At 46.3% G+C, this 57,671-nt stretch carries 45 protein-coding genes, 1 rRNA gene and 2 pseudogenes (1 of these 48 running past the window's edge); 24 read left to right on the forward strand and 24 right to left on the reverse strand.

Features of this window, described 5'->3' with window-relative positions; all coding sequences use genetic code 11:
* Positions 1 to 35 precede the first annotated feature (35 nt).
* The 3 genes and pseudogenes from rrf to PRUB_RS00155 form a co-directional block, all read left to right on the forward strand.
* Positions 36 to 150 (forward strand): 5S ribosomal RNA (gene rrf / locus PRUB_RS00145).
* A gap of 602 nt (positions 151 to 752) precedes the next feature.
* The gene (locus PRUB_RS00150) at positions 753 to 1,367 is read left to right on the forward strand and encodes a trimeric intracellular cation channel family protein (protein ID WP_010386717.1); all 615 of its coding nucleotides are present in this window, start codon (positions 753 to 755) and stop codon (positions 1,365 to 1,367) included.
* Positions 1,368 to 1,381: 14 nt separating this feature from the next.
* Positions 1,382 to 2,284 (forward strand): annotated as a pseudogene (locus PRUB_RS00155) (YifB family Mg chelatase-like AAA ATPase); the annotation flags it as partial.
* A gap of 340 nt (positions 2,285 to 2,624) precedes the next feature.
* Here PRUB_RS00155 and PRUB_RS00160 read toward each other — a convergent pair.
* Positions 2,625 to 3,197: a hypothetical protein gene (locus PRUB_RS00160; RefSeq protein ID WP_010386713.1), complete on the reverse strand. Its 573-nt coding sequence runs from the start codon at positions 3,195 to 3,197 to the stop codon at positions 2,625 to 2,627.
* A gap of 240 nt (positions 3,198 to 3,437) precedes the next feature.
* Positions 3,438 to 4,928: a hypothetical protein gene (locus PRUB_RS00165; RefSeq protein WP_010386711.1), complete on the reverse strand. Its 1,491-nt coding sequence runs from the start codon at positions 4,926 to 4,928 to the stop codon at positions 3,438 to 3,440.
* A gap of 160 nt (positions 4,929 to 5,088) precedes the next feature.
* Between PRUB_RS00165 and PRUB_RS00170 the strand changes: the two genes are divergently transcribed.
* Positions 5,089 to 5,334, forward strand: coding sequence for a hypothetical protein (locus tag PRUB_RS00170; RefSeq protein ID WP_155946257.1), 246 nt, complete (start codon positions 5,089 to 5,091; stop codon positions 5,332 to 5,334).
* A gap of 331 nt (positions 5,335 to 5,665) precedes the next feature.
* Positions 5,666 to 6,415 carry a hypothetical protein gene (locus tag PRUB_RS00175; protein WP_010386709.1) on the forward strand — a complete coding sequence of 250 codons (750 nt, stop codon included), beginning with the start codon at positions 5,666 to 5,668 and terminating at the stop codon, positions 6,413 to 6,415.
* A gap of 45 nt (positions 6,416 to 6,460) precedes the next feature.
* Here PRUB_RS00175 and PRUB_RS00180 read toward each other — a convergent pair whose 3' ends face one another.
* A complete protein-coding gene (locus PRUB_RS00180) occupies positions 6,461 to 6,706 on the reverse strand; it encodes a hypothetical protein (protein ID WP_010386708.1) in 246 nt (81 codons plus the stop codon).
* A 317-nt stretch (positions 6,707 to 7,023) separates the two neighbouring features.
* On the opposite strand from PRUB_RS00180, the gene PRUB_RS00185 reads away from it, so the two are divergent.
* The gene (locus PRUB_RS00185; protein ID WP_010386706.1) at positions 7,024 to 7,758 is read left to right on the forward strand and encodes an excalibur calcium-binding domain-containing protein; all 735 of its coding nucleotides are present in this window, start codon (positions 7,024 to 7,026) and stop codon (positions 7,756 to 7,758) included.
* A gap of 26 nt (positions 7,759 to 7,784) precedes the next feature.
* On the opposite strand, the gene PRUB_RS00190 is transcribed toward PRUB_RS00185, so the two are convergent.
* The 9 genes from PRUB_RS00190 to PRUB_RS00230 form a co-directional block, all read right to left on the reverse strand.
* On the reverse strand, positions 7,785 to 8,870 hold the full coding sequence (locus PRUB_RS00190) for a GIY-YIG nuclease family protein (protein ID WP_010386704.1): 1,086 nt from the start codon (positions 8,868 to 8,870) through the stop codon (positions 7,785 to 7,787).
* 87 nt (positions 8,871 to 8,957) lie between these two features.
* Positions 8,958 to 11,390 (reverse strand): pPIWI_RE module domain-containing protein, encoded by a 2,433-nt coding sequence (locus PRUB_RS00195; RefSeq protein WP_010386702.1) that lies wholly within the window; start codon positions 11,388 to 11,390, stop codon positions 8,958 to 8,960.
* Between the two features lie 11 nt (positions 11,391 to 11,401).
* Positions 11,402 to 14,512, reverse strand: a complete 3,111-nt coding sequence (locus PRUB_RS00200) for a DEAD/DEAH box helicase family protein (protein WP_010386700.1) — start codon at positions 14,510 to 14,512, stop codon at positions 11,402 to 11,404.
* On the reverse strand, positions 14,499 to 15,602 hold the full coding sequence (locus PRUB_RS00205) for a restriction endonuclease-related protein (RefSeq protein ID WP_155946256.1): 1,104 nt from the start codon (positions 15,600 to 15,602) through the stop codon (positions 14,499 to 14,501). Before PRUB_RS00205 ends, PRUB_RS00200 begins: the two co-directional genes overlap by 14 nt.
* A gap of 99 nt (positions 15,603 to 15,701) precedes the next feature.
* A complete protein-coding gene (locus PRUB_RS00210; protein WP_010386696.1) occupies positions 15,702 to 17,501 on the reverse strand; it encodes a hypothetical protein in 1,800 nt (599 codons plus the stop codon).
* A gap of 73 nt (positions 17,502 to 17,574) precedes the next feature.
* Positions 17,575 to 18,714 (reverse strand): TniQ family protein, encoded by a 1,140-nt coding sequence (locus PRUB_RS00215; RefSeq protein ID WP_010386694.1) that lies wholly within the window; start codon positions 18,712 to 18,714, stop codon positions 17,575 to 17,577.
* A complete protein-coding gene (locus PRUB_RS00220; protein WP_010386692.1) occupies positions 18,714 to 19,607 on the reverse strand; it encodes a TniB family NTP-binding protein in 894 nt (297 codons plus the stop codon). Before PRUB_RS00220 ends, PRUB_RS00215 begins: the two co-directional genes overlap by 1 nt.
* 11 nt (positions 19,608 to 19,618) lie before the next feature.
* Entirely contained in the window at positions 19,619 to 21,493 is a 1,875-nt protein-coding gene (locus PRUB_RS00225) for a helix-turn-helix domain-containing protein (protein ID WP_010386690.1), read from the reverse strand.
* Positions 21,490 to 22,143: a heteromeric transposase endonuclease subunit TnsA gene (locus PRUB_RS00230; RefSeq protein ID WP_021032768.1), complete on the reverse strand. Its 654-nt coding sequence runs from the start codon at positions 22,141 to 22,143 to the stop codon at positions 21,490 to 21,492. The genes PRUB_RS00225 and PRUB_RS00230 overlap by 4 nt, the downstream gene beginning before the upstream one ends.
* A 45-nt stretch (positions 22,144 to 22,188) precedes the next feature.
* Here PRUB_RS00230 and PRUB_RS00235 point away from each other — a divergent pair.
* A pseudogene (locus tag PRUB_RS00235) lies at positions 22,189 to 22,872 on the forward strand (ATP-binding protein); the annotation flags it as partial.
* A gap of 8 nt (positions 22,873 to 22,880) precedes the next feature.
* Here the strand turns inward: PRUB_RS00235 and PRUB_RS00240 are convergent.
* The 3 genes from PRUB_RS00240 to PRUB_RS00250 form a co-directional block, all read right to left on the reverse strand.
* Positions 22,881 to 23,585, reverse strand: coding sequence for a response regulator transcription factor (locus PRUB_RS00240; RefSeq protein ID WP_010386686.1), 705 nt, complete (start codon positions 23,583 to 23,585; stop codon positions 22,881 to 22,883).
* A 210-nt stretch (positions 23,586 to 23,795) separates the two neighbouring features.
* On the reverse strand, positions 23,796 to 26,249 hold the full coding sequence (locus PRUB_RS00245) for an alpha/beta hydrolase family protein (protein ID WP_010386684.1): 2,454 nt from the start codon (positions 26,247 to 26,249) through the stop codon (positions 23,796 to 23,798).
* A gap of 88 nt (positions 26,250 to 26,337) precedes the next feature.
* Complete coding sequence (locus PRUB_RS00250) at positions 26,338 to 27,546, reverse strand: EAL domain-containing response regulator (RefSeq protein ID WP_010386683.1); 1,209 nt, start codon at positions 27,544 to 27,546, stop codon at positions 26,338 to 26,340.
* Positions 27,547 to 27,732: 186 nt separating this feature from the next.
* Here PRUB_RS00250 and PRUB_RS00255 point away from each other — a divergent pair, with 186 nt between their 5' ends.
* Positions 27,733 to 28,746, forward strand: a complete 1,014-nt coding sequence (locus PRUB_RS00255) for a site-2 protease family protein (RefSeq protein ID WP_010386682.1) — start codon at positions 27,733 to 27,735, stop codon at positions 28,744 to 28,746.
* A gap of 40 nt (positions 28,747 to 28,786) precedes the next feature.
* Here the strand turns inward: PRUB_RS00255 and PRUB_RS00260 are convergent, their stop codons facing one another.
* A complete protein-coding gene (locus tag PRUB_RS00260) occupies positions 28,787 to 30,100 on the reverse strand; it encodes a short-chain fatty acid transporter (protein ID WP_010386681.1) in 1,314 nt (437 codons plus the stop codon).
* Between the two features lie 240 nt (positions 30,101 to 30,340).
* On the opposite strand from PRUB_RS00260, the gene PRUB_RS00265 reads away from it, so the two are divergent.
* Positions 30,341 to 30,565: a hypothetical protein gene (locus tag PRUB_RS00265; RefSeq protein ID WP_010386680.1), complete on the forward strand. Its 225-nt coding sequence runs from the start codon at positions 30,341 to 30,343 to the stop codon at positions 30,563 to 30,565.
* Here PRUB_RS00265 and PRUB_RS00270 read toward each other — a convergent pair.
* The gene (locus PRUB_RS00270; RefSeq protein ID WP_010386679.1) at positions 30,557 to 31,462 is read right to left on the reverse strand and encodes an AEC family transporter; all 906 of its coding nucleotides are present in this window, start codon (positions 31,460 to 31,462) and stop codon (positions 30,557 to 30,559) included. The two genes, PRUB_RS00265 and PRUB_RS00270, sit on opposite strands and share 9 nt — an antisense overlap.
* 84 nt (positions 31,463 to 31,546) lie before the next feature.
* Between PRUB_RS00270 and PRUB_RS00275 the strand changes: the two genes are divergently transcribed.
* Positions 31,547 to 31,972, forward strand: a complete 426-nt coding sequence (locus PRUB_RS00275) for a YacL family protein (protein WP_242065200.1) — start codon at positions 31,547 to 31,549, stop codon at positions 31,970 to 31,972.
* Here PRUB_RS00275 and PRUB_RS00280 read toward each other — a convergent pair.
* The gene (locus PRUB_RS00280) at positions 31,969 to 32,685 is read right to left on the reverse strand and encodes a 2OG-Fe(II) oxygenase (protein WP_010386677.1); all 717 of its coding nucleotides are present in this window, start codon (positions 32,683 to 32,685) and stop codon (positions 31,969 to 31,971) included. The two genes, PRUB_RS00275 and PRUB_RS00280, sit on opposite strands and share 4 nt — an antisense overlap.
* Before the next feature lie 29 nt (positions 32,686 to 32,714).
* On the opposite strand from PRUB_RS00280, the gene PRUB_RS00285 reads away from it, so the two are divergent.
* Positions 32,715 to 33,104 (forward strand): acyl-CoA thioesterase, encoded by a 390-nt coding sequence (locus tag PRUB_RS00285; RefSeq protein WP_040644679.1) that lies wholly within the window; start codon positions 32,715 to 32,717, stop codon positions 33,102 to 33,104.
* A gap of 21 nt (positions 33,105 to 33,125) precedes the next feature.
* Here PRUB_RS00285 and PRUB_RS00290 read toward each other — a convergent pair whose 3' ends face one another.
* Positions 33,126 to 34,196, reverse strand: coding sequence for a hypothetical protein (locus tag PRUB_RS00290; protein WP_010386669.1), 1,071 nt, complete (start codon positions 34,194 to 34,196; stop codon positions 33,126 to 33,128).
* Between the two features lie 65 nt (positions 34,197 to 34,261).
* Positions 34,262 to 37,081 (reverse strand): excinuclease ABC subunit UvrA, encoded by a 2,820-nt coding sequence (gene uvrA, locus PRUB_RS00295; RefSeq protein WP_010386668.1) that lies wholly within the window; start codon positions 37,079 to 37,081, stop codon positions 34,262 to 34,264.
* A 124-nt stretch (positions 37,082 to 37,205) separates the two neighbouring features.
* On the opposite strand from uvrA, the gene PRUB_RS00300 reads away from it, so the two are divergent.
* From PRUB_RS00300 to ssb, 3 genes are all read left to right on the forward strand, one after another.
* The gene (locus tag PRUB_RS00300) at positions 37,206 to 37,958 is read left to right on the forward strand and encodes a substrate-binding periplasmic protein (RefSeq protein ID WP_010386667.1); all 753 of its coding nucleotides are present in this window, start codon (positions 37,206 to 37,208) and stop codon (positions 37,956 to 37,958) included.
* Positions 37,959 to 38,055: 97 nt separating this feature from the next.
* A complete protein-coding gene (locus tag PRUB_RS00305) occupies positions 38,056 to 39,423 on the forward strand; it encodes an MFS transporter (protein WP_010386666.1) in 1,368 nt (455 codons plus the stop codon).
* 27 nt (positions 39,424 to 39,450) lie between these two features.
* Positions 39,451 to 40,167, forward strand: coding sequence for a single-stranded DNA-binding protein (gene ssb / locus PRUB_RS00310; RefSeq protein ID WP_010386664.1), 717 nt, complete (start codon positions 39,451 to 39,453; stop codon positions 40,165 to 40,167).
* A gap of 97 nt (positions 40,168 to 40,264) precedes the next feature.
* On the opposite strand, the gene PRUB_RS00315 is transcribed toward ssb, so the two are convergent.
* From PRUB_RS00315 to PRUB_RS00325, 3 genes are read right to left on the reverse strand one after another with little or no spacing between them, the layout of a single operon-like run.
* Positions 40,265 to 41,503 (reverse strand): serine hydrolase domain-containing protein, encoded by a 1,239-nt coding sequence (locus tag PRUB_RS00315; protein ID WP_010386662.1) that lies wholly within the window; start codon positions 41,501 to 41,503, stop codon positions 40,265 to 40,267.
* A 22-nt stretch (positions 41,504 to 41,525) separates the two neighbouring features.
* Positions 41,526 to 42,260, reverse strand: a complete 735-nt coding sequence (locus PRUB_RS00320) for a hypothetical protein (protein WP_010386661.1) — start codon at positions 42,258 to 42,260, stop codon at positions 41,526 to 41,528.
* 2 nt (positions 42,261 to 42,262) lie between these two features.
* On the reverse strand, positions 42,263 to 42,607 hold the full coding sequence (locus PRUB_RS00325) for a PadR family transcriptional regulator (RefSeq protein ID WP_010386660.1): 345 nt from the start codon (positions 42,605 to 42,607) through the stop codon (positions 42,263 to 42,265).
* 334 nt (positions 42,608 to 42,941) lie between these two features.
* On the opposite strand from PRUB_RS00325, the gene PRUB_RS00330 reads away from it, so the two are divergent.
* Positions 42,942 to 44,579: an EAL domain-containing protein gene (locus PRUB_RS00330; protein WP_010386659.1), complete on the forward strand. Its 1,638-nt coding sequence runs from the start codon at positions 42,942 to 42,944 to the stop codon at positions 44,577 to 44,579.
* A 21-nt stretch (positions 44,580 to 44,600) separates the two neighbouring features.
* Here the strand turns inward: PRUB_RS00330 and PRUB_RS00335 are convergent, their stop codons facing one another.
* Positions 44,601 to 45,503 carry a 1-aminocyclopropane-1-carboxylate deaminase/D-cysteine desulfhydrase gene (locus PRUB_RS00335; protein ID WP_010386658.1) on the reverse strand — a complete coding sequence of 301 codons (903 nt, stop codon included), beginning with the start codon at positions 45,501 to 45,503 and terminating at the stop codon, positions 44,601 to 44,603.
* 211 nt (positions 45,504 to 45,714) lie between these two features.
* Between PRUB_RS00335 and PRUB_RS00340 the strand changes: the two genes are divergently transcribed.
* The 9 genes from PRUB_RS00340 to tldD all read left to right on the forward strand — a co-directional run.
* Entirely contained in the window at positions 45,715 to 47,745 is a 2,031-nt protein-coding gene (locus tag PRUB_RS00340) for an SUMF1/EgtB/PvdO family nonheme iron enzyme (protein ID WP_010386657.1), read from the forward strand.
* Between the two features lie 140 nt (positions 47,746 to 47,885).
* A complete protein-coding gene (locus PRUB_RS00345; RefSeq protein WP_010386656.1) occupies positions 47,886 to 48,929 on the forward strand; it encodes a rod shape-determining protein in 1,044 nt (347 codons plus the stop codon).
* Positions 48,929 to 49,768, forward strand: coding sequence for a rod shape-determining protein MreC (gene mreC, locus PRUB_RS00350; protein WP_010386655.1), 840 nt, complete (start codon positions 48,929 to 48,931; stop codon positions 49,766 to 49,768). Before PRUB_RS00345 ends, mreC begins: the two co-directional genes overlap by 1 nt.
* Entirely contained in the window at positions 49,765 to 50,241 is a 477-nt protein-coding gene (gene mreD / locus PRUB_RS00355) for a rod shape-determining protein MreD (RefSeq protein ID WP_010386653.1), read from the forward strand. The genes mreC and mreD overlap by 4 nt, the downstream gene beginning before the upstream one ends.
* Positions 50,241 to 50,819 carry a Maf family protein gene (locus tag PRUB_RS00360; RefSeq protein WP_010386651.1) on the forward strand — a complete coding sequence of 193 codons (579 nt, stop codon included), beginning with the start codon at positions 50,241 to 50,243 and terminating at the stop codon, positions 50,817 to 50,819. The genes mreD and PRUB_RS00360 overlap by 1 nt, the downstream gene beginning before the upstream one ends.
* Positions 50,812 to 52,284 (forward strand): ribonuclease G, encoded by a 1,473-nt coding sequence (gene rng, locus PRUB_RS00365; protein WP_010386650.1) that lies wholly within the window; start codon positions 50,812 to 50,814, stop codon positions 52,282 to 52,284. The genes PRUB_RS00360 and rng overlap by 8 nt, the downstream gene beginning before the upstream one ends.
* Positions 52,285 to 52,291: 7 nt before the next feature.
* Positions 52,292 to 56,299, forward strand: coding sequence for a YhdP family protein (locus tag PRUB_RS00370; RefSeq protein ID WP_010386649.1), 4,008 nt, complete (start codon positions 52,292 to 52,294; stop codon positions 56,297 to 56,299).
* Positions 56,296 to 57,120 carry a carbon-nitrogen hydrolase family protein gene (locus PRUB_RS00375; protein WP_010386648.1) on the forward strand — a complete coding sequence of 275 codons (825 nt, stop codon included), beginning with the start codon at positions 56,296 to 56,298 and terminating at the stop codon, positions 57,118 to 57,120. The genes PRUB_RS00370 and PRUB_RS00375 overlap by 4 nt, the downstream gene beginning before the upstream one ends.
* A protein-coding gene (gene tldD / locus PRUB_RS00380; protein ID WP_010386647.1) for a metalloprotease TldD crosses the window boundary here: on the forward strand, positions 57,113 to 57,671 show its 5' portion. Its footprint extends 896 nt past the window's final position; only the first 559 of its 1,455 coding nucleotides appear in the window; the start codon lies at positions 57,113 to 57,115; its stop codon lies off the right edge, out of view. The genes PRUB_RS00375 and tldD overlap by 8 nt, the downstream gene beginning before the upstream one ends.

The raw sequence follows: 57,671 nt of genomic DNA on the forward strand, positions 1-57,671 counted from the left end.
TAAAAAAGAACTAAAACAAAAATTGAAAAGATTTTCCTGGTGAAAATAGCGTTTTGGAACCACCTGACTCCATGCCGAACTCAGTAGTGAAACGAAACAGCGCCGATGATAGTGTGGGGTTTCCCATGTGAAAGTAGGTCATCGCCAGGGCCCAATTAGATGAACCCGTTGCAGCAATGCAACGGGTTTTTTGCTATGTGTGATTTAAAAAGCTGTAGACAGAGCGGTGTTATCTATTCATCCATGAAGCTGGATAGGATGTTGGAATAGGCCTGCGTTCTCTAAAAGGCTCATTTCACCTTGCGCAAAGTAATACCAATTTCACTTAATTAAGCAAATTGGTATAAATGTACTCGCGTTGCGCGCTGTCATTGTACTTTTCACTTTATTCATCCATGAATCTCGTCGACATTCGTACCTCCATGTACGTCAAACCCGTTGCAGCAATGCAGCGGGTTTTTTGCTATGTGCAATTTAAAAAGCTGTAGACAGAGCGGTGTTGTCTATTCATCCACGAAACCGGATTCTATCGCGCCTCTATATAATTGTTCCTGCATTATTCTACTTCCCCGCATCTATGTGGCTCTTTGCGCTGATCTCTTCGAACTACGAAGTATTCTTCGGTTTTTCATCGCTCTTGCGTAAAGGTGCGTTAAAGCACGACTTTTCGCTATATTTCAGATTGGTTTGAGCTACTTAATTGGTCAAAACTGAGCTAGTATCCAAGCATGTCACTCATTTACTAGAAAATAATGTCTGAGCTTTATCACTGGTTTGATTTGTTAGGTGTAATGGTGTTTGCCATATCAGGTACCTTAATTGCTTATAGTAAGCATATGGACGGGTTTGGTGTGGTTGTGTTGGCAACTGTTACCGGTATAGGAGGCGGGACGATAAGAGATGTGATCCTCGATGTTCCGGTCTTTTGGTTGCATGATTCAAGCTATTTTATTGCTATCTTTTCAGCGATAGCAGTTAGCATCTGGACGCTGAACCGGCAAAAGAAGATCCCCACACTATATTTGCAAGTTGCTGATGCATTTGGGTTGGCTTTCTTTGCTGTTATGGGGGTCCAAAAAGCGCTGGATATTGGTATGCCAGATACAACTGCTGTGATTATGGGCGTGTTGACAGGGTGCTTTGGTGGTGTGATCCGGGATGTGCTGGCCAGAGAAATTCCGCTTTTACTCAAGGGGGAGTTATACGCAATCACCTGTATTTTGGGCGGGATAGTTTATACTCAACTCATAGACTTTAATTTATCAACAGAAGTTGTCATGTTGCTGGCGATGGCCACCACGTTGTTTGCCCGACTGGCAGCTATGCGTTGGGGCATTGTGTTGCACGTCTTTAATTACAAAGATTAACCATAGGACAAGGAATGTCATTAGCAAGAATACTCACACGTGCTCAGGTCGGCATTGAATCTCCTGTTGTAACGGTAGAAGTTCACCTTAGTAACGGCTTACCTAGCTTTAACATAGTGGGCCTGCCGGAAACGTCGGTCAAAGAATCGAAAGAGCGTGTGCGCTCAGCACTGCATAACTCGAACTTTATCTTTCCAGAGCAACGCATCACAGTGAATTTAGCACCGGCTGATCTGCCCAAGCAAGGCGGCCGCTATGATCTGGCAATAGCAGTGGGCATCCTGGTTGCATCAGGGCAGCTCAATGAACAGGCAACGCTAGGGTGTGAGTTTTATGGTGAGCTTGCCCTTAATGGGGAGATAAGAGCAGTGACGGCCATCATCCCAGTTGTTATGGCTGCCAAGCATGAACACCACACCTGTTATATCCCGGAAGAAAACCTGGGCATGGCGCAGCTTGTCGAGTATCAGCAGTGTGTTGCTGCGAATACATTACATGCACTATGGCTGGATTTGAGTGGTCAATCATCGTTACCTTTGACAGCGCATGCACCTATTTCTCCTGTCAATGTGACCAGCAGCGCTCAGATGGATATGAGTGATGTTAAAGGACAAGCGATGGCCAAGCGTGCACTCGAAATTGCCGCCGCCGGAGGTCATAATATTTTGTTTCTTGGTCCTCCGGGCACAGGTAAATCCATGCTGGCACAGCGCATGCCGGGGATTATGCCGAATATGAGCATAGAACAAGCGTTACAAACGGCCGCTGTCTATTCTTTAACGGGAAAGCAGCTTAGCCTGGAAAATTGGCGTAGCAGGCCATTCCGTGCGCCTCATCATACCTGCTCTGCGGTCGCTCTGGTGGGAGGTGTAAGTTCTATTGATAAATGGAAATACACATTGGTAAATGGAAATATCCATTAATAACGGAAAGTACTTTGTGAAGTGGTAGGAGGCTCTATAGCCGCTGACACAGAATTATGAACACCCTCAATAAAGATTTCATCCCAGCCCTCTTGGCCTACTCACTAGTTGTAGTGGTCAGGTTTTACTGGTAACAAGCCACCATTATGCTGATGCGGCCTAACCTACTGTAGTAACCAAGAATGTATCTCTACTTCCCAGTACTTGCCACAACCACTCATACTTTGTGTTATTTATAACATCACCACCTTTGCCTGAATTTACAGCTGGTTTAGTGGGTCACTTGGCTATTTGGATAGACAAGTTCAATCAAGTTACAAATAGCTTCACGTATTTAGTTATGGAAGGTGAACGCACCAATGTTTTTCAAGTAGTCAGTACCAACGACAAAAGGCCGATACTTAACTTCAGATAGCACCTCTTGCGTTGACAGGTAAGTCATACACTCTCTCGTCGGATAATTCATCTTACGTGACGTAACATCAAAATGAGCCTGCATGGAGCAGTCCAGCACAGCTCCATCTGTTAGTGTGAGCCAAACATGGAAACTCAGTGCTGAATTAACACCTGGAGCAACCAGCTCGCGTTTTAAGTAATCATATGAAGTCTCACAGTAAATAGTGTCTTCTACTTCTACGTGGCCGATTGTAATGTGACTGTGTATGCCCAGGTATTCGTTCAGTGCCCGTTGCAAGATTAAATGTACCGGTATACATTGCCTTGCTAAATCAGCAGAACATCTAAAGCCATTTTTCACCAGAACATCGTGGCAAAACTTTAGCATCCGCATCTGTCTATTGGTGGAAGTCGCTTTTTGTGACAGCGGTAACACATTATCTGGTTCGCCTAATTCATACATTTTCGTTTTTGATACAGCTTCAATGAAGCTACCTCTATAAGCCAGCATCCTCTACTCCACTAAAATACTGCTATTTATTGGTTGGACTATTGTAGAACTAAGCTCCATATTTGAAAGCTCCCTTATTGTCATCTATCTAGGCAGTTTTGAGAGCGTCTTTAGACTGAGTATGACTTTTGTATGCACTTATAAAGTGCGGGGCGACAACACTATATCAATGTAATTATATATTTTCATTGAGCAATGTAATTGCCGCAGTACATATAATTTCAGACAGTTCAAACTTTATCAGAGGCACTCTTTTTCTTTCGCTAGTGGCAATAATCTAAACGTTGATCCAGTGTGCTCGGTCATTATCTTATTAACCTTATTAATATCCGAGTTGAGTTCATCCAGAGTCATAGCATTAATGTAATTTTCCACGTGTTCATATTTTTTTTTGTTCTGAGTGGCGATCCGCTGCCTGCGAGACCAGAAGTCTTGAGCGGAAATACTTTGGGCTTCACAGGCAAACTGAGCTCGCACCATAAGGTAGGCGTAATGGAGCTCGCAGTTATTATCGAGGTTTATACTAGTATACGGACTCTTATTATCCACTAGCTGGCGTAGGTTGTTATCTACCAGAACTTCAAGTGATTTAAATATAGACGTTTTCTTGCTGTCTTCTCCTATCCCCTTAGCCGTAAGTTTTATGCCGTTCTGGTAGTCATTAATGAAGTAATTGTAGATAAGCCTCTCTCTTTCGGTCGTCTTATCTAGAAGCCAATGCCACTCTAAATCACTAATTTGATGGAAAATCACTCTTACATTGTCTTGTAGAATCAACCAACTAAATAATCTCGCTCCTAACAACAGCTTACTTTTTACTCTATCAGTAATGTGGCGCTGTTTAGCTTTTCGTTTGTCGGCTGTTAGAAAGCAGTTCTCAATTTGACTATGAGCATAATTGCTAAAGTTGTGGCTCTTGACGTTTGTGCGCCACGCACGCATGATCTTGGTGCTTAACGGTTCTCGCGGTTGCGATTTTCTGGCAAATATCTGCTCATCAAACACCATTGAACGCAGCCTCGTTCGAAGTTGCTCATCCTTTAACTCGTCAATGTATTGATGGACGTTTAGATAGCCAGTAAATATAAAATCTAAGTTTTTGGCCATACCGCGCTCTGTTTCACTTCGGTAGAACAGTGCTTTCGAAAAAAACTCTTTCAACCAGGCACTGAGTACTATGGTTTGACTATCTTCTAATCTGGCATTGCGATTTTTAGGTTGGTGATGCCCTGTGAACAACTCAACTTCGGCGAATCGAGGGTCAGCTCTTTTGGTCAGCATTTCCAATCCACTAGGAGTTGAAAGGTGCAAATCATAAAGCAAATATGCCGTTTTAAACGCATCTTGACCAAATTCTTCGTCCGCCAGCCACTTAGCAAGCGATTTACCCGTAATGGTTTTTATGTGTTTAGAAATGGTTTCCTTGGCGTAGGAGAAATAATCCTCTCCCTTATCACTGCCACTATAGAGGGCTTCACAAGCTCCGCGAAGCCCCTTATTTGTTAACAAGGTTCCTGATTTACCTGGGAATAGAAAATCAAATTCTGAGCAGTTGATGAACTCATCTGCCGTTTTGTCGAGAGAACGAAGCTTCCTTTCAAATGGAAGTAGGTGGTTTTCTGGATAGCACGTTGCAATGTATTTCCCCTCATGACGTTCCACCAGGTTTTTGCGCTTAATTGAGCGTAGCTGCTCTAAATTTTTAGACTGTACAACATCGCTTAATCCCATTACCAAGATTTTCCCCAAAATTTCATACTACTGTTGTTTTATCATTTATGACGAAGGGGAGATAGTGCAAATAGTGAAGTATGAGCGCGAGAGCAAACAATATTGGTGAACTCGCTCTTCCTTTCTTGGAAATTAATCAACTTTAGAAAAGAGGTACATTATGAGTAGTTTTTTAAAAAAAATCCCAAAACCAATGTCCACTATGCAGGATTACACAAATAACTTTCATTACAATCAGATGCCTGATGGAGATAAGAAAAAATACCTTCAGCACCTTTATGATAATGATTACTCTGTTCGTGACATATCCAAGCATGTTGTAATTCCCGAGTCTCAGGTTCGAACCAAAATTGATGCTCATAGAGGTAGAGGTCCGTCATCAACGCCTTGCCTATCAAAAGGATAAGTACAACGTATCTAATGATGATACTCACCTTAGATTGGTGAGTATCATCATTGAATTTTCCTTTTAAATCAGGGGGGAAGCGTTTAACGTTTCTACCAGCTCGCTTAAGTCGAAGATATTCCTCCCCTATTAGGGGTTTGGCATAAAATCCATTGTACGGAAATGATGGCTCAGACACGTAATTGGGGCAAAAACATTTTAGGAAGCACGTTCTCTTTGTTACTGTTTTGATAATGTATTGGGTTGTGTGCTGTGTACATTTGATTAATGCAGGGTTAATATTGAGGGTGTTTGATCGTAGACTGAATTGGATAAAGATAAGAGAGGTGTAATGACGCTAACTCCCCCTCCTGGACATAACCACAATGAAGCGCCCCCAAGCGCTGTACACGTGATGTTTGGTAATTTTACAGCATCTGTAAAAGATCATAAGGCTTTGGTAATAATCATGAGTGTCGTTCTATTTGCACTATGTTTATTTCTAATGAAACCTGATCAAGTGAAAGAATTCCTTGATCGTCGCTTCATTGAACCTGATGCATGGGAGCAATATGATTTGTACGACGAAGCACAAAAATCCGTATTTGAAGTCATAGAGAACTGGAATCGCATCAAATCCATTGATGATACTCATACGACGGAAGTAAAGACAATAAGAGCTAACATTAAAGGCGTTCTTCACAGGTTCAAGAATTTGGAAACCTCGTCTTTGCCTAGGATCAATGTAGTCATTTGGCACCATGACTTAGCCAGGCTATACAATATACAATTCGATATCACAAAAAATGAGCGATATCTAAAAAAAGCGCTGGAACACCTTGCAGTTGCTGATAAGATTTCATCTGGTGATGTAACGCCAAAGCTTACCAAGGCTGAAATCATGTTTTTTGAAGAGCACGATATTAGTCATGAAATTCAGTGGACATATTTAGCTTCTTATTCAATCAATGCGGCTTTGGGTAGGAAACAATATTCAACTGAATTGAATGAGATCAAGGTCTATTTTGGTGGATGTAGAATGTTATTGGATGAATCTTTGGAGCATAAACGAATGCTGCAAGGCATAGGCTGTGATGCGTGAGGATTAAAAAGCTGCGATGTGTGAACGTCGCAGCTTCTCCGACTTTTAACCAAAAACTTCTCTAATCGTCTGAATGATAGATTTGTTATCAGTCGGTTTGACAGGCCTTAAAGATGGGCCGCCATTTCTTGCATGCAATGGTGATTCAGCTCGCTCCACTGATACAGGCTTACCATTGTCTTCGCTTGCTATCGATATCCCAGCGGTCAAAGTGGTTGCACATATTAAAGCAGTAGCAACTTTCAATTTTTTTGACGCAAGTCTTCTAAGACCTATTGGATTCATGTTCATAGCAAATTCCCTTTTTAGTTCAATTTCAATGTTATTTGGGGAAACCCCATCCAGTACAACACGTAAATGATAATATAATTTAACATTTTGTCAACCTTGGTACGTTAAGGTTAAAACAAAGATGTAGTAACACGCTATGACGAACCTCGTAATTTACAGGGTATTCGTTCATAAGAAGAGTATAGACTATCGTCTTACTTTTTGTGCATTAAGTCATCTTAAAGCTTGTGGATAGTCGGGCTCTTCGCTCTTGCTGGTAAGTGCGTTAAGACATGATAAAATTATGGGCACATAGAGATTTTTATCAAGGAAACGAGATGTACCAGCCTATTTTTAAAACTGTGTTAGTGATTATTTTAATATCAAGCTCATTGTCGACAAGTGCTAAATCATGGCGAGGCTTGGAAGTAGTAGCAGAAAATAGGTGCTCACCCTATAACAAGTCTGAGCAGTATCGATACCCACAAAGTATTGAAAACGCGATTGTAAAGCAGATGGGAGGTCGCATTTATGGACCTTACTCGGGTCGATATTTTGAATCTGATACTTACACTGACATTGAGCATATTGTAGCGACGACAGAAGGCCATGACAGCGGGTTATGTTCAGCCCCTGCTGAAGTCAAATTACAGTTTGCGACAGATTTACTGAACTTGACACTTGCTGCCCCTGAAGTGAATCGATGTGGTGCTAGGGGAAAGTGTGGAAAGGATGCCGCTGAGTGGATGCCAGAGAAAAACCGCTGTTGGTTTGCAAGTCGTGTTGTAGCAATAAAAAATAAATATCAACTGACAGTTGATCAAGCTGAAGTTGACGCCTTAGAAGCTGTGCTTTCTCATTGCCAAAGCAATGAGCTGGTTTTTTTCCCTGCTGAGAGTACCTCCGCGAGTGATAGAGTCACGATTGATGCGCTTGACCTTTATGACGACAATAACAATGGTAAAATAACCTGTAAAGAAGCTAGAAAGCACGGTATCGCACCCGTTTCAAAGGACCATGTTGCTTACGCATTTATGAATGATAGAGATCAGGACGGTGTTGTGTGTGAGTAGTCGAACTGTATTGAATCAACTCTTAATCACTGTGGAGTTTTATTATCGGTAAGTTGTTTGACCTTTCTAACCGTGTTGACAGATCTTTTCATTTCGCGAGCAATTTGCCTGATTGGAAGCCCAGATGATAAAGCCTCTACAATATTTTTATGCTTATATAAAAAGTATTCTGTAGATTCAGTCTTTCGATTGACCACCTTTTTTTGCTTACGCTGATTCAAAGTACCTGCAATTCGCCTGTTTGTTCCAAACTTTTCAAGCTGAGATAACTCTGATAGAACGCTGCATACTAAGCTCATGCTGGGAAAGTGAAAATACTCGGTTAGAGGGCCGATTGGATACTGGTACGCTCTAAACTTATACTTGAAGTACTGTTCAAGCCCACCCCGGCCAGGTAATAGAAATTCAATAGTTACGTTTTGTACAGACACTTGCTGCATTGAGAGATCTTTTTCTATCTCCTTCAATCTTGTCTCTATATCTCTGGCTGTAATCCCTATTTTGTAGATACATGTGCCACTGGCTAGCTTTAGTTTTAAGAAGTACAATGAGCTAGTCGTTAATCGGTACACATGATGTCTAAATAGTGCTTCCCAGCTTGGTTGCGATGATTTTTTGAGGTCATGTAATTTTTGGGTAATTGACTCCTCTTGGCAAACAAAAAAGTCTTTCAGGGTAAGTCTGCCTTCGATTGCCAACAGTATTGCCGTCTTAGCGTATAGAGCAGGCTCCTCCTTAATCTCAACCAGTCCTTTTTCAATTGCTATGTTTAGCCCTTTTTGCCAGTGAAAGCGTTTTTTGGCAGACTTGAACCTCTTATCAGATTCAATATTGAATGACTTTTTTGTACTAATACACGATATAAAAAACTTTAAATCTGGATCATTTAATGGTGGAAGTGATGCATCGTTGAAAAAGGCTAACCCGGCCGAATTTAATTCCAGGTTTGATTGTGCACAGGAGTGCTTGATATGAGCAAAGTGGTGCCTCTTTATTTTGCCTTTTTTCCCAACCACTAATTGTAAGCAAAAAGGACACTTTGCAAAGTGTCCAAGTTTACTTTCACTGATGTGTTGCAGTTTGCCACTATCAAGTAAGCAGTATTCCAGCAAGACATACTCTCCATTCTAAACCGTTACCTCAATTTTGATACAGTTTATGGAGTTTTGCCACCTCGTTACCTCAATTTTGATACACCACTAATAGACCTCAACGTAGTCTTCAATAGCCCCAGACGCAAGATGTATGGGCGATGGCTGTATTGTTTTTTGATTCCCCAACCAGGACAGGCTTTGAAAACATAGCTTGCTGGCACTTAATACTAATTCATTATCAGGGCAAATATTATTGGCAACTATGACTAGTTCAGTGAGTGTTTGTGCATGTCGATCATCCTTCAGCTGTATCGGTTTACTGGCAAATCGAGTTATATTTCTAGCAAAGTCCTTGCTTGCCGTAGTTGAAGGCTGTGTGCAATAGTAGACTCGTTCTGAGCTGCTCTTTTCGGCATGGAAAATACCAAATCTCATACCTGGATTGACTAGTAGTTCGGAACTTGAGTTATCACTCTCAAGTTTTCCTGCTGGACGAGGGATAATGTCATTTTGGGTTCGATAACGCACAATCGCTATGTCCGCATCATCCGGGTTTACAGGCAATTTGCTTGTTCCAAGTTTAGTGTCTTGTAATCCGGGCCAGAATCGGCGTGTTGTTATTCCATCTAGCAGAATCACAAATGCATCTTCAGGATGTTCATCTCTCCAGGCCCGGATCCCGGAAGCGATGAATTGTTCTACCTCTTCAGGAGTTTTGTATCTAAGTGGTTTGGACCACTGACTGACGACAGATTCATGATAAGGAGCCCATTTCTTATCATAGCTATACATATATGTTTCGTGTTCACCTGCAAGGCAGGCAGTTAGCCCAATGTGGAACTCTGCTGACGAACGCGAGATACGCCTACTTTTACTCTTTTGAGTAAAAACACCGAGATACCAAGTTTTTTTCGATGAGCCATTCAATGGTTCAAATGGGATCAGCATACTTCCTGCTACTCTAAAGACATCGTGTATAGCTCTAACCGCACCGTGGCAAACCCCACTATCGTCTACTTTATCAAGTGTACTTGCCCTGACAAATTGACTGTTTACACCTTGCAAGGCGAGTAGTTTTTTTAATATGGGTTTGGGGTCTAGTTGTGAAGACTTTGCACCATCTCGTAATGTTTGGTCTTCACAGGTCTCTATTATCATACTCTTGATTGAATCGTTTTTGTGTTGGTAGTGCTCAACACTTAATTCTGCCTCAGCCCAGTCAATGATCGTGTTTTCATCATTTAACTGGAGCAGAAGGCGCTCACAGTGAAGTGGTGAAATAAACTTGATTTTATAAGGGCCGTAACTCATCCATACATTATCTTTTTCGTCAAACTGTGCACTGTCATCAGCGTTTACTATTGATTTGAAAGATTGTAATAGGCGTTTTCTTACTATGTATGAGCTATAAACACATATAAGCTCGAGCGTACTTTTCCCTGTCGAGCTTACAATATCTCGAAGCTGAGATTCAGACTTTTGGACTTCAGCTAACTTAGCTCGTTTTGGCAGACGGTTAACTGATTTTCTTAGTATCAGCGCCTCACCGTTAGGGAAAGTTTGTTTCATATGGTTAGAAACGTAGTGGTGGAAAGGGTTACCTACGCCTTTGCCAATTGGAAATTTAATAGGCGCAGATTGGTACCTTGCCCTGACATTGCCTCCCTGTGACAGGTCGTATTCTTCAGGTTCACGGATAAACTCAAGCCCATTTTTATTAAGCAGCTGAATAGAAATGTCACGCCATCTCTTTTTCCAAGTGCCTTTTTCGATATCAATGGCCGTCTGAAGTACTGGTTTATCAGAACCAATTTCTATCCAGGCCGTTTTTATCGGGCTAAGGTTAGAGTCTTTCCAGGTTGATGCCAGCCGACTAATGCTACTCTCAAAATGCATGGCCGGTAAATCAAACCCTGGTACTGTTATAAGCCGTGGCGTGATAACATGCATTGCGCGCACAGGCATATCTGAAAATTCAGACTTTAGGCAATTGTCCCAAGTCAGTAGGCGCGCTTCGCTGTCCATGACCAATTCAAGCTTAACGTTGTTATCTACAGCAAGCTGAGAACTGATGAATTGTCTGGCTACAGACCATTTTGCAGCATCCCACACCCAGTCATCTGCTGTTGGACATGAGTTTGTTTTAACTACTATATGGTCTTCAATTCGTACTCTGTGTTGTCGAAAAGCACCATTCCTAATGAGTTGGCCTAATACAGGCTCGTGCATATACTTGCAAACCTCAAGCTCCCAGGAATCAAACATCATTGCCAGTGTATCCAGATCTAAGTTTGACTCAGAGACAATAAATACCTTGCCGCCGTTTAGCTCTTTTCCAAATGGAGAGAAACGAATAAAATGCCCAAAATGCCATCTGAGCATGTTGGCGAGTGAGGCATATGGCAAATATTTTAAAGAGCATTTTTGTTTTAAACGTTCCCATGCCTGAGTGAACTCATTTGAAGCAGTGTAAATAGTCACCGAACCATAAGCATCTACCGGCAAAAACATAGTTGTCGTTTTGAGACCAAAAGACATAACAAATCCTTCTAAATAATAAAGCGCTCTAGTGCATTAATGAGTGCACCGTGCAAAATTTTCATTTGTTCGTAATGACCTGACTCCTTCCAAATATCTAAAGTGTCTTTTATCAGGACAGCCCAACCACATTCTTGGTCGTGAAATGCACCATCGACAAGGTATATCGCAATATCAGTGCCGCCTCGCCGACCTCGACCGGCTAGTTGTAATAACTCCACAAGGACATTACAGAAATACTCCATTTTTAACTCCGGAGTGAGTAATTTGACTGGGCCTATCTCGTTGTAGTACTGACGTAAAGAAATATGAGCAAATTTCTGCTCGCGCTTCAGAATTTCGTGAGACGCTGGCTCAGCGTACTCTGTCTTTAACGAATTGTACGATACATGGGCCAGTGCAAGGCTGGGGTCTATGAAATGAGGTACTGGTCTGACTAACACGTAGATCGCACTTATTGCAGATTCAGCGCTGCCAGGTTGAAGTATATTATGGCCTCTGGCAACAGATGAGAAACAGGATATCAATATATCAGCATCAGAGTGCGCAAAGTTAGCTAGCTCATTTCGTTTGATAGCCTTAGGGTTTTTGCTGGAATCATAAGAGTTGGAAACTAAAAAACGTATGCGTTTAAGGGCTGTCTCTTCTCCCATTTTTTCCGTTAAAGCCTTCGCAACTTCTTCCGCTTCAGAATGACTACCAGTAACTAACATAACCCTTGCTCTTTCTGGCTTGGATTGTTTAAGTTGCTGTATTTTACTCTCTAGGGTCTGGCACCAAAGGCCCTGCGCTAAACGATATAAGTTACTCATTCTCAGCTTGGTTGTGCCGGATACTTTGATTACCTTTTCCTGCTCAAATACCTCAGACAGGTATAGGTGGAGTTTTTTAGTTTCGTCAGCAATATAGAACGCCAAAGATCCAGATACGTCGCAGCTAGTAGCCCCAGGAAACCATGCGGTCGCAGATAAACCAATGATTGTTCTTGGTATGCCACATATTGAGCGACTGGCAAAATTTCCCAGGTGAGCAATCGTCTGATGTGGATCACCAGACAAAGATATTACAGATAACTGTTGTCTTTTTTCTTTTCCATCAAGTTGGAAACCATAGTACCGGCCACCCAGTGGTCCCAGTGGAGATATACTGAATGGCTTATAGCCTATTAATTGACTATAAAACTCAGATGCATAATCGGAAGCGCGTAGGTCTGTTGAGCCAATTTGATATGTTATGTCCCTAAGGCGCTCCTGAAGGTGGTTAAACATACGGTGAAGTACGAGCATTCCTATTAGACGATCTTTTACGCTTGCCTCTAATTTTTTACGCTTATCGACTATCTCTGCTGGAAGGGGTTTCTCTTCCGGTTGATAAAGAACTAGCAGCGTATCCAGCGCCTGGCTCACTTCTTTCCGCCTGACTGTTTCGCTCATACCTACATATGCACCTGTATGATTCCAATATTCAAGCGCTACTCGAAGGTTTTCCCATTGTGGGTTGTCAGAAATAGGGCTGTTGTCAAAAAGCAAACCCAGCATATTGTCATCATAATTTGGTGCCAGCTCTTTGAAACGAAAATGAATCATTTTTTCCAAGGAAACAGTCATTAGCGCAGGTGTGTCCAGGTAACCAAATTGTTTGGGCCAGGATATATGATTACTGTTGATTGCTTCTCGAAGCAGCTTTGCTGACAGTTCAAGTGTATTTAGTTGCTCTATGATGCCGAAGTTATTTGGCCACTTTCCACTATCTTCCAGCTCCCTAGATAGAAGGCCAGCAACAGTAGGGCCTTTGTTCTTTGTTAAGCTCAGAGAGCCAACATCTAGACCGATTAAATTTTTTTGCAGTAAATCAACTTCATCTATTAGAACCAGCTGTGCTCTATGAGCAATAAGCTGTTGAATTGTATTTATCGGATTTTCATGTCTGTCTACCATTGGTACCTTTAAGCGACCGACCAGGTAAGAGTGATGATTGATGAAGAGCAGTTGTGATTTGGCTGAGTTTCGTTGGTGATTAAATTTTCCACATTGAGCCATGAAAGGACATGAAAACCCGCTTTGAGTGCAAGGCTCATCACCGTATTCGAAAGTTTTTTCCTCTGCTTCATATGCAGACAACTGACAAAAATATGCTAAATGCCTGAACACCCACTCTGATTGGTCTCTGCTCGCTTCATCGCTGCTGAGTGCTTCTGCTAACTCATCGCAAGTCTCGGTACCTAATTTTCGATGTGAGAAAAGTAAACCAGCTTGTGAGTTCAGCCCTAACAACTCAATAAAGCTGGAGAGCTTTTTATATTCATTGATTGCATCTTTAACAACGGGGACAACTATGGCTATTGAAATATTCTTTGATAGTAGAAATGTAGACATTACGCGAGTCAAAATTGACTTACCACTGCCAGTTGGAGCGATCACAAGTTGGAGTTCGCCAGTGCTAAACCAAAGTGTATCCGAGTTAGCGTTTGTTTTACCTGACTTTAGGCTTTCTAAAAACAACACTGTATTTTTGAAGTAATTTGGTTCGTTAGTTAAATTGGAGAGCCTCCTGGCATGCTCTATCAACTCTGGAACGGAAATACATATTTCTTCTAACTCAGGTTGCGTTTCAACTCTTATGGGCGATAGCTCGTCAGGTACCAACTCGGTAGGTACCACGAATTGTAGGCCAGTTTGAGGCTCAAACGTTATCGTCGATTGCTTACTTTGCTTAAATGTATGGGGTTTTTTGGCGTACAAAGCCCGAAGGAATAATAGTCCTTCTTCAATGACCTGAGAGTAGCTTTTTGAGGGCATACAGCTGAAAGCAAGTGTCGCTATATCCAATTCATTTGCTCCAGGGGTAGTCAAGACTACAGGGTTACCTTCTTCTTCGACAACTTCAAGTAGTAGCAAGAGCGCACGAGACTTGCTCAGATATGATATCTGAGAAAGTCGGATGGTTTCCAAAATATGATTTTGTATTTCTGTGGGAATGCTTCCCCAATAGGGCAAGTGATTAAGCCGGCCAAGGGTGAGCAGGAGTGCATCACCTAAAACAGGGTTCGTTTCATATTCATTGCATAAATAAAGAATAGAAATAGCGGCGTGATGAAGTGCTGTTTTTCTAAAACGGTTCATTTGACAGCCTCTTTATGTACTTCTTCACCATTTGAATGAACTTCGAGGATGTGTGAAAGGTGATCATTGGGCTGGATTTAAATTGTTCTTCTAAGTATTTGAGTTGCTGTCTCCGATAGTCGGGAATTACATAGCAAAGTTCTTGATAATGTGAATGCCCTTGAATATTGGCAGCGAGCCTTGATTCAAGGCTCCAGTCCTTCACGTCCACTCTCCAGGTGTGCTTGGCCATGCTGTCCCCACTATCGTAGGTTACTTCCAGGTCGAAATCGTCTAGAAATGGCCACATAGTTACAGTTACGTCCGGTAATTGTTCTAGTTTGTTTGCAAGGTCTAATTCTGACAAGCCTGATAGCACTGTGTATCGCCAAATGCCTCTGACCAAACGGTAGCTTGATGTGCCATCTTCGCTTGCAGGAGCCGGTAGTCCTCCAAGTGGGGAGAGCTTCCCTTTGGATAGTGAATAGTGGGCACCTTCATTTACACATTGGTTGGAAGCGCACCTGACAATCTCACCTTTCTTTATTTGCATTGGCCACTTGCAGCGTGGGCAAGGAAAGTAGTCACTGGTACCTTCAAGCAAAATATTAGAAGGGAGAGGCTCGTATAAATCACGAAAATTGCAGCCTGTAATATTTAAAAATGAATGGATGTTTTTTGGTTGCGCGACCGGGTTTTCTATTAGTCCTTTCCTAAAGCGAGTATAATGTAAGTCTCCACCAGGCATAGAAGCGAGTCTGTCTTTGGCATCTTTGATTTGTTTCTGGTTTAGTTCATCAATCAGGTTACCACTGCTCTCGAGCACAATATCTTCGGCAAATTCGGTAACTCCAAACCGATTTATTAAAGTAAAAGCATCCGGTACTGGCAGCCATTCACAAATTGGTTGCCTTAGGTTCTTAATAAACTCTTCGACTGAAGTAATCGGCTTGTTCGAGATAGAGTTTATGTATGCAATTGTGTGGCTTATATGGCCCATGAACAGATGAGCTGAAACAAGGGGATCCTTGTCGTTTAGTTTTTGCCACAAAGTTGCTGCTTTAGCTGACATTGCCAGTGCTTCCTGGGCCATCATATCTCGTTTTTTCAAAGAGCTTTCCTTATTTTACTGCGCGTGGCACGTACCAAGCTTTGTACTCGAGCGTTTTATGCGAACTACCTGGCTTTCAACAATACAGGCGCTGTATGGTTACATGTTTAAGACCTTCAGCAGCTTTTTCTCTATACTTTCAGCCCACTCTAATATCTTTTGTGATTGCTCTTTTGCAGTATTGGATGGATGGTGTGAAAGCCCTTTGTGCTCGTATTTTTGAAAATACTCATTGGCAATTTTTGCTAGTTGCTCTGATTTCCAAGTATGCTTTTCTTGTGGCCAACCGTTGCGAGTAGCAGTCAGTTTTAATAGGACTTTGAAATCGGGAATATCCATAATTCGTCCAGTTTTGCTGAGAACACATAGAGTACTGCGGCCACTTTCACTGCCTTTAAGTTCCATCTCTGCTAAGTAGATGAACTGCTCTGGAGTTACTGCTATCTCAACCCACACTATTTGTCTGGGCCGGACATTTTCACCCTCTCCAATGAGGCGCCAATTTAATTTACGTTTATTATTCGCGGGGACAATAAAAGTAGTTACTGTTTCACCTTCAACAATGAGGTTCGTACCATGGCTTCGCGTACGAACTTCCCATCCACGTTTTGAAACTAAATGTCTTAAAGCGATGATTACGTGGACGAAGTCAGTCAGATCCCGGTCAACATGATCAGCATGACCGTCAAAGTTTTCCTTTGGTAGTATGGGATCATCTTCATCAGACGGACCTGTCAGTTCATCATGAGAAACTTTTTCCGCCTTTTTACTAAAGCCATTCTTATAAACGGGATCTTCATTGTCATTGGTTGTAAAGTTTTTGAAAGCCATGCCTTGCATCGCGGAAAAGCGGTTATTTTGCGCAAGTATAGCGATATCGCTACCGCGAGTGTTTGGCTGCTCGTTGGTCTCCGGCCAATCTTCTTCATCATCAAAAGGACCTGAGCCATTAGGTGGTCTGGCTGTGTCTACACTTCCAGGCTCTGGTGTGTCGGACTCGCTGTCCCCCAACGCTAGCACCTCAAAGCTTTCACGCTTACTGCACTGTAGAATATTTGCAGCGAAAACTCCCCATTCGTCGCTATTGTTATTTGATAGCTTGAAAGGCTTTCCTGCGATTGTAAGAGTTGTTATTCCGCAAAATGGAAACGTTGCCATCATAACCAAAGGCTGATTGCCATTTGATAGCCTGTTGGCTTGGCCGATACTTTGGATATGTCTGTGTGGCATGTTAAACCAGCTTCTGCCTTCGCTGGACCAATGACCTCTATAGGCGACAAACTTCTCTAGCATACTCAGATTCTTTAAAACTTTCAAATAGGGGTTATGCCACTCAAAGTATCTGTCAAGGCTTCCCGCAACATTGCCATTGATAAACCTACTACTTACTCCGATGTAGAACCTATATAGCTCATAGCAGGGAACAACAAGAAACTTTGTAAATTCGTCATGTAGTACAGGCACTACAGCAAATAGTGTTTGGGCTAAGTCATATAGATGTTTGCCAAGTTCAATGGCCATTTTGGGGAGGACACATTGGTACGTATTGCCATATATTGAAACACTTTCGCCCAGGCGAACTATTTTTATTTTGGAAGTGTCAATTACAAATTCTTTGTTCAAAGGTGGCAGTATATTTGCGCAAGTACCTTTTTCACCTCCGCCTCTCCAGCAAGAGCCGATCAGCAAATCAGAAATTCGACTAAGTGGTTGTTTTATCTTAATCGATTGCCCAGTTACACTACCAAGTGTTAAAGGAGTTCTAATTTGCTCCTCTTTTAATTGTGAAAGGCATACCCAAACTTTGGGTACACTTTTGTCTGGTAGCTCTAGATTAGAGTAGCCATTGACCCGCCATAGACCCGGGTACTCTTTTAATTTATATACAGGTTCAGTCAAAATGTATCTTTATTGTTAATCCTTCACTTTCACTTAGCAATGTATAATATTATTCATATTTCCGTCAATGATTTCATTTTTTAAAGTGTTCGCGTTTGGCAAGTGAAGTTGGGTGAACTCCCAGTAAAGATGCGATTTCAGCAATAGTTGGTGTGCGGTTTTGGGCTCGGATATGGGCAATTACGGAGTTAATCTCTTCATCTGATGCTATATATCGCCTATGGTTTAAATTTTTATGGGCTGTAGTATGTAGCCAAAAGGGCATTAGTTTTTCATTATCTGAAAATGCAGACAATGAAAACTGGGTGTTATTCACAAGGCGTATAAATTCATGGGGCCAGTCTTCCAGGTATGTCAAAATTGCTAGTAAAACCTTGAAACGAAGCGCAAGGTTAAGGTATTCAATCGTTAGCTTCTGTGTGATTATTGGTAATACAATGCCTGTTTCTGCTTGTATTTTCTCCCTTACTTTGGATGCTCTTTTACAAAGTAAACGATTAGATAATACCCATAGGCCATTGAAAACCGATAGATTGAGAGGTTGGTTGAGCGAAGGGATAACCTGCTGGCCAGCCATGAAGTCTCTCAATAAATTTAAGTAAGGAAGAGCCTGTAAGTATTCATGATCAGATAAATAGCGAACCGGTGTATCTCTCAATAAGGAATTACATGTGAAGCAACGGTCCAGTTCACGGAAGGGTGTCTCAAATTCTCTGGCCCCAATGCCTAGCCTCTGGTAATTAACAGGGCATCCGCATTTTTCACAGCGGTCTGACAACATGCAGTGGTGCTTATGGCAGACAGTTACAAAAGACACACGCCAGGCTTTTCGGAAATACGGTTTGTTATCTTCTTTTAAGCACATAGGACAAAACACTATTCCATGTCTACGTTTTGTTCTGTGGTAAATACCAAGCGGTAACAACCATTTGGTGTTACCTGAAACACAAATTTTGTCAAATAACTCTCCGGTGTAAGAAGATATTTGGAGGCTGGAGAGATATTTTGATTTCTGAGAAGTTACACAGGCCAACAGGTCGATGAGAGCTGGACAATCCAATTTATCAATATCTCGAGACAATATTTCATTCTGGAACCCCAGCAACTTCTTGAAAAACACATGTGAGTAGAAACCATTTTCAATGGCAAGGCGAGTAATCCAAGAAGAGAACAGTTCATCGTCAAGAGGTTGAGGATGAACCGGCAGTATCATTAGAGACCTATTACGGAATCGCGAGTCCTGTCGCTGGGAGGTATGTAGCCACACTTTGACAACACATCGGTATCAATTTTCTCCTGTCCGTTTCTAATCGCAAAAGATGCAGCCTTATTTATCAGAGTAGAAAGTTCGCCAATTGTACCTTCGGAGAGTGCCATTAACTTCTTACTCATAAGTCCACTGTGAAGCTGGGAAGGTTCTTTTAATGGAGTTATGGATTCAAAAGTTCTGAGCAATTGCCTGAAGTCTTTGGTCATTTGCCACTTTGGCAACAAAAACGGCTCAAATCTGTTTTGAATTTGACTATCAACACTAGTCGCTCTTAAGAGATCTTCTGTGCCGGATGCTATAAACGATATGCTCAGCTCATTTCCAAGATATTTAAGAGTATTTAGAAATTGCTGCTGTTTAATAGATGAAGCGGCAAGCGAATTGTGAAGCTCATCAATACAGAGAACCTTGAGATCTATTTTCTTTAATACATTGATAACTTTGGCTCTTTTAGCTGATGTTGAAGAAGATGGGACTCGTTCATATAGACTTGATAGGATCTCAACGTATAAATCAGCCTCATTTGGGGAAGGCGGAGCCTGTATGTACATCACGGGTGAGATAATCGCCTCTCCTAAATAATTGGGGTCAGGAAGATGCCTTTGGCAAAACTTTTTGATGATTTCAGTTTTACCATTGTTTGTTCTGCCAATAACCATGAGATTAGGCATCCGGGATACGCGTGGATGCCTAAAAATGTCATCGCATTTTTTTAGTGCTTCAATGGCTCGAGGGTAACCTATCCATTTATGACTTGATATATCATCAATTCTTGCCTGGTCGTCCCAGTCCAACTTATGTAGGCAATCTTTGTGTAAATGAGGGTATGGATTCACTCTGAATTTCCTTAGCTAAACTCGACGTCAGAAAACGGTTCAATATCATCTACCTCATCATCGATAGGTTCATTAGGAGGAGAGGGCAATGGTGTTGTATGCTCAACGGTCCAGTTGTTTCGCCTTTCTGACATTCTCCGTTTCCGTTTTTCGGAGGCTCTTTGCTGTTTTGCGAGCCGTGTTTTTTCAATTGCCTCGCCTTCAATTTGCCGCATTTTTTGAATCCCTTTAAAAATAGCATCTTCATCAACTGCGTAATGTTCTTTTTCTTTTAGGGATTTAACGACAGCTTTGAGCTCCCATAGACTAATAGTCGGATGTGAAGTGTGTAAATATGGAATGGAAACATATTTGAGCGTATCGGGATCAAAAAAATACACGACGCTTATATCTCTGGGATCTCTTGCAAAAATAAACTTCCTTTTCTTGGAGGGGTCAGTTGGATCTTTGGCCTCAATCCATTTTCTTAACACATCTGAATAATAGTGTATTTTATCAATTACAACCCCTTGGCGCTGCACTGTCCTTTCGATATAAGGTGTGAAGTCAAGACGTAATGTTTCCTCATCTTCAATGGGGGCTGGCAATCCTATCCCAGGTTTATCTTTGTCTCCAAAGATTGCTTCGGTATACAGTTTTATTGGCGGAATATCATTTATACCCTTGTGGGGACGATGGTGGTAGCAGTACACAACAAACACAGTAAACCATTGTTCTAGTTCAGACAATGTCATACAAGCATTGCCTTCAGAATCATAGTCAAGTTTGTCTTTTACAGATGAGAATGTTGTTCCTGGAATATCTTGTACTTCTTGCATAAATGTTCTGAAGGCTCGCTCAACATGAGGGCCATAGTTGGGTTGGCCTTTTGGCCTATATTCGAGGATAATATTGTGTTGCTGGCAGGCCCTTTTCAACATGTTGCTGTGGAAGTCTTTACCGTTATCGACATGAATTTTTTCCATCTTTCCATAAATCGGCCACTCGGCATCAATATCTCTTTTTGCCAGCCAGTTTTCTTTCGGGACAATGGCGTGCGCGCAGCACAGTCCGACACTGGACGCACTAGGCGGGTCCAGTGTTACTTTGAATCCAGAAATCATTTTGGTTGCGACATCAATAGCAATCGTAAGGTATGGTCTACCGATAGGTAACCTGTGTTCTTCGTCAACTATGATTAAATCAACAGGAGTATGATCCATTTGTACAACAGCATTAGGGTAATCGGCACCAGGAAACTTCCCCGTCACAGGCTGGAATTGTTGTTTGGCTGATTTTGGTCCAATACGCTTGCGAACTAACTCCTTCTCTTCAATTTTACGCACTCTAGCGTAAACTGTGTTTTTATGAGGGACTGGCAGATCTGCTTCCATACACTCGGCTTTAATTATTCGGTATAGTTTTAGTACAGAAGGCCTTTCTTGCTTTAAATACACAGATTCGATTTGTACATTTATCAGTTCTTCAACTTCATTAGAGAGCTTGTTGTTGCCCTTATCTTCTCTGGGTTGTCGCAGTAATGAAGATACTAATCCGGTTTCTTCAAACCGTTTTAACCATCTGTAGACAGTTGTTGTGCCCTTGCCTTGGCTTTTTGCTATTTGCCGAACATCATTTTCAGTTCTGCCGGGGTTGTTTAAGAGTGGTTTTATTACCTCAAACCTATCGAGAGCAAGTTGCCACTCTTTGTCTTCAGCTATCAGGTGTTTTCCACTATGTTTTTGAGTCTCATCTGCTGGACTAAGGTATAAGTCACAGACTCTGGCGATACTTGTACTTCCGTTTTCAACAGAGCGAAGTATCGCTTCAGTAAAGCCTTTAAGCTCAAGAACCAACATTGGTTTTCCATTCCAATATACTAATTTACCGGGGGTTATGAACTTCATATATCTTCCTTAGTCCAGAGTTTAGAGTGCATTGTTAGAGGCAAGTCTAAGTTGCAGCCTATTTTAAAGTTAGCTATCAGATGCCAAATTACAGGGATGACCAGGGCTTGATTTTTCTTGTCACTAAAAAGAGTAGCGGTTAACAACGCTGGATCGGCTTCTTGCAAATCACTCATAATAGTTAGGACATGCACAAGCATAGCTTCATCAAATGTTCGGTGCTTGTATGGCCAAAGAAATTTTACATTGTTCAAAAAGGGACCTCTGATTTCTTTTTCCGTGAAAACCTTGAAGAGCCACCCTTTCTCTTTCGCTAAGCTTTTTGCTGCACGGAACTTAGGCATTAGTTTTCTCCAGCTCCCTTTAAAGTCTTCTCTGTATTTAATTTCGTATAAAACAGGGGGGAGTTCTAAGTCTTGCTTGTATGTGAGTAATCCATCGGGCGTATAGTGCCTAGGTTGTCCAGAGGGAGTGAAATAACCAATGGTGAGAGGCTGAGGAACAATGGAATCCATGCTCGAGTCGAACCTGAATAGCTCCATGAAATCTCGTTCAAGTGAAGATTCATATGAGCCGATATCAGGAACCGTGCCTGAGATACTGCGATTGGTAACACCTATTTTCCTAGCTTTTGAAGAATAGAATTGCATGTCGCTTCGCTTTATCAATGTAAACCACATTGATACTATCAGTTAGCAATGGAAATTACAGGAGGCTCGTCTAACCCCCGTCCGGGTGAAATATCTTTGGCGCATAATGGGGTGCTCTTCTTAGACGAATTGCCTGAATATGAGCGTAAGGTGCTGGACTCTCTCAGAGAGCCGATGGAAACCGGGCAGGTGACCATTTCGCGTGCTGCACAGCAAGTTGATTTTCCCGCCTGTTTTCAGCTCATCGCTGCACTTAATCCGAGCCCTACTGGCTGCCATACTGATAAACGCGCATCGCCAGAGCAGGTATTGAGGTACTTAAGTAAAATATCAGGCCCTTTTGTCGACCGGATAGACTTACAGATAGAGTTACCCAGACTCAGTACGCAGGAATTGCAATCCTCTAAACCGGAAGTGAGCAGTGAGGCGATACGTAGCAGAGTTGAGGCTGCGTTCAGCATTGCCTTGAGCCGCCAGGGTAAAGCAAATGCGAGGCTCACGACCCGGGAAATTGAGCTGTATTGTACGTTGGCACCTGATGTTGCGCAGCTGCTTGCCCGAGCAACGGAGAAGCTGAACCTCTCGCCACGCTCTTATCATCGCATCATTAAGGTAGCCAGAACGATAGCAGACTTGTCACATCGTCCGGAAATAACGGTTCCTGACCTGAAAGAGGCACTCAGTTATCGGGCATTTGAGCGTTTATTGGGGCAGCTAACATACAGCTAGGTGCGTGATTAGGTGGATAGCATATAGCCTTTGCCACGAACAGTCACAATGCGTTTCTGCTCTTTTTCATCACCGAGCTTTTTCCGCAGTCTGCCGATAAGCACATCAACAGTTCGGTCGCTCGGACTCCAATCTGGCTGGCCAATTTCTTCTGAAATTTTGGCTCTGGAAGTGGCTTTACCGGCGTTCGCAATCAGGCAAATAAGCACTTTGTGCTCCGCTTCTGTGAGTCTGGCTTCGTCGCCATGCGGATTAATGAGCGTCCGGTTATCCGGGTGAAGCTTGAAATCAGCATATTCGATGAATTCTTCAGACTCGTCTTCCCCTTTGCTGCCTGCGATACGTTTATACAGGGCACGCATTCGAAGTTCCAGCTCGAGCAGGTCAACAGGCTTACAGACGTAATCGTCGGCGCCCTGAGCTAAGCCAGCAATACGATCTGCTTGTGTATCGCGGCTGGAAAGCATGATCACGCCGATATCGGTAAGCGTATTGAGTTCTTTGGCAAGATTGAGACCATCCGTTGCGGGTAATACAACATCTACAATGGCCATGTCGAAGGGGTTGCCTTCATTGATTTGATTATGAACGAGCTGCAATGCTTGTGCACCGGTGTTATCCAGCGTGAGCTGAAATTCAGTATTTGCAAAATGGTTTGCGATCCTTTTTGCCAGTAGATCGTCATCTTCCACCAGAAGCACGTTAATGTTCATAGCACCGTAACTTTATCAATAAATCACTTATATATTAGCACTGAGAAAACTGGGCTGAGAAGGGTAAGTTGATTATTTTCAAATAAAAAACAATGCAAATAAAACTTTAGTATGAACCTGAGAAGTGAATAAAAATGTGCTAATTCTGAAATATCATACAGTTGAATGGCTTTTTCAAAAAAAGGCAGCACCTAAGTGCTGCCCATGATTTTATTTACCGTATAGGTGTTGCCACCATTGAGGTTGATCTTTCAGGTGTTTGTCAAAGTAGGCGAGCATAGTGTCCCACCACTGAAAACGTCGGTCGCGAGCAAATATCTGATGGTCCGCGCCCTTAATTTCAATCAGTTCAACATCCTGGCCAAGTAGCTTCAATGCGGTATACATAGTGTGGCTTTCTCCGACTGGCACATTGACATCGGCATCGCCGTGTAACAGCAGCAGTGGAGTGGTTACTTTATCGGCATTAAAGACAGGGCTGTGCTGCGAGTATAATTTGGCATTATTCCACGGGAAGCTGTGCTTTGACGCTTCACCCGAATAGAGGTAACCCCACCATCCTTGCCCCCAGTATGACGTAATATTAGAGATACCAGCATGAGAAATCGATGCACTGAACATATCTGTTTTCGTGGTCAGTAACATGGTCATGAAGCCGCCATAAGACGCGCCCAGGTTACCCAAACGATTTTTATCAACATAGGGATATTCAGTCAGGAATGCTTTGGTGCCTTTGATAATGTCATCGGCAGTTTGCTCACCCCAGGCATTGACATGCTGAGCTGAGAAACGTTGGCCAAAACCAGTCGCCCCTGTTGGTTGCAAGACATACACCACATAGCCGTTTGCAGCCCACAGATTAAATGGGTAACGCCCTGTGAAGGCCCTGGAGACCGGTGAAGTACCGCCATAATAGTAGATTAAGGCTGGATACTGTTTGGATTTATCCAGGTTGTGGGGCAGGTATACCCGGCCTTTGATTTCTGTGCCCTGACTATTGGTGAAGTTAAACTCTTCCAGTTTAGCAATCTCGCTATTGCTATAAGCAAGTGGGGCTGAGTCCCACAAAGTGCGAGCGCGATTCTTATAGATGTTAACTTGTTTGAGTTGTTGTGGTGCTGAAGCTTGTGTACCGGCGACGAGTAGTGCTGGTTTACGGTTATCAGCAATACTGAAGCGCTCAACCACGTCTAAGCCAGTTTTCAAACGCGTGTAGCGATCTTTGCTGACATCGTAGAGATACAGTTGCTGACGATCTTCATCTGTCACCTTCGCAATGACATCGCCGTTACTGAGTACGTTTATACTGCCAATCGCGGGGTTAAAGGCTTTACTTAGCGCTTTTGCCTGTGCGCCTTGCTGATCTAACCAGTACAACTGGCCATCGTAGTTATTGGTGAGTTGATCTTTTTCAACCGCTCTGCCGAGGCCATTTTTGAAATCTGGACCAGCCACAGCATAGATCCCCTTGGCTCCATATTTGGCTTCATTGAATGTGCGGTACTGACCCAGCACAGTTTCAGAGCCCTGTGTCAGGTTGAATTCAACCAGCTCGGTTAACATATGGGGCGGAGCGGCATAATCCTGCACTGCGCGGCTGGTAAGAATACGATTGTTTTTGGCATCGTGATCTTCAAGCGTATGGCTTTGTTTGCCTTCAGTGAGTGCCTGGATCATACCGCTTTTAATATCTAGCAAATAGATTTGTGTATTGGTACGCGCATAGGACCAGCGATCTTCCAGGCCCTGATAATGCTTCACCAAAGATGTGTCTTCAGCGGGCGATTTAGACCAGCTAAATATCAGGCTGGTATCATTAAAGTAGGCAAACTCACTGGCGCCTTTAAGATCTTCTGCGATCACCCGGGATGTCAGGGTCGCGAGATCCAGCGTTTTCAGCTGGCCATGCTGGCTGTAAACCAGCTGTTCGCCATCCTGACGCCAGGCCAAAGAACTGGCGTTAACCCCTTCAAGCGTGAAAATGACTTTATCATCGTCATTGAATACCGTGGTTTGAGTCAGCGCCTGATTACCGCGATTCGGCTGATAGTGCTTTTGTGTCGTGACATAATGCTCAGCATCCGGTGAGACGGAAACGGCACTGACGACTGGGGCATCGAATAACTGTTTAGCAGACAGCGCTTTGGTTGTTTTGTCAGTAAACAACAGGCGATCGTGGTCTGTTTTGCCATTGAATGCCACAGAGACTTTTTTCCAGTCAGCGACTTGCTCAGCAACAATGATGACCTGATGATCGCCGGTGGGTAAATTGAGTGTTGAGGACATCTTGTCAGAATGGCGTTCACCATTGACGAAAATATGTGCCTTCTCTACGCCGTCCAGCACCAGTTCACCCTGCACGAAACGGTTGACTGAAAATTCCATTTTCATTGCCTGCAGCCCGCCCATAGTCAGTGCATTTAACTGAGACAGTGGCTGCCATTTGGCGTCAACACCCAGCATAGACACGGCTTTCTCTGAACCCGACAAGCTCGGGACCAGGTTAGCGATTATGGTTTGTTGATGTGCCGTATTATAGGGCTTAATTGTGCTGGCCTGGCCCAGAGGGCCAATAAATTGAATATTCTGCTTGTTGATTGGAGCAGCACTGAGTGATGTACTCAATGCAGACAACAGCAGTAAAGCGACCGATTTTAACTTCATAGTTTGCGCCTATTGTGGGTAAATTAGACGTATACTATAACATATACTGTACGCTTCTCATCCACACCTGAGACTAACTCACAATCTCCTAAGGGTTTGAATTTATCATTCTCTGCCATGAGTGGATCCAGCGAATAAACTCGGGTAAGGCTTTAGGCCGACTGATCAGATAGCCTTGCATCAGCAAGCTGTATTTATATTTTTCCAGATATTGTAATTCTTCAATGCGCTCGATGCCTTCAGCAACAATGTCCATTTGTTGATTTTGTGCAATATCAATCAGGCTGTCGACCAGTACCTGAGAAAAACGGTCACACTCTATATAGGTGATGAGTGAGCGGTCCAGTTTGATTTCGGTAAAGGGCAAGCTTTTTAACTGCTGCAGGTTAGTAAACCCGGTTCCGAAGTCATCCAGTGAGAGGTCGAAGCCTCTTAACCTTAACCTGTTGATGGTTTCCAGTTGCAAGCTGCTGACAATGGGCTGGTTTTCGGTGATCTCTATGATCACTTCCTTGGGTTCCAGACGGTTGAGTTCGAGGATCAGAGCAAGCTTGTCCGGACAGCCACTGTCATTGAGTTGCACAGGTGACAAGTTAAAAGCGAGTTTAAAGGGGTAATTGAGTTCGGCTCTGAGTTTTTGGAACTCTTTAGTGGCTTTCTCAAATAATTGAAAAGTCACCAGATTAATCAAGTCCAGATCCTGAGCCACCCCAATAAACCGATGAGGGAGAAGGGTTTCACCATACTGCTGAGAAACAATGCGCGCTAACACTTCGACACTTTTGATCTTCTTGCTGCCACGATGGACTTTGGGCTGATAAAAAGGCGTGATTTCGTTATTACTGATCGCATACAGCAGTTGATCTTCTGTGACACAAGACTCTTCAGACTCATCGTTACCAATAAAACTATCCAGCTTCTTAAGCAGTCTGTCTACATCATTGAGTTGCACAGGTTTAGAGATGTTGCCTATCAGGTGGGTATTATGTTGTCTTGCCAGGTTCGCAGCCAGATCCATCACCCGGGTTTCCATCTCAGAGATAATGACAATCCCGCCGGGATATCTCAGTTCGCCGAGCTTGCGGATCAGTTCCATACCATCCATGTCAGGCATGTTGAGATCGGTAAAAACCGCATCATAGTGCATAGGGGTTTGCCGAACCAGCTCAAGTGCTTGGGGTGCACTGTCTACGGTGGTCACATAGTCTACTTCCAGCTCAGCCAGTATGGCTTTCATAACTATCAAAATCGCCTGTGAATCGTCAACGACAAGAATGTGTTTAGCCTGATGTTGCATGACGCTATCCTTAGTTTGGAACTTAATTGTCAGTTTAGTACATGGGATATAGAACGCACATGACAGCGGTGAAGCTGGGAGAAAATAATTGCGTTGTTGAGTGCCTGGACAGACTTACAGGGCTAGGTACTTGTCGATAAAAAGTGCGTATAATGGGCACACTGTATGTTTTAACGACGAGTCAACATGACCCGCATTGAGTTTCCCTTAGCAGGCTATCGGATGTCTGTACTAGTGGATCGCCAGGAGATCCTTCAGGTTTATCAGGATCAACAGCGACTGGCACATGAACCCATCGACGCACAATTTGTCCAGGTCAATGTTGCTGGACACACACTTCAACTGGATCGCAGCCGACTAGCCGAGGGGTTGCTGGCGGTGGCAATCAACGACGAACCCTGGCAATGGCTCGAGGTGCCAATCCAGCATAATGACAATAAAGGAAGCTGGCTTGGGCTGGCGGCTTTGGGGTTTAAGTTGCTAAAGAGTGCCAATGTGGTTAAAGCAGCACTGGCAGGGGCCTCATTGGCTGGGTATGCCTGGCTGTTTTCCTGGCAGTTTGCGGTGATGTTATTGGCGTGTTTGGTGATCCATGAGTACGGCCATATTCGGGCTATGCGCTACTTTGGATTGAAAACCAAAGGGATTTACCTTATTCCGTTTGTAGGGGGGTTAGCTGTTAGTGAAGACAAACTGACTACCCGTTGGCAAAATGTCATTATTTCCCTGATGGGGCCTGCTTTTGGCTTACTTGCCTCGCTGGTAGCAGTGGTTCTGTATTATGTTACTGAGCTGGAGATATTCGCTGGTGTGGCGGTGCTGAGTGCATTGCTTAACCTTTTTAATATGTTGCCCATTTTACCGCTCGATGGGGGACATGTACTGAAGAGTATCAGTTTTTCTATGCGTTCCTGGGTTGGCCTGTTGATCTGTCTGGCTGGGATTTTGCTGGGTGCGGTGATCAGTTATACCTTTGGTTTGATGCTGCTGGTTTTCTTCCTGGTGATAGGCACACTCGATATTTTGCTGGAGTGGCGGGGCCGTCATCAGGCTCATCTCATCCCGCTAGATCGCTATGGTCAGATCGTCTCAACGGCGCTGTATGTTGTTGTCTGCGTGGGCTTAATTGGCGTGATGTGGCACTTTGCTGACGCGGATAGCGTATTGCTGAGTCTGCCCCTTAAAGTATTGTCCAATTAATCTTTAGCCGGTCAGGTTGCTGACCGGCATACATGACGGGTTAGGCCAGGGTCAGTAATAGTGCAATCACCACGCCACTGACCAGCAATTGAATCAAACAAAACCCCATAATATCTTTGGCTTTTAAGCCTGCAATGGCCAGTACTGGCAGTGCCCAGAAGGGTTGAATAAGGTTGGTCCAGGCATCGCCCCAGGCAACGGCCATAGCAACACGAGCAATGTCGGTCCCAAGCGCTTGTGCCGCGGGGATCACAATAGGTGCCTGCACAGCCCATTGCCCACCTCCTGAAGGAACAAAAATGTTCACCAGTCCGGCACTGAGAAAGCTCCATAAGGGCAGTGTTGTGCTGGTACTGATCTCGACAAAGCCACCCGAAATCTGCTGTGCGAGCCCGGTTTTGACCATCACAGCCATGATCCCTGCATAGAAAGGAAACTGGATCACAATACCCGCACCTCCCCTAATCGCCTCTTGTAAGCTGTTTAGCAGGTTAGCAGGGGTGCGATGTAACAAGATCGCCAGAAACAGGAATAATGCAATGACACTATTGAGGTTGAGCGTACCTCCGGCTGCCAAAAAATAATAAAACAGGTAACCACACCCGAGCAGGCCTATTGTCGTACCGATCAAAGCGCTGTGTTCAATACGCTCTGCCGGAGTCATTGAGGCGGGTGGGCTGGGTGGCTCCGGTTGTGCCAGTTTGCTGGGGTCGACTACGACCTGAGACTGTGCTGGTGGGAGCATAAAGCGATTAAGTAGAGGCATGCTCACCAATAATACACCCAGGATAAGCAGGTTGAATGGGGCGAACAGCGTTTGGCTGGTGCCCAGGACACCTATCTGAGCTTCGGCAAAATGGCCAGGCGTGGCGATGGTAAGTGGCACGGAACCGGCCAGCCCGCCATGCCAGACGATAAATCCGGAGTAGGCACTGGCCACCAATAAGCGATAATCTACGGCGATCTGACGAGCGAGCGCTTTAGCAAATAAGGCGCCCACCACCAGACCAAAGCCCCAGTTTAACCAGCTTGCCAGCATTGCAACTAAGGTGACCAGCATAATAGCCTGTGCAGGTGAACGAGCGAACGTGGCCAGTTTGTTCAGCGCAGTGATACAGGGTTGTGTACTGGCTAACATATATCCACACACTAAAATGAGCAGCATCTGCATGGCAAATTGCAGCAGGTTCCAAAACCCTTGCCCCCAGATGGTGATGGCTTCCAGTGGGGTCGTAGGTGTAAATACGCTGGCAAGGGCGAGCACCAGCAGGGTCAGCAGGCAAACGAAGATATAGGGGTCGGGTAAATATCGTTCAACCAGTCGGCTGAGTGGTTGCGTGATACGATTTAGCATGACAGGTTCCCATTGAGTGCGCGCAACAAACAGCGGTTCATATAAAAAGTGACTTAATTCACTAAAAGTTAGTCAATTAAGCTATGCTAATAGCTGTGAGCGTCGCGTGATTTTTTTATTTTATTGATTTTTAAGCGTTTGTAATTTTGGCACAAAACATGTAACAGTTAAATCATACGATTGAATTGTCTGCGCGTCACCATACAAATGCGTAGTTAAAACTAAAAAAGAGAGGTCTTTATGGCAGGACAGGGTTCAGGAGGCAATGTAATTGCCGCAATATGTAATGTCTTTTTTCCAGGTTTAGGACAATTAGTGCAGGGACGTTTACTTGCAGCGCTTATCTTCGCAGTCGTCTGTGTTGGTGGATATGCACTATGGTGGCTGGTAGTGCCTGCGGTAGTGGCAGCCATTTTCCACTTGTGGTCGATCATTGATGCGGCTAAGTATCGCTCATCAGATTGATAAAACAGCTAGCCAAAGGCTGAGTGAGATCACACTTAGCAGGGTAGATAGCACAACGCCGCCAGCACTGACTGCTTGTTGAACGGATAGCTGGCGGGCAACCAGGTACGCGTTGACACCCAGTGGCGCGGCACTCATCAGCGTGACGACCTGGCGCTGTAATGGCTCTAGTGCCAAAAGTGTTGCTGTCAGATAAACGCACAGTGGCAGTATCAGCAGTTTGACGATGCTGACCATGAGTGCCGGATACCACACCGAGCGAAATCCGTACTGAACCAGGCTGGCACCCAACACAAACAGTGCACCTGCAATGGCTGGTTGGGCAAACCAGTCCATCCCTGACAGCAGCAAAGCCGGGATAGTCACTGGCAGCAAATTGGCGAGCAGTCCGAGGCTGATACTCAGTACAACAGGATTCAAAAACAGTGGCTTGAGCCAGTCAATGCCGCCTTTCCCTTTTCCGGCCAAAATGAAAGTAAGAGAAAATAACACGGCACTGTGCAGTGGGATGATCATAAATACCATGGCCGCAGCCTGTTCACCCAGCGCTGCCAGAATGACAGGCAGACCGACCACCACCGTATTCGAGTAGGTACCGTTTAACGCGCTTAATGCGGCTTCTTCGGTCGCGAGGTTAAAACGTTGCCGCATCACGAGTAGTACCAGGCAGTAAAGCGCAATGACGGGCAGATAAAACGCCAGCAGTAACTTTGCAGAGGTAACCTGTGACAAGTCGGCGCGATACATACTCAAGAAAAGCAGCATAGGGATGGCGAGATTAAAAATATAGACGCGGATCCCATCCAATTGTGCGGCCGAGATAAATCGGATCCGCGCCGCCACAAATCCACAGCTGACGACGAAAATCAATGGAAACAGGATATCAATGAAAGTCACGGTTTACTCGTTGGTTGTGAAGGGAGTTATTGGCAATGGAGAGCGGTATTATACGGGTTTATCGGCACTAAACAATGCAGCGTCGTGTGGTTCAGGTATACTAACAGCGTTGTATTAGATAACTTTGAAGTGACTATGGAGTATCAGTTTATTCGCGATCCGATAGCCGGATTTCGTGTCAAAATGTCAGCGGAACATGAGCTGGTTGGACGCTGGTTAAATGATGAGCTTGCGCACGACGCAGTGCCGGCCTTGCTGGCTCGCCTGAAAGAAATTAAAGCAACCCGGGATGAGTGTTGCCTGGAAGGACGTGAGGTACGCCTGATAGTCACCCATCAGGAAGCGCTGTTTGAAGCCCATGACTTATATCACGAGCAAACCGATGCGTTGTCTGCGTTCAGTGATGATGCGCTCGCTTTGGAAGAGCATGGCCTGAGCGCAGGATGTGGCTTCGAAGATTTCGAAGCCCTGTTACTGGACTGGCAGGATTTTATTCGTCGTCGCCGTTAGCTCGTGGCTTGCTGAGGGGGGGCGCCATATAGTTGCTCCGCCCGATTAAATAAGACCCAGGATGTGAGAATATATTTGTCATTGGAACGCGGCATGTTGCCCCGGTGTGTATGTGTAAAGTAGGCTGGTGCAATCACCATTGAGCCCTGTTTTGGCTTGATGCATTTGTCTTGATAATGAAACTCGGTTTCGCCGCCTTCTTCCACATCATTGAGATAAAACATAAATAACAATACCCGGTGGAGTGCTTCGTTGTGCTGCAATTGAGGATAAACTTCACTGTGCCAGTAGGGATAACCGCCCTCATTAGTCGGGTAGCGTTGTGCCTGGATAGACCCTAAACGAAACAGTTGTTGGGTTAATATCGGGAGCTGAGGTTTACCTACTTCCTCAAAGTTATCAACGGTTAAATTGACGGGCTGGCCAGTCTTTGGATGATACACACTGAGCCCGAAGGCCCCAATCATCATGAAAAAGTGCTCTTCAATATAATCGAACAGGTATTTCGACGTGGTTTGTTGAATATGTGTTAATTGCTGAGCATAATCCGGGTATTGATTTAAATACAGATCCTGACTGATTTTCTTACTGAGGTCGACGCCTCCTGAGGTGGTCCCCTGTGCCAGATGAGGGCTGTTATCAAAGGTCTGAATAAACTGCTGGCAAAACTCAGGACTCAGTGCATTCTCATAAATGCGAATAAAATCAGTCATGTTGATATCCAAAATTGGTTAGAATTATTATGTTGTCAGAAACTATTATGCCGCGTTTCAGTGAAACGGATGTCCTCGGACACATCAACAATACCGTACTCCCGGTATGGTTTGAAGCGGCGCGCATACCTATTTTCAAAATTTTTACACCGGATCTTAATCCACATCAATGGAAGCTAATTGTTGCCAAGGTAGAAGTAACCTTCAAAGGAGAGCTGTTTTATGGCCAGCCTGTCGAAATCAAAACGGCGATTGAAAAGGTTGGTAACAGCTCCTTTGTGATCCTACAGCAGGCCTGGCAGCATGATGAATGCTGTGCCGAAGGGCGCACCGTGATGGTGCGTTATGACTTTGCGGGTAAAACATCTCAACCACTCAGTGATGAAGAGCAGGCTGCGCTAGGCAAGTATGCGTTATAGCGCGCCCGGCCGGATATTCGCTTAGTTGCTTCGGAACTGATGGCCGATGGCCGCTGAAATACAAGGCTTAACAACAAATTCATAGCGGGCAGGATCGCCCTCAATTTTAGTAATTTCCAGCAGTTCGTAGTCGTTTAACTCGATGATCCGCGTGCCTGGTGTAATATCACACCGGGAACGGCTGTCTGATTCATACTCGTAGATAAAGTAAGTCAGCGCGTTTTGCAGATGGCGTTCATACTTGTCGGCATTCTTTTCAAATGCTGACAACTGGACTTTGAGTTCGTTCAGCTCCGCCTGTTGCTCTGCCAATTTTGCTTGTTCTGTGTCATTGACTGCTGAGCCTGCTATGGCGTCAATTGTGGTGTGTTTAAGCGCATTGTCGGCGTCATCTTGCATGGCAATATTGACCTGGATTGACTGACCGGTAAAGCCTTCTACGATATGGCGTAAAAAGCTATTCACGCCACGAGACATGCCCGTTGACGAAATAAACACCGCCATTTGATAGAGTAAAAATAAGCCAAAGAAAAAGCGCACGAGCCCGGTGGTGACAGGATATTGGTAGTCTGGGCTATGCCACCATTTATGGAGCCCAAAAGGGCGCAGCAACATAAGTACGAATAAATAAACTGGTTGAATAAGTTGCAACAGGATCAACAGTAAAATGCTGGTGGTCACGAACCAGGTCGGGACGGATAACAGCATGCTAAAGTTGTGTGAGTAGGGCAGGTGATCTGCATTCACACCCGTGATGTCATTCACCATCCCTGCCGCCTGGGCCAGTGCATAGTTGGCAATGAATGCGTAAAACAGCAAAATCACGGCTTTGCCTGGCAGGCTTTCCCATAGGTGGATAAACCTCGGCCAGAACTCTCTGGTCATGGCTATCAGTGCGAGGACTGAAGCCCCCAGATAAAGTGAACTGTCTTCTGGCAGTTCATTGAAGATGGCAAGCAAACACAGCACGGTTGCTGAAAAGTAGCAGCGTTGTGCCACATTCAAGGTGTGCCAGAATACCAGCCATTTTTTTTGCAGTGCTGAAAAAGGGCCTACAACGGGTTGTATTGCGCTGGGAAGTGTCAGTTTCATTGTTATTATTCCATTCCCTGACCGTGAAAGTGAGTGGGGAGCATGGCTCCCCCTTGCTCGCTCCGTTATAGCATAGGCTTGAGGTATCGACCAGTGTGAGAAGCTGCACACTCAGCAACTTCTTCCGGAGTGCCTGCAACCAGGATCTGACCACCGCCAGCACCGCCTTCCGGGCCAAGATCGACGATCCAGTCAGCTGTTTTAATGACATCCAGGTTGTGTTCTATCACCACCACTGTATTACCATGGTCACGTAAACGGTGCAGTACGACCAGCAGCTGCTGAATATCGTGGAAGTGCAGACCTGTGGTCGGTTCGTCAAGGATATACAGGGTTTTACCTGTATCTCGTTTGGACAGCTCACGGGCAAGTTTGACCCGTTGTGCCTCACCGCCAGATAGCGTGGTTGCCGCTTGGCCGAGTCGAATATAGGACAGTCCCACATCCATCAATGTTTGTAATTTACGTTTGATGGCCGGGATCTTATCAAAGAACTCACGGGCATCTTCTACTGTCATTTCCAACACCTCATGGATGTTCTTGCCTTTATACAGGACTTCTAAGGTTTCCCGGTTGTAGCGTTTGCCTGTACAGACATCACAGGGCACATAGACATCGGGTAAAAAGTGCATCTCGACTTTGATCACACCATCGCCCTGACAAGCTTCACAGCGACCACCTTTCACATTGAAGCTAAAGCGACCAACCTTGTAACCCCGCGAACGGGCTTCCTGAGTGCCTGCGAATAGCTCCCGGATCGCGGTAAAGATCCCGGTATAGGTCGCCGGGTTTGAGCGTGGTGTGCGTCCGATCGGGCTTTGATCTATGTCGATCACCTTGTCGAAATGCGCCAGGCCTTCGATGGACTGATAAGGCGAGGGTTCAGCAACCGTCGCCCCGTTAAGTTCTCTGTGCGCCAGTTTGAACAGGGTATCGTTGATCAGGGTGGACTTGCCAGAGCCTGACACGCCGGTAACACAGGTCATCAGGCCAAATGGGATCCTGAGGTTCACGTTTTTGAGGTTATTCCCGCTGGCACCATTAAGTGCCAGCCATTGCTCACCAGTCTGATGGCGCTCAGCTGGTACGGCAATGGCTTGTTGACCACTGAGATATTGGCCTGTCAGTGATTTCGGGTTTGCCATGATGTCTTCGCGGCTGCCCTCTGCAACCACATAACCACCGTGCACACCGGCACCAGGGCCGATATCGATAATGTGGTCGGCAGCACGAATGGCATCTTCATCATGTTCAACCACAATGACGGTATTACCCAGGTCGCGCAGGTGGGTAAGCGTGCTCAGCAATCGATCATTGTCTCTTTGGTGTAGTCCTATCGACGGCTCGTCAAGTACGTACATGACGCCCACCAGGCCTGCACCTATCTGGCTTGCCAGTCGGATCCTTTGGGCTTCACCACCTGAGAGCGTATCGGCACTGCGTTCCAGTGACAGGTAGTTCAGACCGACATTGATCAAAAAGGACAGACGGTCACGGATCTCTTTGAGTACCTTTTCTGCGATCTTGGCCTTTTGGCCACTGAGGGTCAGTGCGTCAAAAAAGTCACAGGCTTCACCAATACTCATGGTCGTGACCGTCGGTAGATTGGTGGCACCAATAAAGACGTGACGAGCTTCTTCTCTCAATCGGGAGCCATTACACTTTGGACAGGCTTGACTGGTTTGGTACTTAGCCAGTTCTTCGCGGACAGAGGCCGATTCCGTTTCCCGGTAACGGCGATTCATATTGTTTAATACGCCTTCAAACTCATGGTTACGGGTGATTAAATCGCCGCGGTCATTGCGGTAATTGAAGGCTATCTTGGTGCGTCCCGAGCCTTCGAGCACCACCTTTTGAGCATCGCCGGGTAAGTCCTGAAACGGCGTTTCGAGGTCAAAGTCATAGTGCTCAGCGACGGAGCTGAGCATCTGATAATAGTAAAAGCTGCGTTTATCCCAGCCTTTAATGGCACCGCCGGACAGACTCAGCTCAGGGTTTTGTACTACCCGGCTGGGGTCAAAGAACTGTCTGACACCCAGTCCGTCACAGCTTTGACAGGCTCCGGCAGGGTTATTGAACGAGAACAAACGCGGCTCCAGCTCGGTCATGGCATAGCCACACGTCGGGCAGGCAAAGTTGGCGGAAAACACCAGTTCTTCATCCAGGCTGTCGTCCATGGCTGCCACTACGGCAATGCCATCCGCCAGTTCCAGTGCGGTTTCAAAGGACTCGGCCAACCTTTGTTCCAGCCCCTCTTTGACCTTGAAGCGGTCAACGACCACCTCGATGGTGTGCTTTTTATGTAGTTCCAGGGTCGGAGGATCGGATAAGTCGCATACTTCACCATCAATGCGGGCACGAATAAAGCCCTGGCTGGCAAGTTGTTCAAGGAGTTTAACATGCTCCCCTTTACGATTTTTGACCACCGGGGCCAGCAGCATTAATTTGCTGCCTTCAGGGTGACCCAGGACGGTATCCACCATTTGACTGATGGTCTGTGCTTTCAGCGGCAGGTCATGAGTTGGGCAGCGAGGTTCACCAACACGTGCGAACAACAAGCGCAGGTAATCATAAATTTCAGTGATGGTACCTACGGTTGAACGGGGATTGTGAGAAGTTGACTTCTGCTCAATGGAAATGGCCGGCGACAGTCCCTCGATGTGATCGACATCGGGTTTTTCCATCAGTGACAAGAATTGTCTGGCGTAAGCCGACAGGGATTCGACATAACGGCGTTGCCCTTCAGCATACAAGGTATCGAATGCCAATGATGATTTGCCAGAACCCGACAGGCCTGTGATCACGATGAGCTTGTCGCGCGGTATTGTAAGAGAGATGTCTTTGAGGTTGTGCGTGCGTGCACCTCTAACTTCTATTTTATCCATGGTGGCCTTATTTGCTGTACAAACTTACAGTGTTTTTCTCAGAGTCCAAGAGTACCCTATCCAGCCTGTAAAATTAAGCTATCTTGGCTAAACTTACGATAAACCTTGAAAGCGGGGATCACATTTGTACTGGTTCGCTTTAATCTGGGTGCTGTTTACGCCGCTCGCGGTCGGGTGTGAGCTGATTGTCCGGTTTGAAAATTACGCTGCACAATCGCGTTTAGACACTAAGTCGAAGTGGCATGGTCTCGATGTGGATTTTGCTAAAGCACTGCTTGATGAGGCTGGCTGCGGTTATCAGTTTATTAATGTGCCCTGGGGCCGGGCACTGAAAATGCTGGCTGAAGGCGAGCTTGATATGGTGCTCAGTGTCAGTCGCACAGCTGAGCGGGAGCAGTTTGCCTATTTTATTGGCCCGCAAAGAATGGAAACCATCGTATTTGCAATGAACCAGTTGCGCCCTTATCCAGTGCAAACACTGTCTGATCTGTTTAAGCTCCCGGTGCCCGTTGCCATTCAGAAGGGGGCATTTTATGGTCATGTATTTAACGAGTTACTGTTGCGAGAGCAGACAAAAGCTGAGTCGCAACGCTTTATTTATGTGGCCGATAATCAACGTAAACTTAGCTTGCTTAAACATGGCAGGATCGCAGGCTTTCTGGAAGAGAAATTCAATGTGCTGTATCAGTCGCAACATAACCCCGACTTTGCCCACATCACGATGAGTTCGCTGGTGGTTAACCGTGAGCCCGTCTATTATGCGCTGAGCAGGCAGTCTGTCTCAGCTCAGGACTTACGGCAGCTGGCAAGCGCATTTGAACGATTACAGCATTCAGGTCGGCTAACGGGGATCCTGGCAAAGTATGGATTAGATTAAACACCGGCTTTTCTCACTAAAATCTGATCTGGTCGTCAACACTTGGTCACTTTTTTGCTAGACTAGCGCCTGTTTTTGTCTTAGCCAAATAAGTGTCATGTCGAAACAATCACTTAACTCTCTTGAAAAACGTGCAGCCATTTCACTGGCAAGTGTCTTTGCCTTTCGGATGCTGGGGCTGTTTATGTTGATGCCTGTGCTGGCAATCTACGGTCAGTCGCTCACGGATGTGTCGCCACTGTGGATTGGTCTGGCAATCGGTGCTTACGGGCTGACACAGGCGCTGCTGCAAATACCTATGGGCTGGCTGTCTGATAAATTTGGCCGTAAACCTATAATTGTTGCCGGTTTAATCATGTTTGCCATCGGATCTGTGATTGCGGCACTGGCTGAGTCAATTTATTGGGTAACGGCTGGCCGGGCTCTGCAAGGGATGGGTGCCATTGCAAGTGCTTTGCTGGCTCTGGCTTCAGATCTGAGTCGCGATGAGCAAAGGCCTAAAGTCATGGCTGTGATTGGCATGTGTATCGGCATGAGCTTTGCTGTGGCAATGCTTTTAGGCCCAATGGTTGCCGCAGCGTTTGGCATTGCGGGGATCTTCTGGCTCACCGCCGCGTTGGCATTATTGGGGATCGGGATCGTGCTGTTTATTGTGCCAGGCGCTGTAAATCGCGCGCCAAAAGGAGATACCGTTGCCAGCATGGCGGATATTCGTAAACTGGTGCGCCATCCGCAGCTGGTCAGACTGGACCTTGGGGTGTTGCTGCTACACTTAACATTGACCACCTTGTTTGTTGCGCTTCCGGGCCAGCTTATTGCCGACGGCTTAGCCGCGCAAGATCACTGGCAATTGTATATTCCGGTCTTATTACTCGCGTTTGTTTTGATGGCCCCGCTGATGATAGTGGCGATCCGCAAACAAAAAGAGAAGCAGGTATTTTTAGCGTCGATTGCGCTGCTGGTGCTGAGCACGCTGGCGTTGATCCCCGCGGCAAACTCGTTGATCGGCATTGCAGTAGCAATGACTGTTTATTTTATTGCTTTTAACTTTCTGGAAGCAACGATGCCTGCGTTGGTATCGCGCATTGCACCTGCCACTCAAAAAGGCTCGGCGATGGGGGTCTTTTCCTCCTCGCAGTTTTTTGGCGCATTTGCGGGTGGTGTAATGGGCGGCTACCTGGCCCAGCATTTTAATCCTCAAACTGTGTTTGCTGCGGCTGCGGCAATTGGGGTAATATGGCTATTTATTGCGTGGCGTATGCAAATCCCGGTGCGAAGTAAAACACTCAGTTTTGTTACTGAGGTTGATGAGCCTGAAAAAGCCGATGCTTTGGCGGATCAGCTGGTCGCATTACCCGGGGTCATCGAAGCGACCGTTGTCAGTGAAGAAAATCGTACCTACTTAAAGGTAAACGATAAAGAATTTGATTTAAACCAAGCAAAGCAAGCCCTGGGCTTGCGCTAGCTTGCAATAGTGTGAGGAGAGGGTGCCATGGCACGCGGTGTAAACAAAGTTATTTTGGTTGGTAATTTAGGCCAAGATCCTGAAGTACGTTATATGCCTAACGGAAACGGCGTAGCGAACATCAGTATTGCAACGACCGACAGTTGGAAAGACAAAAACACAGGTCAGATGCAAGAGCGCACTGAATGGCATCGTGTTGTGCTATTCGGTAAGCTGGCAGAGGTAGCAGGCGAGTACCTGCGTAAAGGTTCACAAGTCTATATTGAAGGTCGCTTACAGACGCGTAAGTGGACTGATCAAGGTGGCCAGGAACGTTACACCACAGAGATCGTTGTTGATATGGGTGGCCAGATGCAAATGCTGGGTGGCCGTGGTGAACAAGGTGGTGGCCAGTACCAGGGCGGTCAACAGGGCGGCCAAAACTATGGTCAGTCCAACTACGGCAATAATGCGAATCAGGGCGGTCAGTCTCAGTACGGACAACAGCAACAAGGTGGATTCGCGCCTCAGCAGTCTCAACAACCTCAACAGCCTCAGCATAACCAACAGCAAGGCGGTGGTTTTGGCGGTGGTCAGTCAATGGGACAGCAACCGCAGCATAATGCACCTGCGCAAGGTGGCTTTGCGCCTCAGCAAGGTAGTGCAGGTGGTAACGCAGGTGGCAATGCCAGCAGTAATGCAAGTGGCAGCGCCAGCAACCCAATGGAGCCACCTATTGACTTTGATGATGATATTCCATTCTAATCAAAGACTGAAATATCAGTGTTGAAAAACAACCAAAAAGCCGCTTACTAGCGGCTTTTTGGTTTATTGGAAAATCAATGATCCGTTATCTGTGATGCTATTCGATAAATGCAGGTAAAATCTGTTCAGCGACAATTTGCTGTGTGGCATGGTCCACGTGATGCGCCGTTATGGCAATAATTAGATCTAATTCTTCTATTAAAATGATGTATATGCCACCCCCGCCTTGTGCAGAGACACTCGAATATTTTTTATCTTTGTATTGAAGATCTGAACTCCACCAATAATAGCCATAGCCCTGGTTAGAGACGTCTTTGCCATCTCCGAAAATCTCATCATCTCCCGTGGTGATAAGTTTACTGGTGGATCTGGTCATAAAATCACGATTAATTATTTGCTTGCCTTTCCATTTGCCCTTATTTGCAGCGAGTATGCCCATTTTGATCATGTCTCTAGATGTTAAGCTCGACCGCCATATTGACTCAGGTAAGCCGCTCGGTGCAGTTTTCCAGGCAAAATTTGTGATGTTTAATTGCCCCAATAATTCTGTCTTAATGAATGTTTCAATATTGCCGGGGACTACAGCCGCAAGTACCTGCATAATCAGTTGAGGACCAATATCGTAATAAAAGCCTTTTGACTCGGGTGTTATGGGTGCGCTGTGTTCGAAAAGAAATTGAATTTCCTGTTGACCTGGGACTAATTCAGGACGTTCCAGCAAAGACTTACGGGTTGCATCGCTGATCCTAAGACCTGTTGTCATGGTTAAAGCCTGGTGTAATGTAATATGACTTGCACCATCAACAAATTTTGCAGCGTCCAGTTTGTTCAGAAAACCTGCCACGGGTTTGTCTAAGTCATCCATGCTGAGGTAACCCAGTTGAATGGCACGACCAAGCAACATGCCCGTGTAAGCTTTGGTAACGGATGACTGGGGGTGAGATAAATCTACGCGCCCTCTTAGGTAATATGACTCAAATACCAGCTTGCCTTTGTGGTGAATTAAGAGGCTGTCATAATTACCGTGCTGTCCTTTGGCAAGTTCATCAGCCAGTGCAAGAATAGTGGCTTTTTTACCGCCATCAATGCCCAGCTCACCAACGGCTAAGCCATCGTTTCTGGGGGCAGGCTTAACATCAATGAACGCCTGTGGCAGTACCGAGATATCCCAAAACTCACGATTTATGTCAGGTTGTCTCCAGTGTTGTATGATTGCTTCCTCAGCGCTGGCTGTGGGTGCCGTTTTATTTACTGACTTTAACTGTACTTCACTACTTATGCTTGCAAAGCTACAGACAATCAAAGGCAGTAGCAGAGTGTATTTCACGCGAGCCATAACTTCTCCCTATAGTTCTATTTTATTGATGAAATTCAAAATGTTCTGCTTGTAGCTGCTTTAATTTGCGATGGATAATGTAGCTTACTGGGGGCAGCAGATATAAAAGGCAAAGCACACCCGTTGCAACAATGGGTCCTATTTGATTTGCTTCAAAGTGATAATTTGCGATATGCATAATGCCCCATATGTAAGGAATGAAAGCAAGTGAATAACCACACAAAGCGAGTTTTATGATGGAAGCTTGTTGTTCTTTATATAAATGGATGAGCATTGCGATACTGAAGAATGAGATGATGAAAGACTCGAAGTGTATAAACATTCCCCATTCTGCCAGCGCTAAAATGTCCCAAAAGTTGTGCCAAAAGTGTGCACTAAATAGTGCCATATGAATTTTCCCTTGTAACAGTTCATCCCAAAACGTGTCGGAAATAGAGGTGGGGTCGCTCAATATGGACAGCAAAACAATTAAACCTGCCGTCATAATGAACATGATAAGTGGTAAGTAAAAGTTCAATCGCCCCAACATTTCAACTGAAGCCAATTTGTTCTTTAGATAAATCATGCTTGTTTCACGAGTCTGTTGCCAGTACCACTGATTTGCGCGTTTAATATTCTGCTTTGCCAGTATATTAAACTCTTCTTCAAGGTCACCCAGAACGCTTTCTAGCAGTCGATTAGGAAGCAATATAGAGAGGACTTTATTTGCCAATACTGGCGGTTTGGCATCTGATTCTTTGTCAGAGTAGAGGCTCATAGTTATCCCTCCTGGCTTAAAGAATGTCGAACAGAGAGTCCTTGCCATAAAGTGTCCATGGCCTGTCTGGCACGTTTAAGTGCACTGTGGCCTTGTGCTGTTACTTTGAAATAGCGTTTTGCTCGTCCACCTCGCTGCGCGGTGGCTTCACCCAGCCGTGATTCCACCATACCTTTACGCTCTAATCGCTCTAGTGTTGAATAAAGTGCGCCAATGGCGACATTGCGATTCACTTGTTCTGCCAATAGTTGTCTAATCGCTGCACCATACGCTTCATTATCAAGCTGTAGTAATGCAAGCATCGTCATTTGCTCAAATTCACCTAAGAATTTATCTTTTTCAGACATAACGGGAAGCCCTTAAAATTTATTTTTCTTATTTTTACTACAAAATAGTAATTCCCTGCAAGTTATTATTACTACAATGTAGTTTTATTGTGAAGCTCACGGCCACTGAAGTGTAACTGAGGTGTGTTAGGGGCAAAGAGATAGCAGAGGGGGGAGTGGGGGGGAGTCAGCAGGAGTCGGGCCTTGAAGCGTAGGTTAATGGATTAAGACATGATTGCTATAACGCGGGTCTGGCAGAGTTTATTCGCCCGCGGAGGAATCTACTCCAGGCAACTTGAGTTTTAGCCTGTCTTGAACAAAACTTGATACAGGGTTTACTGGCTTGTGTAGCAGCATGCGTCGATTATTAAAAGCTGACAAAGAAGTCTTTACCGGGTGGGGTGTACGCGCGGTGATTGTGGTTGTCTGGTTACTGGTCAACGGCGCGCTTTGGCAATTTACCCATGCACAGATAGTTCAGCAAGCGGGCCAGTTACAAAGCCACTTCGCGCAATTAGACGCCTCCGTGAGCGGAAGTCGAGTCGGTGAGTTTTCTACGCTGGTGCATCATTATGGGTTTGCAGACGAAGCACAGATATCCAGTCTCTGGCTTTGGGCGACAGAAAGCGTCAAATTTCAGTTTGCTGATACAGAGCTGTACCTCTCTCCCGCACCTATTTTGCAAGACTGCCTACCTGTCGTTTTGTTTATGAACTGTTTGATGTTGGTGGCAGGCTATTTACTTTCGAGATGGATGCGCAGCCTGTCCCGCGCAGAATTGTCTGCCGCGCAAGCTCGGGCTATCACGTCCGAATTATCCCCAGAGGTTCAGACTAAAGCTGTAGAGGCGAGCAGAAAAGTGTCCGTTTTTGCGATGCTGAAGTGGCGTCAAACATTACCGGAAGAGCTGGATCCGCAAAGTCACTTTAGCGTGACGCTGGCTCGCTGTTTCTCAAAGTACGAACGCTGTTCTTGTAAGTATTTATCCTCTGGTGCATTGGTGATGACATTAGCCCCCGTTGATAAAGTAGATGTTGATGCACTGGCGAGGCGGATCCATGAAGTGGTGTACCAGGCCTTACTCACATTTCGCCCTGATCTGTCACGCAGTGCAGTGAAATGTGGCGTGTGTTTTTATACCAAAGGCGCCGATCAGGCAATGGTGTATCAGGTTGTACGTTCAGCGCTGAGTATCGCGCAAAGCAACGTCTGGCAACATGTTCATGTCATGCCGCTAAACCATACTTTGAGCACTAGTTTACGTCGGGCAGAAAGTGAGATTATGGATGACATCAAAGCCGGGCGATTTATGTTGTTCTTTCAGCCGTTGTTTGGCTTTGCGCAGCAAGACGTGATCCAAAGCGAGGCGTTGCTAAGGGTGCGTCACCGCTCATTGGGGTTGATGTCCGCCGGGCAATTTATTCACAAAATTCACCGTGCAGAGCATCTGATGCTGCTGGACAAGACCATTTTATGTCATGCACTTAACGCGCTCGCGAAAGAGCCAGCAGGTTTTTCTGTGAGTGTTAACCTGCATGTCCTTAACTGGAGCAACGTAGAGTTTATAGACTGGCTGCGTGAACAGGTAGTGATCTCAGGCCGGACAAGTGACATTGCTTTTGAGCTGGCACTTCAGGACTTCTACCAGCATGAAGAGTATTGTTGTCAGGTACTGACGGGCGTGTCGGAAGCAGGGTGTCGATTTGTCCTGGACCATGTCAATGCGCCGTTAAAACTTGAGGCGCTGCGCCGGTTTGGCCAAGTGACGGCGTTAAAACTGGCATTTGAGCTCATTCATGAGGTGCACCACTCAGCGAAGCGGCGCAGTGTTGTGCGTCAAATTGTTGCTCAGGCCAAAGAGCTCGGCGTTCCGGTATATGCAGTGGGCGTAGAAACCAGAGAAGAATTTGAATGCATCAAAAAGCTGGGTGTGGATGGCGCGCAGGGTTACTACTTTAGCGCGCCCTTGTTACAACTTGAGCAAAGCCTGTAATGCCTGCTCTGTGAGTTGGAGCTAGATGAGTTTACGGTAGCGCAGGCCGTCTAAACCTTGCAGCCCGCCGCTGTGGATAGCGATAACGCGACTGCCTCGCGGAAAATACCCTTGCGCAATGAGTTGCCACAAGGCATACATCAGCTTGCCGGTGTAAATCGGTTCCAGCGGTAGTGCATGTTGCAGGCGCATACGCAGACAAAATTGCCACAGCGCGGCTGAAAATTTACCGTAACCACCATCATGATAGTCATGCAAAATCTGCCAGTTGGTGCGCTGTGCCGCAAGCGGGTTTAACCTCTGTACTTCATCATTTAGGTACTTAGCCCCTTTTAACACACTGATCCCCAGTAACTGACTGTCGCCATTTAGCCCGTCAAGCATTCCTGCTAATGTGCCGCCGCTTCCGACCGCGCAGCATACAAAGTGACTTTCAGGCAGGCTTTGAGCCAGTTCCTGACAACCTTGCAGGGCATATTGATTGCTGCCCCCTTCGGGAACGATAAAAGTATCTGGAAATCGGTGTTGCAACTGTGCGAGATAATCGGGGTCATTACGTAATCTATATTCCTGGCGAGAAACGGCATGCAGCGTTATGCCACAGGCTTTGGCGAAGCGGATGGTCGGGTTGTTCTGATCTAGTTGTGGGCCCCGGATAATGGCACTTCCCTGAATCCCAAACTGCTTACAGGCCATGGCTGTGGCATAAAGGTGATTGGAGAAGGGACCGGCAAAAGTGAGTAAGGCTGATTGTCGTGCTTGCTTCATTGCCTTGAGGTTATATTTGAGCTTACGCCACTTGTTTCCCTGAATTGTAGGATGGAGTAGATCATCGCGTTTGACGTGCAGTGAAACACCCGCAGCATCGAGCTCTGGTGCGCGGATCAGTTGTAATGGCGATTCAGGAAAATCAAGCTTGTCCATCTGAGGTTCAGTCTGTGTCGTTTCGTATCGAATAGCCACTATTATTTCATGAAAATCTTGGTAGAACACTGGTAAGGAAGTGGCTAATAGTTGTAAACTCAGATATTAATTGTGCTAGGCTTGTGTTTTGCTTCTTAAGTACATAGCATTAAGCGCTAAATTATAAAAAATAACAAAGACCAAACAACTGCCGCTGTTGGGAATGGAATTTATGCAAATTGCTCCTTTATCTCTTTTTGTCTCTGCGACCCTTTTATCTTTAAGTGTGTCGGCGCAAGATACTGCAACTGTGACTGCCATTGAATCTGAGCGCACTGAAAAGCAAGCTGAATTAGATAACTATACTCAGGTACTCGATAAGCATCTGAGTGAAGAAACGCGCTTACAAGCACAGCTCGACCTGTTGCGACAGCGTTCGGCGGAGCTGGATAAAGAAAAGAATCAGGCACTTGATGCAATGAATGATATCTATCGGCGTTTGATTGATGATCCCTCGCTGGATATCTCAGCGGCACAGAGCAGATATCAGCAGGCAGTTGCAGAGCACAAACAGAACAAAGAAGACATAGTGATGCAGTTGGCGGCGATTGCATCACATCGCAAAGACATAGAGCAAATCCGTGTTACTAAGCATACGCTTGTGAACACTATTGCCGGCTTGAATGACCAGCTGAGCACCGCCAGAATAGAGCGTTTACGTAACGAGTTTAGCCGTGAAGGCACGCTTGAGGTGGATCACACCATCAATTGTAAACGCACCGAAACCTTAGCGGCATGCGAACAACGCGGTCAGCAATTGGGACTGCAAAAAGCAACCAAGCATTTTATCGACCAAATCTTTGCAAATTTGACTGAACAGCGCGTGGTAGAGCCAAAGCGCCATTTGGCAGGCGCTCAGGTACAGGTAGTAAGCAGCCACGTGGTTGGCAGTGCATTCAGTGGTCAGGGTAATTATAGTGTTAACCTGAGTGTGACGATGCGCGGAGACGTCAATAATAGTCGTCTGTGTAGCTTGCTTAATCTGGATAATCGCTACTGTAGCGAATACGGCTCGCCGCTGGCGCTGGGTTATCAGGCCAGCTATCCGACTACGTACAGCGATGAACAGCTGACATTCTCAAATGAGTTGTCAAAAACGACGCCTGTGGTCAGTGTCGCAACACGGCCAGCGTCCCCGGATATCACGGCGAATATCGCACCTCAGCCACCCAAAAATCGTGAAGTAGAGCTGACCTTACGCTCTAATGTGTATGATGACGAAGTCTTTATTAACGGTGTCAGCTATGGTTCCACGAAACTTGTGGTGAACCTGCCTGCAGGTATGCATGACATTGAGGTACGCAAACTGGGATATGAGCCATACAAGGCTAACCTGAATTTGAGACGAGCCCGGACCCTAAACGCCCGGCTGGTAAAAAAGCCTGAGTCGATTGCTGCACCGACACCAAAAAGCGAGCAAACTCAACCAGCACAACCAGTCGCGATAGCACAACCTCAACCCGTTACAGTCGTGAATCCGGACAGGGTCATTAATGAAACCGTGATCATTCCTGCTGGCAGCTTCAAAATGGGCGACCTGACAGGCAATGGTCTGGCGAATGAGCGCCCTGTGGTAGAAAAAGTGCTCAGTCATTCATATGTCATGCAGAGCAAAGAAGTTACAGTTGCCGAGTTCCGACGCTTTATTGAAAGCTCTCAGTATGTTACTGAAGCTGAGAAAGGCAAGGGTTGTGCCCATTATAAAAATGGCGAACCTGTCTGGGAAATTGACTTTAGCTGGCGTTCGCCAGGGTATGAGCAAGCAGACGACTTTCCGGTCGTGTGTGTTTCATATGAAGATGCCAAAGCTTACGCAAACTGGTTATCTGGCGATCAGGGGATGCAGTACCGTTTGCCAAATGAAGTTGAATGGGAATATGCCGCGCGCGGTGATACCACCTCGGAATACCCCTGGGGCAATGAAATAGGCCGCAACCAGGCTAACTGTGGTTGGTGTGGCAGTGAATGGTCAAACAAAAGCCCTGCACCGGTCGGTCAGTTTTCTGCCAATGCTTATGGGCTCTATGATACCGTGGGTAATGTCTGGGAGTGGACGCAAAAGCGTGCTTCGCAGGACGATGTAACGGTACGTGGCGGCGCCTGGAACTTTGCGCCAAGCCTTGCACGTGTATCTACACGTTTGGCCCTGGCTCCGGATTTCCGTGCCAACTACATTGGATTTAGATTAGTAAGAGAACGCTAAGGCTGTTTAATTATGCCAATGAGGCGGCGTTATTCATGCCTGTGCAGCTGTGTTACAGACACAGAGTGAAATATTTCAACGCAGTGGCCTGAGCCACTGTATGGTTTGCAAAAAGAATTCTTTAAAGGTTACCCAGCCTCATGTTTAAAAAACTACGTGGACTATTTTCAAACGACCTGTCGATCGACTTAGGTACGGCCAATACCCTGATTTATGTGAAAGAAGAAGGGATCGTGTTGAACGAGCCTTCTGTTGTGGCGATCCGTCAGGAGCGTGCTGGTGGACCAAAGAGCGTTGCTTCTGTGGGCACGGCGGCAAAGCAAATGTTGGGACGGACACCGGGCAATATTAAGGCCATTAGACCAATGAAAGACGGCGTGATAGCCGACTTCTACGTCACCGAAAAAATGCTGCAGCATTTTATCAAACAGGTGCACAACAATAACTTTATGCGTCCCAGCCCACGTGTTTTGATTTGTGTGCCTTGTGGCGCAACACAAGTTGAAAAACGTGCCATTCGCGAATCTGCAATGGGGGCCGGTGCCAGAGAAGTCTATCTGATTGAGGAGCCGATGGCTGCGGCAATTGGTGCTGGCCTGCCGGTGTCTGAGGCAACGGGTTCTATGGTTGTCGACATCGGTGGCGGCACCACAGAAGTGGCAATCATCTCTTTGAATGGTGTGGTTTATTCGTCGTCTGTTCGTATTGGCGGTGACAAGTTTGACGAAGCCATTATCAACTATGTACGTCGTAACTTTGGTAGCCTGATTGGTGAAGCGACCGCTGAGCATATCAAACACGAAATTGGTTCAGCGTTTAAGAGTGAGGTGCCGGTTGAGATTGAAGTGCGTGGTCGTAACCTGGCTGAAGGTGTACCGCGTTCGTTTACATTGAACTCACACGAAATTCTGGAAGCGCTGCAAGAGCCGCTCATGGGCATTGTCAGTGCCGTGATGGTTGCACTGGAACAATCTCCTCCAGAGCTGGCCTCAGATATTTCAGCGCATGGTATGGTGCTGACAGGTGGCGGAGCGTTGCTGAAAGACCTTGATCGTCTGTTGATGGAAGAAACAGGGATCCCGGTAGTCGTTGCAGAAGATCCATTGACGTGTGTTGCCCGTGGTGGTGGTAAAGCTCTGGAAATGATAGATATGCACGGTGGTGACGTATTTAGTTACGACTGATGAACCTGTTATTTGGACGGACCATTTCTCTACAACTGCGACTTACTGTCGCAGTTGTGCTTAGCGTACTGTTGATCCTTGGTGATCGATACACCTCCGGCGGTACCTTGGTTCGGACCAGTCTCAATACGCTGGTAAGCCCGCTGCTCTACGTGGCGAATGTCCCCTATGAAGTATTTTCACTGGGTGCGAAAAGCCTGGATACTCGTGACCGGTTGTTTCAGGAAAATGAAGCCTTACGAAAAAAGCAGTTGTTACAAAGTGAACAGCTTCAACAGTATCAATTTTTGCTACGAGAGAACCAGCAATTGCGTGCTTTACTGGGCGCGTCTTCCCGGCAACAAAGAGAGCGCCTGATTGCAGAAGTCTTATCGGTCCGGTCGAGTCGATATAGCCATCAGGTGGTGGTGAATCGAGGTGCCATAGATGGGGTGCTGGAAGGGCAGCCTGTGATTGACGAAATGGGCATTGTCGGGCAACTGACCCAAGTAGGTAGCACCACATCACGCGTTTTACTTATGACGGACACGACCCATGCAACGCCCGTACGCATTCTGCGCAATGACGTGCGCACTGTGGTCGAAGGCACAGGCAAGATCAATTTGGTGCAGTTACAGCATGTGCCACACAGTCTGGACATTCGTCTGGGAGATATCTTGGTCACATCAGGCTTAGGCGGCACCTTTCCTGAGGGGTATCCCGTAGCTGTGGTCACAGAAATTGATCGCGATGAAGGTCTGCCTTTCTCTAAAGTGTATGCTGAGCCCGTGGCACAGCTGGATCGTATTCGTTTGCTCGTGATCCTGGGCAAGATGGCCAAAGAGGAGCCTGAGGCATGAACCGAAGTTACTCACTGGTCGCCCTAAGCCTGTTTATTGCCTTAATTATGGCACTGATGCCACTGCCGTTTTCCATTGAACCATTCCGTCCTGACTGGGTCTTACTGGTATTGATGTACTGGTCAATTGCCTTGCCGCATCGTGTCAATATTGGCTGGGCTTGGTGTACCGGGCTGATAATGGATCTGGCAACGGGATCGCCGTTGGGCGTGAATTCACTGACTTATTCTATCTGTTTGTACATTACGACCAGTAACTTTCAGAAGATCAGAAACTTCTCAATTTGGCAGCAGGCGGTGCTCATAGGCTTGTTTTTAGCGCTGTATCACCTACTGCAGTTTTGGCTGAATCACTTCCTGCTAGACATTTATTTTAACCCCAGATATCTATGGCCAGCTTTGGTGGGTATGCTGTGCTGGCCCTGGGTTTTCCTGTTGTTACGTAAATATCGCAGGCACTTTAGGATCCGTTAATGACACCAACACTTTATCTGGCATCAGCATCACCACGCAGACGTGAATTGTTGACTCAGCTTGGTTATACCTTTTCACAATTTGCAGTGGATGCGGATGAAAGCCGCTTGCCTGGCGAAGCGCCGCAGACGTATGTTGAACGTCTGGCGCGCCTGAAAGCCACCAGTGGTGTGGCGATGGGTTATCAGGATGCGCCTGTACTGGGCAGCGATACAATCGTGGTGCTTGAGCAGCAGGCGCTGGGTAAACCCACAGATCAACACGACTTTACTGCGATGATGCAGGCGTTATCCGGACAAACGCATCAGGTGATGACGGCGATTGCCGTGGCGGATACAAAGCGTGTGATGAGCCAGACTGTGATAACAGATGTTACATTTAAACCCTTGAGTGATGGGGAAATTGAGCAATACTGGCACAGTGGTGAGCCACAAGATAAGGCGGGAGGCTATGGTATTCAGGGACTGGGAGGACGATTCGTTACTCAGTTATCTGGTAGCTATTTTGCCGTTGTCGGCTTACCTTTATACGAAACGGATGAACTGATTAAAGCATTTATGGCGGGTGTAGATGAGTAGTGAGTTATTAATCAATGTGACCCCCAGCGAAAGCCGGGTTGCACTCATTGAAAACGGTGTACTGCAAGAAGTGCAGGTTGAGCGGGTTGGTAACCTGGGGATCGTCGGCAATATATATCTGGGTAAAATCAGTCGGGTTCTGCCGGGCATGCAGGCTGCGTTTGTTGATATTGGCCTTGAGAAAGCCGCATTTTTGCACGCTTCAGATATTGTAAACAGCGCGTCGATTGAGGAAGGCGTCGACGACCAGCCGATTAAGAAGGTTCAGGATATCCGCGAGCTGGTAAAGCAGGGCCAGTTTATTATGGTGCAGGTGGTGAAAGATCCAATCGGTACTAAAGGTGCCCGACTGACCACAGATATCACCATTCCGTCTCGTTATCTGGTATTTATGCCGGATGCCACCCATGTGGGCGTCAGTCAGCGTATTGAAACCGAAGAAGAACGCAGTCGTCTGAAAAAAATCGTTGCTCAGTACAATGATGAAAATGGTGGCTTTATTGTCCGCACTGCAGCTGAAGGTGCCGCAGAAGCGGAACTACAACACGATGCTGAATTCCTTAAAAAGTTGTGGCAAAAGATCATCAAACGTCGGCAGAAAACCAGCAAAGCCAGCATCCTCCATGAAGACCTCACTCTGGCGTTTCGTACCCTCAGAGATTATGTCGGAGAAGACATGGAGCGTATCCGGGTCGATTCCAAACTGACTTACCAGCAACTTAAGGACTTTACTGAGGAGTTTGTACCTCAGTTGTCACAAACGCTGGAATATTATCCCGGGGAGCGCCCAATCTTTGACCTGTTTGATGTTGAAATTGAAATTCAGAAAGCATTACATCGAAAGGTTGAATTGAAATCAGGCGGTTATTTGATTTTTGATCAGACTGAAGCCATGACCACCGTAGACGTGAATACGGGGGCATTCGTTGGTCACCGCAACCTGGAAGAAACGATTTTTAATACCAATGTTGAAGCCACCTCGGCCATCGCGAGGCAACTCAGGTTACGTAACCTGGGTGGTATCATCATTATCGATTTTATCGATATGATTTCTGATGAGCACAAGCGCCGGGTGTTACATTCACTCGAAACAGCCCTGGCGAAAGATCGTGCCAAAGCCAATATCAACGGTTTATCTGCCCTTGGCCTGGTTGAGATGACCCGCAAGCGCACTCGCGAGAGTTTGGAACATATTTTGTGTGACGTGTGTCCCGCCTGCTCTGGCCGAGGTTCTCTTAAGACAGTGGAAACCGTTTGCTACGAAATATTACGCGAAATTGTCCGCGTAAATCGCGCCTATGATGCCGATAAGTTTATGGTTTATGCGTCGCCGGCGGTCAGTGAAGCGCTGGTTAACGACGAATACCATAATCTGGCTGAGTTGGAACTGTTTATTGGTAAGCAGGTCAGTATTCAGACTGAGAGCCTGTACAGCCAGGAGCAGTTTGATGTCGTCATGATGTAGTGACACGATGCAGGTTAAGGCGGTTTGTTTTTTTTGTGTACGAAAAATGTGGCAAGTGTTTGCTGTCACATTGGTACTGCTTGCCGTCCTTGTTTCGGTGGTCAAATACACCCTGCCTTACGCCAATGAATATAAACATGATATTGAGTCGCTGGTTAACCAGCAGCTGGGGGTTGAATTAAACATTGGCAGCATTAGCGCCAGCTGGCAGGGCAATGGCCCGGCACTGGTGTTGCGTGATGTCAGCTTTGAAGACAACGCCCGTTCCCCTATCTCTTTGCATATTGCACAAACCAGTTTGCAGCTTAATCTGGTCGAGTCAGTCCGCCAGTGGCGGCTGGTGTCTAATTACTTTGTGCTGGATGGATTTGACGCTACCGTTGATATCCAGGCCATGGCACAAAGTATGGAAGGCGGTAGCGGGGAGTTTGAGCAACAGGCGCTGATTGAAGAGCTATTTTTGGGCGATACGGGCCATTTTGCGGTTCAGAATAGCCAGGTGACTTTACTGGTCGCGGACGATAAATCACACACCTTACTGGTGCCGGATCTTATCTGGCAAAACAGTGCCGATATGCATCATGGCGAGGGGCAGATCTCCTTCCCTGGACTGGCAGAAGGTCAGTTAAACGCGCGTTTTCGTTTTCATGGCCAGCAGCTTAGTGCAATGGCTGGTGATATCTTCATTGATGCACAGCAAGTTGAACTGATGAGCTGGCTGCAGACGTATCTTGACCCACAATACCAAACGGCCAGTTCGAGCGTGAACATGCAACTCTGGGCGCGGCTGGAGCATGGCAAGTTCAATGATATTCTGGTCAAGTGGTTACCGAGTAGTATCAGTTGGCAGCAGGGGCAAACGCACAAGCAGCTAGCCGTGCAAGGTGGTGCTCTGTATTTGCAACCGGGGCAAAATGGCTGGGCATTAAGCAGCTCTGAGTTGCTGCTATCTCAAAATGAACAAAGTCCCACAACGCTCAGTATTGAGGGGCATTTTAGCGACAGTGAAAGCACATTGTGGATGCAGGGCCTGGATCTTGGGTATGTCACTCAGTTGCTGTCACTTACGCACTTCGACTGGGCGAAACAAGTAGAAGCTTTGTCTCCTGCCGGCAAGGTAACCGCCGCCAGAGTGTCAATGGGCAGTGATACACCGATGTCGTTGTGGCTCGCGTTAGAGAAAGCTGGTTGGCGACAACTCGGGGGGATTCCGGGTTTTTCCGGGCTCAATGCTGAGCTAATGCTTACGCCAGAGCGCGGTGTGCTCAGTCTCAGTGCACAAGATCAGACTTTGTTGGTAGAAGAGCAGTTTATTGCCCCAATCGCTGTCAAAGAACTCAACGGAGACATACACTTTTACCTGGATGACGCACACAAGTGGCATGTGCTGTCGGATAACCTGTGGCTCAGCAACGAGGATTTAAGCGTTGCGTTGGAAATGCACTTGCACTTGTTAGAAGAGCCTGTGCTGGATTTATATGCCGATGTATTTGGCGGCGATGCCAGTATCGCAGGCCGTTATTTCCCGCTGCAACTGATGAATGAAAACCTGGTCAGCTACCTTAACAATGGGATCCAGGGCGGGCGACTCAGGCACACTCAGGTGTTGTTGTCAGGGCCGTTGACACAATTTCCATACCGCGGACATCATGGTCGCTTTGAAGTCCTGGCCCGGATTGATCAGGCTAAGTTTGCCTTCGCGCCAGATTGGGCTGCCCTGCATAATGGTGACGTGACATTGCACTTTGCTGATGAGCGAATGGACATCACGGTTAATAGCGGTGAGCTGTTGAACCAGACGTTGAGCAGTGGCGTCGTGGTCAGTCTGGCTGATCTCGAACAAACAAATTTGCTGACCGTCAACATCGCTCATACGACGGAAGCCAGCACGCTGGCACCGTTTTTCAACGCCACACCAATTGCGGATCCATTGGCGGATATTCTTCAGGTTGCACAGGTTCAGGGGGATGTGACAGGCAATGTCGATCTGTTGATTGATTTGGCGTCGCTGGATGTTAATGTACTGGGGGCAGTCGAATTCAAAGACAATGCGCTCTATCTTGAGCAGCCTGGCATGGCGCTAGACAAGCTAAGCGGCACGCTGAAGTTTATTGACGATAATATTGAACTGGAAAATACCCGGGCGCTGTGGCGAGGGATGCCGTTACTTTTCAGCTTGTCAGGACAGGGCGACAGTGCCCGGTATCAGCTCGGGATTGAGACGCGTTTGAGTGCAGCAAGCGATAAGTTGCTGCCCCTCACGCAAGGCTTGATGGACGACTTTATCACCGGCAATGCTTTATTGGCTGGGCAGGTAATGCTGGATTTCACCGAACAAGGCTTCAGTTATCAGGCAAACTTTAAGTCCGACTTACAGGGAGCCAGTATTGATTTGCCGGCACCGATTGGCAAGCTGGCAGATGAGCGCATGCAGTTAAGTGCTCAGGTACGTGGCGACGATATTTCTAATTTGATCAGTGTCACACTCGGTGACCAGCTCTATTTTGATGGTATTTTAGATAATAACAGTGGTTTGATTGAACGTGCTCAACTTGTCTTTGCCGAGAGCAATCGTGCATTGAGTCAGCCTGGATTCAATGTGGCCATCACTCAACCGCAACTTACATTGGCACCCTGGCTGCCTTTCATTGATCGCATTATTGAACAGGTAGATCAGCCGTCGGAGCAGCCGGGCATATTGCCCGCTTTTGATGCGCTGCGTGCACAGATTGGCCAGTTAAATGTTTTTGATCTCGGTGTGAATGACTTTGAGCTAAGCCTTCGTCCACAAGCCAGTGGATTGCTGGCACGGTTGAATGCCAGGGAGTTAAGAGCGCAAGTGCAGTTGCCAAATGGTAATGCGGCGCAACCCATTCAGATACAAGCGGACTATTTACGGCTTAACCCGCTTGAAGCGACGGACGAGGGCAGCACGACAGAAACGGTTACTATCGGTGATTCAGACGCTGCCCCTGAGGCATCATTGCAGTGGTTAACGAACATACCGGCGATAGAGTTTAACTGCGATGATTGCCGTATAACTCAGTATCAGCTGGATAAGGTGAACCTGGCTTTGCAGGGCAATGGCGAAGCGCTGCAGGTCACTCGCTTACAGGTGGATAAAGGCGATCATGTGCTGCAAGGTACGGGTGGCTGGCACAATGGTCGCTCACACTTTAATGGCACGCTAATCAGCAGTGATTTTGGTCAGTTAATGGAAGAGTTTGATATTACTTCCAGCGTCCAGGATTCCAGTGCTGACATTGAATTTGAACTGAGTTGGGCAGACGCGCCTTACGAGTTTGATGTTGCGTCGCTTGACGGTTCAGTAAAATGGCAATTGGGTGAAGGGCACCTGGCTGAGATCAGCGATCAGGGCACACGGGTGTTTTCTTTGTTGAGCTTGGACTCACTGGTTCGTAAACTCAAGCTGGATTTCCGCGATGTGTTTGCTAAAGGGTTTTTCTACAACCGCATTGACGGCACTTTCCAGCTCGACAAAGGGGTTGTGTATACTGAGGATACCCAATTGGATGGGGTGCCAGCCGACCTGTCAGTCAGAGGGTATGCCGATCTCAATAGCAAAGCCATTGACTATGAGCTGTCAGTCGCGCCGCAGGTTACCTCGAGTTTACCAGTGATTGTGGGATGGATGGTGAATCCGGTAACGGGTCTTGCGGCGTTGGCGCTTGATAAAGTGATCCACTCGGCACGGGTGATCTCAGAGATTAAATTTAAAGTGACCGGCACGATGGATGAACCTGTGGTGACCGAACTGGATCGTAAGAGCCGTGAGGTCGAGTTGCCTAAGCCGCCGGGCTCACAGCCTGAGAAACCGGCGCAGCCCGTTGTCCCTCAAGATGAGGAAGCCTCAGATACGCAAGCTGATATACCCAGACAAGGCGGGCAGACGTCGCAGCAAGACGCGCCAGATACACAGGCAGACAAACCTGTGGAAGCTGAAGTGACTCCTGGCGAACCGAACTCGGAGACAGGTCAAGAGGAACAGCCATGAAAAACGGCCATATCTATGTCGTGCAGATGTGTTCAGGGATACACCCTGAGGAGAATCTCAGGCAGTTGAAAACGTTACTCAGCCAGCAAACACTGACCCAGCCAGCGTTGGTTTGTTTACCCGAATCCTGGCTGGCATTTTGCCAGACCCCGCAGCAAACGCTTGCACAAGCCCAAAATAATGCGCACTGGATCACGCAAATTCAGCAGCTTTGCCGGGACTTTAATATCTGGCTGGCTGCGGGCACCATTGCCCTCACAGATGGCCTGGGTCGTTATTATGCAGCCAGTCTGCTGTTTAACAATGAAGGGCTCGAAGTTGCACGCTATAATAAGATCCATCTGTTTGATGCGGATGTCGCTGACAGTGCCGGACAGTACCGTGAATCCACCCTGACTCGTCCCGGTAATGACATTGTCACCGTGGATAGCCCCTTCGGTCGCCTGGGGTTGAGCGTTTGCTATGATTTGCGCTTTCCAGGTTTATATCAGGCGATGCGTGAGCAGGGCGCGGAGATATTATTGGTACCCAGTGCTTTCACAACCGTCACCGGGGCTGCACACTGGCAGCCTTTGTTACAGGCACGGGCGATAGAAACACAATGCTATGTGGTGGCAGCCGCGCAGGTAGGAGAGCATGAGAATGGTCGGCAAACCTATGGCCATAGCCTGGTGGTTTCCCCCTGGGGTGTGTGCCTTGGCGAAGCGCCAACTCAGGTAGGTGTGATTCATGCCCAGCTTGATCTGACTGATCTGCATGCCATCCGACAGAAAATGCCTGTAGCGGCACATAACCGATTTAAGAGCGATTTTTATGAGTAATTTTGGTAGCGAGCACGTCGAACAACATTTACTGACGGACAGTGATTTAACCCGGGAACAATTGCAACAAACATTGGCATACATTCATCAGCACAAGGTGGATTATGCCGATCTGTATTTCCAATCCAGTTATCATGAAACCTGGGTGCTGGAAGATGGCTCCGTTAAAGAGGGCAGTTATAATATCGAACGGGGAGTGGGTGTTCGCGCTGTAAGTGGCGAGAAAACGGGGTTTAGTTACTCAGATGCCATTAACATGGAAGCACTGAACCAGGCAGCTATGGCTGCCAGAAGTATTGCTCAGCAAGGTGAGAATAAGCAGGTTCAGGTGTTCAGTGATGTTAAAGCTGCGACCCAATTTGAGGCAAGCCAGCCACTGCTGAGCATGAGCGACACCGATAAAGTCTCGCTATTGCGAGAAGTTGAAGCGGCGATCCGTGAATTAGCCCCTGAAGCGGAGCAGGTCGTCAGCTCCATGTCTGCGGTATACGAAGAAGTGCTAATCGCAGCCAGTGATGGCACTTTTGCAACGGATATTCGTCCTTTGGTGC

Source organism: Pseudoalteromonas rubra, assembly GCF_000238295.3.
Taxonomy (GTDB): Bacteria; Pseudomonadota; Gammaproteobacteria; order Enterobacterales; family Alteromonadaceae; genus Pseudoalteromonas; species Pseudoalteromonas rubra.

What these genes read in the sequence shown, in the direction of transcription:
- PRUB_RS00150 (WP_010386717.1), top strand. Translation starts at nt 753, where the DNA reads ATGTCTGAGCTTTATCACTGGTTTGATTTGTTAGGTGTAATGGTGTTT.
- PRUB_RS00160 (WP_010386713.1), bottom strand. Translation starts at nt 3,197, where the DNA reads ATGCTGGCTTATAGAGGTAGCTTCATTGAAGCTGTATCAAAAACGAAA.
- PRUB_RS00165 (WP_010386711.1), bottom strand. Translation starts at nt 4,928, where the DNA reads ATGGGATTAAGCGATGTTGTACAGTCTAAAAATTTAGAGCAGCTACGC.
- PRUB_RS00170 (WP_155946257.1), top strand. Translation starts at nt 5,089, where the DNA reads ATGAGTAGTTTTTTAAAAAAAATCCCAAAACCAATGTCCACTATGCAG.
- PRUB_RS00175 (WP_010386709.1), top strand. Translation starts at nt 5,666, where the DNA reads ATGACGCTAACTCCCCCTCCTGGACATAACCACAATGAAGCGCCCCCA.
- PRUB_RS00180 (WP_010386708.1), bottom strand. Translation starts at nt 6,706, where the DNA reads ATGAACATGAATCCAATAGGTCTTAGAAGACTTGCGTCAAAAAAATTG.
- PRUB_RS00185 (WP_010386706.1), top strand. Translation starts at nt 7,024, where the DNA reads ATGTACCAGCCTATTTTTAAAACTGTGTTAGTGATTATTTTAATATCA.
- PRUB_RS00195 (WP_010386702.1), bottom strand. Translation starts at nt 11,390, where the DNA reads ATGTCTTTTGGTCTCAAAACGACAACTATGTTTTTGCCGGTAGATGCT.
- PRUB_RS00200 (WP_010386700.1), bottom strand. Translation starts at nt 14,512, where the DNA reads ATGAACCGTTTTAGAAAAACAGCACTTCATCACGCCGCTATTTCTATT.
- PRUB_RS00215 (WP_010386694.1), bottom strand. Translation starts at nt 18,714, where the DNA reads ATGATACTGCCGGTTCATCCTCAACCTCTTGACGATGAACTGTTCTCT.
- PRUB_RS00225 (WP_010386690.1), bottom strand. Translation starts at nt 21,493, where the DNA reads ATGAAGTTCATAACCCCCGGTAAATTAGTATATTGGAATGGAAAACCA.
- PRUB_RS00230 (WP_021032768.1), bottom strand. Translation starts at nt 22,143, where the DNA reads ATGCAATTCTATTCTTCAAAAGCTAGGAAAATAGGTGTTACCAATCGC.
- PRUB_RS00240 (WP_010386686.1), bottom strand. Translation starts at nt 23,585, where the DNA reads ATGAACATTAACGTGCTTCTGGTGGAAGATGACGATCTACTGGCAAAA.
- PRUB_RS00245 (WP_010386684.1), bottom strand. Translation starts at nt 26,249, where the DNA reads ATGAAGTTAAAATCGGTCGCTTTACTGCTGTTGTCTGCATTGAGTACA.
- PRUB_RS00250 (WP_010386683.1), bottom strand. Translation starts at nt 27,546, where the DNA reads ATGCAACATCAGGCTAAACACATTCTTGTCGTTGACGATTCACAGGCG.
- PRUB_RS00255 (WP_010386682.1), top strand. Translation starts at nt 27,733, where the DNA reads ATGACCCGCATTGAGTTTCCCTTAGCAGGCTATCGGATGTCTGTACTA.
- PRUB_RS00260 (WP_010386681.1), bottom strand. Translation starts at nt 30,100, where the DNA reads ATGCTAAATCGTATCACGCAACCACTCAGCCGACTGGTTGAACGATAT.
- PRUB_RS00265 (WP_010386680.1), top strand. Translation starts at nt 30,341, where the DNA reads ATGGCAGGACAGGGTTCAGGAGGCAATGTAATTGCCGCAATATGTAAT.
- PRUB_RS00280 (WP_010386677.1), bottom strand. Translation starts at nt 32,685, where the DNA reads ATGACTGATTTTATTCGCATTTATGAGAATGCACTGAGTCCTGAGTTT.
- PRUB_RS00285 (WP_040644679.1), top strand. Translation starts at nt 32,715, where the DNA reads ATGTTGTCAGAAACTATTATGCCGCGTTTCAGTGAAACGGATGTCCTC.
- PRUB_RS00290 (WP_010386669.1), bottom strand. Translation starts at nt 34,196, where the DNA reads ATGAAACTGACACTTCCCAGCGCAATACAACCCGTTGTAGGCCCTTTT.
- uvrA (WP_010386668.1), bottom strand. Translation starts at nt 37,081, where the DNA reads ATGGATAAAATAGAAGTTAGAGGTGCACGCACGCACAACCTCAAAGAC.
- PRUB_RS00305 (WP_010386666.1), top strand. Translation starts at nt 38,056, where the DNA reads ATGTCGAAACAATCACTTAACTCTCTTGAAAAACGTGCAGCCATTTCA.
- ssb (WP_010386664.1), top strand. Translation starts at nt 39,451, where the DNA reads ATGGCACGCGGTGTAAACAAAGTTATTTTGGTTGGTAATTTAGGCCAA.
- PRUB_RS00315 (WP_010386662.1), bottom strand. Translation starts at nt 41,503, where the DNA reads ATGGCTCGCGTGAAATACACTCTGCTACTGCCTTTGATTGTCTGTAGC.
- PRUB_RS00320 (WP_010386661.1), bottom strand. Translation starts at nt 42,260, where the DNA reads ATGAGCCTCTACTCTGACAAAGAATCAGATGCCAAACCGCCAGTATTG.
- PRUB_RS00325 (WP_010386660.1), bottom strand. Translation starts at nt 42,607, where the DNA reads ATGTCTGAAAAAGATAAATTCTTAGGTGAATTTGAGCAAATGACGATG.
- PRUB_RS00330 (WP_010386659.1), top strand. Translation starts at nt 42,942, where the DNA reads ATGCGTCGATTATTAAAAGCTGACAAAGAAGTCTTTACCGGGTGGGGT.
- PRUB_RS00335 (WP_010386658.1), bottom strand. Translation starts at nt 45,503, where the DNA reads ATGGACAAGCTTGATTTTCCTGAATCGCCATTACAACTGATCCGCGCA.
- PRUB_RS00340 (WP_010386657.1), top strand. Translation starts at nt 45,715, where the DNA reads ATGCAAATTGCTCCTTTATCTCTTTTTGTCTCTGCGACCCTTTTATCT.
- PRUB_RS00345 (WP_010386656.1), top strand. Translation starts at nt 47,886, where the DNA reads ATGTTTAAAAAACTACGTGGACTATTTTCAAACGACCTGTCGATCGAC.
- mreC (WP_010386655.1), top strand. Translation starts at nt 48,929, where the DNA reads ATGAACCTGTTATTTGGACGGACCATTTCTCTACAACTGCGACTTACT.
- mreD (WP_010386653.1), top strand. Translation starts at nt 49,765, where the DNA reads ATGAACCGAAGTTACTCACTGGTCGCCCTAAGCCTGTTTATTGCCTTA.
- PRUB_RS00360 (WP_010386651.1), top strand. Translation starts at nt 50,241, where the DNA reads ATGACACCAACACTTTATCTGGCATCAGCATCACCACGCAGACGTGAA.
- rng (WP_010386650.1), top strand. Translation starts at nt 50,812, where the DNA reads ATGAGTAGTGAGTTATTAATCAATGTGACCCCCAGCGAAAGCCGGGTT.
- PRUB_RS00370 (WP_010386649.1), top strand. Translation starts at nt 52,292, where the DNA reads ATGCAGGTTAAGGCGGTTTGTTTTTTTTGTGTACGAAAAATGTGGCAA.
- PRUB_RS00375 (WP_010386648.1), top strand. Translation starts at nt 56,296, where the DNA reads ATGAAAAACGGCCATATCTATGTCGTGCAGATGTGTTCAGGGATACAC.